This is a genomic window from Actinocrispum sp. NPDC049592 (assembly GCF_040675465.1).
Taxonomy (GTDB): Bacteria; Actinomycetota; Actinomycetes; order Mycobacteriales; family Pseudonocardiaceae; genus Kibdelosporangium.
On sequence record NZ_JBFAPA010000004.1, the window covers coordinates 112,377 to 170,047 of the forward strand.

Genomic DNA, 57,671 nt, shown 5'->3' on the forward strand with positions numbered 1-57,671 from the left:
CGCAATCGGACGAGGCGAGGAACGGACGGCACCCGGACAAGGCGCGGGCCGACGCGGAGGCGGCCGGGTTGACGGTCGTGGACCTGCGGATGGAGTCGCTGCACACCGAGTTCCGGGATATCGGCGCGGTGGTTTACTTCCTGCGCAAGGTGATCTGGATGGTGCCCGGCTTCACGGTCGAGGAGTACCTGCCGAAGCTGCGCGCCCTGCACGAGCGGATCGAGGCGGACGGTCCGTTCGTGGCCACCACCACCCGCTACCTGATCGAGGCCACCAAGGCCTGAGGTGCAACCGTGGGGTTGCGCCTCAGCCGGAGATGTGCAATCATGGAGTTGCACATAAGGAGGACTCGATGCACATCGAACGCAGCACGCTGATCGCGGCCCCCATCGAACGGGTCTGGAAGCTGGTCGCCGCGCCCGGGTGGTGGGCCGCCGACGAGGCGAACCGGCCCAGCGTGGAACCGGTCGAGGGCGAGTCGCTGGTGGTGAAACACGCCGAACACGGCGAGTTCCCGGTCCGCGTCGAGAAGGTGGACCGGCCCAGGTACGTGGCCTTCCGCTGGGTGAGCGCCTTCCAGGGCGAGGAACTGCGCGAGGACAACAGCACGCTCGTGGAGTTCACGCTGACCACCGAAGGCGACATGACCCGGCTGCGGGTCGTGGAGAGCGGGTTCGAGGCGCTGCCCACGACCGAGGACAACCGCGCCAACGTGATCAAGGACCACACCGAGGGCTGGGCCCAGTGCTTCGACCAGGTGGCAGCGCGGGCATGAGCGACGCGACCACGGTCGACAGCGTCCTGGCCGCGCTGGCCGACCCGACCCGGCGCCAGCTGCTCGACGTCCTGTCCGCACAGGGCGAGGCGACTGCGACCATGCTCGCGGAGCGGCTCCCCGTGTCCCGGCAGGCGATCGTCAAGCACCTCGCCGTCCTGGACGCGGCCGGGCTGGTCGCCGGCAGCCGCGTCGGCCGCGAAGTGCGGTATGCCGTGCGGCCAGAGGCATTGAACGTGACCGCGCGCTGGATGGCCGCCCGCGCGGCCGAATGGGATCGCCGCCTGGCGGACATCAAACGCATCGCGGAGGCGGCCGAGGACTGAAGGACTCTCTGATGGCAGTCGAAACGGTTACCCCTGCGCGTTTTACGGCTCCGCTGAACTCGGCCACCGGTCGCTGGACCGTCCTGGCGGCGGTGCTCGGATCGAGCCTCACCATGCTCGACGGCACCATCGTGACGATCGCGCTTCCCGGGATCGGCAACGATCTCGGCACGAGCGTCGCCGGTCTACAGTGGACGATCACCGGCTATACCCTGACGCTGGCCGCGTTCATTCTGCTCGGCGGGTCGTTGTCCGACCGGGTGGGGCGTCGCAAGGTGTTCGTGTGGGGCGTCGCCGGGTTCGCGCTGACATCGCTGTTGTGCGCGGTCGCGCCGGATATCGAGACGCTGATCGCCGCGCGCGTGCTGCAGGGCGTGGCCGGGGCGATGGTGACGCCGGGCAGCCTCGCGTTGATCTCGGCGTCGATCGATCCCGCGGATCGCGGTGCCGCGGTGGGGATCTGGTCGGGGCTCGGGGGAGTAGCGAGCGCGGCCGGTCCGTTCCTGGGCGGGTGGCTGGTTGAGGTGACCGGGTGGCGGTCGGTGTTCCTGATCAACCTCCCGCTCGCGGCCTTCGTGATCGCGATCGCCAGGAATGTCCCCGAAAGCACCCATCCCCGCGCGCCCGCGAAGATCGACGTGTTCGGCGCGCTCACCGCGGCGGCGGGACTGGGTGTGCTGACCTACGCGCTGATCTCCTCGACGTGGGCGCTGCTCGGGCCCGGACTGGCACTGATGGCGGCGTTCGTGGTGATCGAGCGGACCACCGGCCACCCGCTCGTGCCGCCGTCGTTGTTCCGGTCGCGGATCTTCACCGCGACCAACCTCGTGACGTTCGCGGTGTACGCGGCGCTGGGCGGGTCGGTTTTCCTGCTGGCCCTGCAACTTCAGCTGGTCGGCGGCTACCAGCCGCTTGCCGCGGGCCTGGCTACCGCGCCGGTGACCGTCCTGATGCTCGTGCTGTCGCCGCGGGCCGGGCGGTGGGCGCAGGAACACGGGCCGCGCATCCCGATGACCGTCGGGCCGTTGCTCGCCGCGCTCGGCATGGTCCTGATGCTCCGCATCGGCAGCCAGCCGTCGTACCTGTCCGACGTGCTGCCCGCCTTGATCGTGTTCGGCCTCGGTCTGTCCACATTGGTCGCCCCGCTGACCAATGCTGTGCTCAGCTCGGTCCCCACAGCGGACGCCGGAGTGGCCTCGGGCGTGAATAACGCCGTTGCGCGCACAAGCCAACTGTTGGCTGTTGCGGCGCTTCCGGGCCTGGCGGGTATCACTGGATACACCGATCCGGGTAAGTTCGATCACGGCTTCCACACCGCGATGTTGATGTGTGCTGGGATGTTGTGCGCTGGCGGGCTGCTCTCGCTCGCCCTCGTCCACCGGCCCGAAAGGACAGCTCGATGACCGTCGTGACCGCCCATCGTGAGATCGCCGCAAGCGCGGACCGGATCTTCGAGCTCATCGCCGACCCCAGCAGGCAACCGCTGTGGGACGGCAACGACAACCTCGCCGAAGCGCCTGCGGGGCAACGCGTCCACGGCACCGGTGAGGTGTTCACGATGACGCTCACCCGGGGCATGGTCCGGGAGAACCACGTCGTCGAGTTCGAGGAGGGCCGCCGGATCGCCTGGCGCCCGGCTGAACCCGGCCAGCAGCCGCCCGGCCACCTCTGGCGCTGGGAGCTCGAACCCATCGACGACACCCACACCAAGGTCACCCACACCTACGACTGGACCGAGCTGACCGACCCCAACCGCCTGCCTCGCGCCCGCGCCACCACCACGGACAAACTCCGCGCCTCGATCGACCGGCTGGCCGCGCTCGCCGAGTCCTAACCGCTGAGCAGGGCGATGATGGCCTGCTGTTCTGCCTTGGCCGCTGCGGAGCCGACTCCGCCGCGGCCGGTGGTCCAGCGGGCGAGATCCAGCGCTGTCGAGCCGTGGTCGTTCGCCAGCTGGGGATTGGCGCCCGCGGCGAGGAGTGTTCGCACGGCGGCGGAACAGCGGTTGCGGACGGCGCGGTGCAATGGAGTGACGCCGCCGAGGGCGGTGGCGTTGGGGTCGGCGCCCACGGAGATCAGGTACTCGATGATCGCCTGCTGGCGGGGTGGGTTCCAGGTGAGTGCGCCGGGGCCGCCCATGACCGCCGCGTGCAGAGGTTCGGCGCCACGGCGGTTGCGGGCTCGGATATCGGCGCCGCGGGCCACCAGTTCACGGGCGATCTCGACGTCGTAGGCGAACGCGGCGGCGTGCAACGCGGTATCGCCCTCATAGACCTGAGCCTGACACGCCTCGATGAACATCTCGTCGGCACGCGCCAACCGTGCCGTCGCCAACTCCGGCGCGGAGGCGTGGACGGCCGCGTGATCACCGGTCGCGATGGCCCTCAGCAATGCGGTGAGCACGCTAACCCACGCCGTCGGTGAACTCGGCCGCGAACTCGCCGAGCGCGATGCGGTTGGGCAGGCCGGTCTTGGTCATCAGGTTGCACACATGGCGTTCGACCGTGCGGGGCGACAGGTGCAGGCGGTCGGCGATCTCGCGGTTGCCCAACCGGCCCACCAGCAGGGTCAGCACCTCGAACTCACGCACGGTCACACCCGCTGACCGCAGCTCCGGCGGAATCCCGTCGGAGCCCTCACGGCGCTGAGGAACTCGCGCTCCGGCCCTGCGCAGCAGAGCACGGCACGCACCGGCGACCGCGGGGTTGTCGGTGCGGTGGAAGTGGTCTTCGGCGGTACGCAGCCAGGACACCGGATCGCCCCAGTTGTCCTCGATGGCCGCTTCGCTGACCAGGCGCAGGCCGAGGTGGCGGCTCATCGTGTAGTGCTCGCCCGCGGTCAGAGCCTCGGCCACGGCGGCCGAGGCGGCCTCGCCGTCCCCCGCACGGCCGTTCAGGACGGCCTCGGCGAACAGGACGAACTGGCGGTCCCAGCGCAAAGCGCTCGCCGGGTTGACCGCCACACTGTCCACATCGGACCGATCCGCGCGGCCCGCCAGGACCCGCAACAACACGTGCAAACCGTACTTGCCGGACAGGAAGTACTGGCTCGACCCGTGGTCCTCGCTGGTGACCGCGCTGTCGAGGTCCTCGCGCGCCCGCGGCAGATCCTCCTCCAGCAATGCGCAGAACGCCGACGCGAGACCCAGGATCCGCGGCGCGTGCTGGTCGACGTCGCCGCCCCACCGGGCGAACTCGTCCAATGTGGACTCGAACTCGCGCCGGTGGCCCTGGTGCCCGGCCAGAACAGCACGGGTGAGCAACACGTACTGGGTCGTCTCCAGCAGTTTCAACCGGGTCGTCTCGGCCAGCACACGGGCGGTCAACGCACCGGCGGCCGCGTAGTCACCACGCAGCACCGAATGCAGCGCGATGCTCGCTTCCGCCTGGTACTGCGCCGTCACGGCACCGACCCGAACCGCCTGATCACGGGCGCGTTCCAGCCGGGTCAGCTCGGCGGTGCGCAGCGCGTCGTCGTTGCCCAGCCGGATCAGCGCGTGGATCTCCCAGATCGGCAGCCCATGCCGCACGGACAACGAACGGGCCCGTTCCAGGCACGCGGTCGCCTCGTCGGGATCGCGGTGCCGGGTGATCGAACCGAGCAACTGCCAGGCCTGGCAGGCAACCACCGGCAACGGCACCTGCTCGGCGACGGCCGCCGCCTTGCGAGCGAGGGCCTCGGCCGCCGCGAGCTGGTCTGCCCCGGCGACGTCGAGCACCAGATGCGCGGCGACGGCGTCGATGGGCGCGATGTCCTCGGCCGAGGCGTCCTGGCCGAGCAGCGCACGCGCCACCTCCACCTGGGCAAGGCCGTCCTCGGTCCGGCCCGCGATCGTCGCCGTCCAGGCCAGCCGAGTGTGCAGTTCGGCGCGGCGCTGTGGGGTGAGCCCGGCGACGCGGTCCAGCTCGTCCGCCAACGCCAGCGCCCGCTCGGCGAGTCCCGCCTCGGCTAAGGCGTGCAGCAACTGTTCGAGCGCGCCTGCCCGGGCGGGTTGGTTGTGCGGCAAGAACTCCAGCGCCCGGTCCAGCAGCGCGACGGCCGAGGTCGCCGCGCCGAGGTCGAGCGCACGCCGTCCCACCTCGGTGAACAACGCGCCGGCGGCCGTCCGGTCGCGAGCGTCCAAGCGCAGCCGCGCGGCGATCTCGCACCACTCGCCGGGCAGGCCCGGGTGCATGACCTCGACGGTGTCGGCCAGGGTGGCGGCGAACTTGGCGTGCTCGTCCTGGTCGAGGGTGGCCAGCACGGCCTCACGGCTGAGGTGGTGGTGGAAGGCGTACCAGCCAGGAGTTTGCTCGTCCGGCGCGACCAGCTGCCCGGCGACGTCGTTCTGCAGCAAGGTGAGCAGGTCGCGGTCGGTCAGACCGGTGACGCGCTGGACCACACCGACCGGGAAGCGCTGCCCGAAAGCGGCGGCCACCGCCAGCAGTTCTCGTGTCCTGGGTCCGAGCTGGGCCACCCGCCGCGCCAGGGGACGGGCCAAACCGGCCGATAACGGTGTTCCCGCAGTGGGTGAGAGGTGCCATGAGTCGCCGTCCGGGACGAGCACGTCGTCGGCGACCATGGCGGTGACCAGTTCCTCGACCATGAACGGGTTGCCGAAACTGCCCGCCCACAACAGGTCCACGACCGGTTCGGGGATTTTGGCCGGTTCGATGCCCAGGCAGTCGCCGGCCACCTGCGGCAGCCGCGAGCGGGGCAGCCGGTCCAGCTCGACGAGTTCACAGGTACCTCGGCGGGACGCCGCCCGCACCAGGGTCATCGCCGGGCAGTCCTCGTCGCGGATCGAACCGAGCAGCAGCATCGGCTGCGGATCGGCGTTGTCGATCAGGTACTCCAGCACCGCGAGTGTCTCGGGGTCGGCCTCGTTGAGGTCGTCGAGGTTCAGCAGGCAGCCGCGGTCGCGGCCGGCCAGGGTGATCAGCCGGAGCACCGCTTCGGCCAGCACGACCAGCGACTCGCCGGTGCGGCTGGTCTCCGGCGTGTCCCACTCGGGCACCAGCCTGCCCAGGATCGGGCCGTACGAGCCGAGGTCCGCCGGTTCGACGGGATCGGTGCGCAGCAGGGAGAGAATCGCCTCGGTGAGCGGGCGGAAGGGTGCGGTCAGGCCGATCGCGCTCGCCCGCCCGCGCATGAGCCCCATGCCCGAGGTGTAGGCGAGCTCGGTCGCCGCCGCGGCGAGCCGGGACTTGCCGATGCCGCTCTCGCCGATGAGGAAGACCGCGCCGCCGCGGCCCGATCTGGCCGCCGACAGCATCCGGTCGAGAGCCCTCAGCTCGCCGTCGCGACCGAAAAGACCTGTCGAACGATGCCGCACCCAAGTGATGCTAGTGATCTAAAAGGCGGGCCGACCAGTGCTGAACGTGTGTACCAGTCGGCCCCTTCGGCTGCGATGTTCTGCCCTTCAGTGATTGACAGGAGGACAACAAGTGCTGCCCAGCGTGTCGGCGACCGCGTCCGGCGTCCCGGCGAGCACGCTGGCCGCCAGGATCGCGACCGGCAGGCCGACCATGCTCAGCGCGGCGGCGCGGGTCGCGAAGGACACGGTGGGGAACAGGCGCATGCTGCCGGCCGGGTCGAACTGTTCGGGCGCGTTCGGGATGGTGTTCGACAAGGTTCTGCACTCCTTCTTCTTCGGGACGGGTAAGGCGTCGACCGCGTCACGCGGTGGTCTGGTGGAGCAGGAGCACGGACGGCACCTGCTGGGGCGCGGCCAGGCGAAGTAGCCCGTAACCGATCCCGGCGAGGCCGGTCAGCAGTCCTGGGGTGGGCACTTCGCCGGGCACTCCGCACAGCGGTCCGTGCCGGCGCAGCACGGTGAGCAGGAGACCGGTACGGCGGCGCAGGGCGCGGGCCGCGTCGGTCTGCCGGTCGGTGCCGGTGAGCACGGTGAGCACCTCGGCCAGGCCGAGTTCGCCGTGGCACAGCGACAGATCCCGGCGGACGGGGCCGTCGGCGAACGCCTCGATGGCGTCCGGCCGGACCGACGCCGGCAGCAACGTCTGGGCCAGCGCGAGCCCGGCCGCTCCGTTGCACCACCCAGGCGATGTGGCGTCCCCGGCTCGGGCGAGCCGACGTCCGACGATCCGGTGGTCCTCGCCGGGGCCGAGAGTGCCGAGGGCCCAGGCAATTCCGGCAAGTCCGTCAAGGAACCCAGAAGGTCCATTGTGGACACCTTGGGTCAGCAGGCCGGCGCAGTGGCGAGCGGTGGCGCTCGCGGTATCGAGGCCGAGGTCGGCGTGCACGGCGGTCATCGCGGCCAGGCAACCGGCGAGACCGCCCGCCCAGCCGGGTTCGGCGTTCTCGGTCGCGGCCGCCGCGGCGAGCGGCACCGTGGCGGCCGCCAGCTCGGTGAGGCGTGGCTCCTCGAGCAGGGCACCGAGCCGCGCGAGTCCGTACGCGATACCGCCGAGACCGTGCAGCCCGCCGCAGCCGATCGCGGCCACCAAGTCGGGCCGCTGAGCCAGAGCGGTGATGAACCCAGGTGCGGCGGTGACGGCCGCGCGGGCCTGGTCGGCGTACCGCGCGAGCCCGGTGACCTTGGCCAGCTGGGCCAGGAACACCGCCACGCCAAGGTATCCGCTGCCCAGGCTCGCGCCCATCGGCGTCACGAGCCAGTGCTGCGCCTCGACGGCCTCCAGACCCAGCCAGGTGACGCGGCCGCCGCCGGTGATGCCACGGGCGACGATCTGGTCGGCGACCCCGCAGGCCGCCGCGAGCAGTTCGTCCGGGTGGGCGCCCGCGCCCTGCGGGTCACCGGACACCGGCCCGGCTTGCGGATGCGCGGGGCTGGGCGCGCGGGTGGCCATGGTGGCGGCGATGACCCATTCCTGGTCGCGCCGGTCCACCTCACCCAGCTCCGACAGCGTGCTCAGCGTGGCGGAAAGACCGGTCTGCGGGAGCGGTTGCGGCAGGTCCACGCCGCGGGACGTGCGCAACCGGCCGGTGCCGACGCACGCGGTGAACATCGGCACGTCCCCGGCCCACAAGTCGGCGATCTCGTGCCGCAGTTGCTGAGCGAACAGCGGATGCCCGGTGCGGCCGGGGTAGAGCACGGCCAGCGCCCGGTCGCGGTCGAGCGCGTCCCGCAGGACGTCCGGGTGCGTGGTCTCGTCGAGCAGGGTGCCGAACACCCAGGTCGGGCGGGTCACCACGCGGACGTGCAGGCTCGCGCAGTCGCGGACGAGGTCGGTGAGTTTCTCGGCGTGTTCGGTGATGGCGTCGTAGGCCTGGCGGAACCCGGCGAGCATGGCGTGCTCGTGCGCGGCCGGGTCGACCGGCTTGCCGTCCAGCATCGGGCGGTTCGCCGCGCCCGCCAGCTCGGCCGGGCGCCGGGTCAGCCGCATCAGGTCGGTGCCCGCGTCGAGCCAGTGGACGGCGGAGGCGGGGGAGTCGCCCTGTTCGCCGCCCAGCCCGGACATGTCGGCCACACCCTGTTCACCGACGAACTTCAACGGCAGCAACGCCGTCCGGTGCACCGAGGCGTTCAGCGCGTCGGCGGCCGGGTCACCCGATCCGGCCGGCGCGAGGCTCGGCTGGAACAGCGTCTCCAGGTCGACCGGGATCGGCTGGTCGCCGTGCGCGATCAGGTTCTCGTAGTGCATGTCGGTGGCGCGCACCGCGTGCAGCAACGCCAGCAGCGCGCCTTGCCGGTGGTAGAACCGGTCGGCGGCGGCGCGGTCGGCCAGCGGCTCGGCGCTGATGTACTCGCTCCAGCCGTATCCCGCGCAGGCCATGGTCTTCGGTGTCCGTGGGAAGAGGTCGTCGTCGGCGAGACAGTCGAGAAACCCGGCGAACCGGACCGCGGCGGTGACGTCGTGCGGCTTGTAGACGACCCGGCGGCCGTCGGCGAACTCGAACACCGCGACCGAACGCCCACCCGCGTGCTGGTCCCCGCGAGCGTCCAGGACGCGCGTGACGCGACCCGGATCGATCCCGTCGAGCAGGTTCTCGACCAGCGCGGCCCGGTCCTGGGCGAAACGGTCGAGCAGTTCGACCGTCGCGGTGGCCGTGGCCTGCGTCGCCTGGGCGAGCAGCCGGGCCAGCACCGGGTAACGGGTGAACACCTCGGCGAGGCCGGCGGGACGGGTCAGCCGGCGGACGAAGTCGTTGAACCGGGCCTGGCCGTCCTCGCCGTCCAGGCGGCCACTGGTCCGCCAGCGGTGCAGCTCGGTGACCAGCGTGCGCACAGCGATGGCGACCAGGCGGCGGCCGAGCCCGACGGTGATCCCGTCGGCGACCTGCGCGAGGTCGACGTCCTCGGTCACCGAACCGCGGATCTGGGCGGTGACGTCCTCGGCGAACGGCGCGAGGATCCGGGCGAACGCGCTCTGCCAGTCCGCCGGTTCGGCGTCCAACGGCCGCGCGGTGCTGATGGCACGCTCGGCGAGCCGGGCCCAGGCGGGCTGCGGCACGCGGGCGGCGAGCTCGGCGTTCGTCTCGGTGAGCCGCACGGTGAGCGGCATGCCCAGGTCGGTGAGGCGCAGGGCGAACACCGGGTCCGGTTCGGCCGGGCCACCGTCCGGCAGGTCGCCCCGTTCGTGCAGGGCGAGTCCGGGGGCCCACCAGGCCGCAGGGGCCTCGATGCCGGGGAAGTCTGTGGTCGCGCTCACAGCTCGGAAGATTTCCAGACCGGGTCCGCGCGGTCATGAGTGTGATACCCCCACATTTTGTCCCGGGGTAGGGGTGCGTAGGGGTGGCCGTCCTGCGCGTTGATCGGGTTCCCGCTGGCCGGGGGCCTGAGCGGAATGTGCGTGACCAGGCCCGAAGCGGCGGAAACCGGCCCGACGCACGCTGTCGCCATGGACAAGGAGATATCTGAACCGGTGCGGGTCAGCGTCGTGGCCCTGGACCCGATGTTGGAAGTGGGGGCCACCAGCGCGTTACGCAGCTGCCCCGACGTCGAGGTCGTCCTACCATCCGAACATGCCGCGGTGACCGTGGTCGTCGTCGACGAGGTGGACCAACGCGTCCTGGACATCGTGCGCACGACCAGGGCCGAGCCGTACCGCCCCGAGGTGGTCCTGGTGGCCACGGAACTCGCCCCGACGGACGCCCTGCAGGCGATCGTCGCGGGAGCGTCCGGGCTGCTCCGTCGCTGGGAAGCCGACCGGACCCGCCTCGCCGGTGTGGTGTCGGCGGCCGCGACCGGCGACTGCACCGTCCCGTCGGAACTACTGGACCAGCTGCTGGACTACGGCGCCTCGCCGCTCACGCCGACCAGCAGCGGTGGCCTGACCGACCGCGAACGGGCCGTCCTCGCCCTGGTCGCCGACGGCCACGAGACCGACGAGATCGCCACCCGCCTGTGCTACTCGTCCCGCACCGTCACCAGCGTGGTGCACGACATCACCCGCCGGTTCCGGCTGCGCAACCGCGCCCACGCCGTCGCCTACGCCCTGCGCGCCGGCCTGCTCTAGGTGCTCGTGAGTGGTTTTGCCCGTTCCAACGGGCAAAACCACTCACGAGGCCGGGGTGGGTCAGGCGCGGGCCATCTGCTCGCGCAGGCTGCGGGGACGCATGTCCGTCCACACGCGACCGATGTGGTCCAGGCAGTCCTGCTTGGTGCCGGATGTGCCTTCGGCGGTCCATCCGGGTGGCAGGTCCCGGTCCGCCCACCAGATCGAGTACTGCTCCTCGTCGTTGCGCACGACGCGGTAGACCCCGTCGTCGGTCATGGGCTCCTCCTTGTGAACGGCGTTCCGGGTAAGACGAGCGTGCCGCCCGGTTCTGTTCTCCCGTAGAGACAAAAGCGCAGAACCCGTGCTGCGCCTGCTTCCCTGGTCGCGTGTCCGTCCAGGACGGACGCTTGGGTCGGTGTCAGGACCCGATCCATGGAGGTGCACCGGTGGACAGCGCCCGTGTGGTGTCGTTCGCGCAGGAACGACTGTGGTTCCTCGACCAGTTGCGGCCCGCCGCGCCGGACTACCTGCTGCCGCTGGCCCTTCGGGTGCGCGGCGAGCTGGACGTACCGGCGCTCACCAGGGCCTTCCAGTCCATTGTGGACCGGCACGAGGTGCTGCGGACCCGGTACGTCGCGGTCGACGGTGAACCGGTCGCCCTGGTCGAGGACCAGCTCGAGGTCATCCTGGAACGCGGCGACGACAAGGACTTCCTGCGCGACGCGCTCGACAAGCCGATCGACCTGGAGACCGGCCCGCCGTTCCGGCTGACCCTGGTCCACTTGGGACACGACGACCACCTGCTGGTGTTCGTCGTGCACCACATCGCCTTCGACGGCTGGTCCTGGAGTGTGTTCGCGCGGGAACTCGCCGCCGGTTACTCCGGCCAGTCCCTGGAACCCCTTGCCATGCAGTACGCGGAAATCGCGCAGTGGCAACGGGATCGCTTCACCAGCGAGCGTGGCCAGCGGCAGCTCGCGTACTGGCGCACGCGGCTCGGCGGCCTGCCCGCGCTCGAGTTGCCCACGGATCGTGTCCGTCCGCGGACCTGGGATGGGGCGGGCGACGCCGTCCATTTCGACCTGCCCGCCGAACTGCTCGCGGAGGTCGACCGGTTCGCTCGTAGCCGCCGTTGCACGCGCTATATGGTTCTGGTGGCGGTGTTCCAGGCGTTGCTCGGCCGTGCCAGTGGCCAGACCGACTTCGCGATCGGCACTCCGGTGGCCGGCCGTACGCGTCCGGAAGCCGAGGCGCTGCTGGGGTTGTTCACGAACTCGTTGGTACTGCGCGCCGATCTGTCCGGCACGCCCACGTTCGACGAACTGCTCGCCAGGGTCCGGGCCACCGCGCTGGGCGCGTTCTCCAACGCCGACATCCCGTTCGAGCAGATCGTCACCGAGGTGGCGCCCGACCGGGACATGGCGCGCAACCCGCTGTTCCAGGTGTCGTTCTCGCTGCTGGAAGTGCGCCAGCAGACCAAGCTGCCCGGGGTGGACGTCGAGTTCGTCGAGACCCCGAAAACCGGGTCGCCGACCGAGTTGTTCCTGGACCTCAACGTGTTGCCGGACGGCAGCGTCAATGCGCGTCTGCACTACGTCACCGCGTTGTTCGACCACGCTCGCGTTGAGCGGCTGGCCGATGGGTTCGTCGAGTTGCTGCGCGCGGTTCTCGCCGAGCCCGGCGCCGGCGTCACCCGGCTGGCGCGGCGCCTGGACCTGCGGCCCGCGGGGGAGACCGAACGCCTGTTGTACGCGTGGAACGACACCGCGACCGCCGTGCCTGACCGGACCATCACCGAACTGTTCGCCGCGCAGGCGCTGTTCACTCCGGACGCGATCGCCATCCGAACGTCCACTAAGGACATCACCTACGCCCAGCTCGACCGCGCCACCAACAAACTCGCGCACCACCTGCGTGACCTTGGGGTCGGCCCGGGTGCGCTGGTCGCGGTGTTGCTGGACCGTGGGCCGCAGTTGCTGACCGCGTTCCTCGCCGTGCTCAAGGCGGGCGGCGCGTACGTGCCGATCGACCCCGAATATCCGGCCCAGCGGGTGGAGTTCATGGCCCGCGACTCCGGTGCCCAGGTGATGATCACCCAGTCCGCCCTGGCCGGGCGGGTCGACGGCACTGCCCGGCACGTCGTTGTTCTCGATCGCGATCAGACCGTCATCGACGTCCAGGCGAACCGGGATCTGGGCCGGACCGCCGTCGCCGAGGACCTCGCGTACGTGATCTACACGTCCGGGTCGACCGGGACACCCAAGGGTGTGATGGTCCACCATCGGGCGTTGACCAACTTCGTCCTGTCTATTGTGGACCGGCCTGGACTGCGCGCCGGTGACTCGGTCATGGCGCTCACCACGATCTCGTTCGACCCGTCGGTGCTGGAGATGTACGTGCCGCTGCTGGTCGGCGCCACGGTGATCATGGCCGATACCGAGCAGGCCCGTGACCCCGAGCGGATGACCGGCCTGATCGCGCGCACCAAACCGACCGCCGTCCAGGCCACCCCGGTGACCCTGCGGATGCTGGCCGACTCCGGCTGGCGGCCACCCGCCGGCCTGAAAGTCCTGTCCGGTGGGGAAAAGCTCCCGGCGGAGCTGGCCCAGCGGCTCGCCGCGGACGGCGCCACCGTCTGGGATCTGTATGGCCCGACCGAGGCCACCGTCTGGGCCACGGCCGCGCGGCTCGACCACACCGGCCACGTCGAGGACTGGTCGCCGCTGGCGAACTACACCATCCACCTGCTGGACGCCCACCTCGAACCGGTTGCGGTCGGTTCGGTTGGCGAGTTGTACATCGGCGGCCCCAGCGTGGCTGTGGGCTACCGGCGTCAGCCCGCCCTGACCGCCGAACGCTATGTGCCCGACCCGTATGCGGTGATCCCGGGCGGCAGACTGTACAACACCGGCGACCTCGCGCGGCGCCGACCGGACGGGGCGGTGGAGATCCTCGGCCGGGCCGACCGGCAGGTGAAGATCCGCGGCCACCGTATGGAACCCGGCGAGATCGAGACCGCCCTGACGGCCCACAACGGGGTTGGCAGCGCCGTCGTGCACCCGACCCCGACGCCGAGCGGCGAACTGCAGCTCACCGCGTACCTCATCCCCAGTGGTGAAGCCATTCCTTCGGCCGATGAGCTGCGGGAGCTTCTGCTGCAACGGATGCCCGACTACATGACGCCCGCCGCGTACGTGCCGATGGCGGCCTTCCCGTTGACCCCCAACGGAAAGATCGACTACAACTCGCTGCCGTTGCCCGAGGCGGGCGCGGTGGAAGACCGTATCGCCCCGCGGACGGACACCGAGCGTGTCGTCGCGGACGTGTGGCAGGAAGTCCTGGGCAGCCCGCGGATCGGCGTGCACGAGAACTTCTTCGACCTCGGCGGCCACTCGCTGCTGGCCACCCGCGTCGCCGTGCGGCTGCGGGCCCAGCTCGGCATCGACGTGCCGGTACGCGGGTTGTTCGACCACAGCACGGTGGCCACCCTGGCCGCCGCACTGACCGACTATCCGCGGATCTCCGCGCAGACCGCGAAACCGGCGCTCACCATCCGGCGGCGGGTGGCCGAGAGGACGCCGTCATGACCGTCGCCCCTGACCCGGTCATGGTGACCAGGGCCGACCGGGCGGCCCGCGCGGTCTTCGACGAGCTCGAACCGGACGTCCGCCGCTACAGCCGGACGTTCCCGGTCGTGTTCAACCGCGCCCGCGGCGCCGAACTGTGCACCGAGCACGGCCGCCGGTTCGTGGACATGGTGGCCGGGGCTGGAGCACTGAACTATGGGCACAACAACATCTACATCAAGCGCCGGGTGCTGGAGTACATCAACGCCGACGGCATCGTGAACGGCCTCGATCTGTACACAGTGGCCAAACGGGAGTTCCTGAAGACCTTCAACGACATCGTGTTGCGGCCCCGGGGACTCGACTTCAAGGTCCAGGTCTGCGGCCTGACCGCCGCCGACGCGGTCGAAGCGGCGCTTTCGCTGGCCCGCAAGGCGACCGGACGACGTGGCGTGATCGCGTTCCCAGGTGACATGGCGTATCCGCAGGGTCCGTCGACCGCCGTGATCGAACACCTGGTGGATCGCGACATCCCGGCCGCGATCCTCGTCGAGCCGGTCGACGTGGCGGGCGGTGTGCACGAGGCGCCTGCGGAGTGGCTGGCCGGGGTGCGGATGCTCGCCGACCGGTTCGGCATTCTGCTGATCTTCGACGAGACCCGGACGGGCAGCGGCCGCACCGGCCCGTTCTTCGGCTTCGAACACTCCGGTGTGCGGCCGGACATCGTGATCCTCGCCGACTCGGTAGGCGGTTACGGCATGCCCTTGTCGTTGCTGCTGTTCCGCCGCGACTTGGCCGTGTGGCAGGACGGTGAGCACGCAGGGGCGTTGCGGGGCAACCAACTCGCGTTCGTCGCGGCCACCGCGGCCTGCGAGCTGTGGGACGACCCGAAGTTCCGCACCGATCTGGTGGTGGCCTCGCGGCGGGCCGAGCGGTTCCGGTCCGAACTGGACGGTCGCGGGGTCCCGGTGCGGGGCCGCGGCATGCTGATCGGCATCGACCTCGGTCACCCGGACCGCGCGGAATGGTTGCAGCGCTACGCCTTCGACCGCGATGTGCTGGTCGACCGGTGCGGCGGGGTCGTGCTGGCCACGCCGCCGCTGTGCATCGACGTCGCCCGCATCGACCGTGGCCTGTCGGTCCTGCGTGATGGTCTGGAATTCGTTGACGTGGAAGGAGCCTGACATGCCCGAGCGGCGCCACCTGATCTCGATCGACGACCTCACCGACGACGACCTGTACCAGATCGTCCAGCGGGGCACGCGGTTCTCGGCCGGCGCGGCCGAGGACGCGCGCCCGCTGGCCGAGACGATCGTCGGCGTGCTGTTCCGCAAGACCTCCACCCGCACCCGGACCGCGTTCTCCGCGGGCGCGCTTCGCCTGGGCGCCAGGTTGATCACGTACGGCCCTGGCGATCTGCAGGAGAACACCGGCGAGTCCGTCGAGGACACCGCCGCGGTGCTGTCCCGCATGATCGATGTGCTCGTGGCCCGGACCAGCGGGCCCGAGGCGGAACTGAGGGCCTACGCCAACCAGAGCCGCATGTCGGTCGTCAACGCTATGAGCGCGGCGGAGCACCCGACCCAGGCGCTGGCCGACCTGACCACGATCACCCGGCACTTCGGCGGGGTCGAGGGCGTGCGCGTGCTGTACGTGGGGGAGGGCAACAACACCGCCTCCGCGCTGACGCTCGCGCTGTCCCGCTACGCCCACACCGAGCTGTACCTGCGCACCCCGCCCGGCTATGGCGTGGAGCAGACCTTCATCGACCGCGCCGAGGTGTCCGCCAAGCGCAGCGGCGCGGTCGTCGAGCAGCGGCACGACATGGACGACCTGCCCCGGGTCGACATCGTGTACACAACCCGTTGGCAGACAACGGGAACGACCAAACCGACGCCGGACTGGCGCACGGTGTTCGCGCCCTTCCAGGTGAATGAGGCCGTCATGGCGGCCTGCCCGGGCGCGGTGTTCATGCACGACCTGCCCGCCCACCGCGGCGAGGAAGTGACCGCGGCGGTGCTGGACGGCCCGAAGAGCATCGCCTTCAGCCAGGCGGAGAACAAGTACCACAGCGCGCGGGCCGTCCTGGAATGGTGCGTCGGCGAGACCCCGGCCTGATACCCGAACAGACCTGAGAAACGAGGGACCCGGTATGTCCGAGAACGTCGTGCTGCCCGGCGGGTGGCGGCTGTGGGACCAGTTCGCCTTACGGGGCCCGGGATTCCCGGCGGCCGGCGTGCTCGCGCTGGCGCCGGGCGGGCTGGCCGAGGCCGCGGACAAGTTCGATGTGGACAGTGAGCTGTCCGGCGCGGACTGGACCGGGTTCGAAGAACAGTTCGGCGAGGCGGCCGTCGCCACCGCCGAAGAGCTGCAACGGATCGCGGCCCAGCCCGCCTTCCGGGCGGCGCTGGCCTGGCAGAACCGGCAGATCCTGAGCTCCGGCATCGCCCCGTTCCTGTCCTGGACCCCCAGCGTGGCCGGGCGCACCAGCATGCCGCGCCAGCGTGAGGAACTGGTCGCGCACTACTGGCAGCGGTTCTGCGTCAAGAACGACACCATCGGGTTCTTCGGCCCGGTCGGCTGGGGCAGCTGGGACCTGGAGTCGCGGGGTGTCACGGTCGACCCCGGCGAGGGTCTGATCGCCGCCTCCGAGGTGTACTTCTCCAGCTGGGCGATCGACGGCGTGGCCAAGGCGATCGAGACCGATCCCGCCGTCCTGCCGTGGATCCCGCCGCGCCGCCTGTCCTATGTCCGTCACGTCGATGGCACCGTGGCGATGCCGGGCCGGCCGCCGCAGGAGATCGCGGCCGCCGACGGCCGGGTGTTCGACCTGTGCAATGGCATCCGCACGGCCGCGGAGATCGCCGCTGAGGCGGGTCTCACGACCGCCGAGGTCGAGGAGATCCTGGCATCGCTGCAGAAGCGCCGCCTGATCCTGCGCCGCATCGAGGTCCCCATCACCGCACGACCCGAGCAGTGGCTGCGGACCGCCATGGAACGCATCCCGGACATCGAGGTGCGCGACCGTGCCCTGGCCAAGGTCGCGGTCATCGAGAACGCCCGCGACCGGGTGAAGGACGCGGGCATGGACTCGGACGCGCTGGCCGAGGCGCTCGGCGCGCTGGAGACCGACTTCGCCGCGCTCACCGACACGTCCGCCACCAGGGCGAAGGGTGCCCGCGTCGCACCCTGCCGGTCGCTGCTGTACTCCGACACCCGCCGCTCGGCCACGGCGACGATCGGCACGGCCATCCACGACGAGCTGGGCCCGCTCGCCCTGTTCCTCACCGCCGCCCGGTGGATGCTCAACCGCGTGACGGAACGGGTCGGCGCGCACATCCGTCAGACCTACGACCGGCTCCGCGAGGAACGCGGCCGCGTCGACATAGGCTCCCTCTGGTTCGCGTGCGTCCCGGTGCCGCACCCACAGGCCGGCACCGAGATCGCCGCGATCCAGGACGAGCTGCGGGCCCGCTGGGCCACGATCATCGACGCGCCGCCCGGCACCCGCCGGGTCCAGCTCGCCTCGGCCGACATCGCCGACAAGGTCAAGGACCTGTTCGACGAGCCCGGCCAGAACTGGAACATCGCCCGATACGTCAGCCCGGACGTGCTGATCTGCGCCGACGACCTGGCGGCGGTGGACCGCGGCGACTTCGAGCTGGTGCTTGGCGAGATGCACATCGCGATGAACACCATCGGCGCCGCCCTGTTCGTCATGCAGCACCCGGACATCGACTCGCTGATCGCCGAGACCGGCAAGGACTTCCCGCGCGCCCGCGTGATGCCGATGCTGCCCAAGGAACAGCCGCCGCGCTGGTCCGCCCGCAGCCGCCCGGCGCTGATCCGGGACGAGGACTACTTCGTCGGCAACATCGACCACACCGGCGACCCCCGCCGCCCCCGCAACGTGGCCGCCGCCGACGTCCCGGTGGAGGACCGCGACGGCAAGCTCGTCCTCGTGCTGCCGGACGGGACCGAGTTCGACCTGCTCGACGTGTTCTGCAACGCGCTGACCAACCGGGTGATGGACCGGTTCTCCATCCGCGCGGACGCCGACCACGCACCGCGGGTGACCATCGACAAGATGGTCGTGGCCCGGGAGTCCTGGCGGATCACAGCATCCAAGCTGTCCTTTGTGGACGAGAAGAGCGAGGCCCGGCGGTTCGTCAAGGCGCGCTGGTGGCAGGAGGAGCTGGGGCTGCCGCGGTTCGTGTTCGTCGTGTCGCCGACCGAGCCCCGGCCGTTCTTCGTGGACTTCGACAGCCCGGTGTACGTGAACATCTTCGCCAAGGCCGTCCGCCGGCTGGCCCGCAAGGACCCGGCGGCGCGGTTCAGCGTCACCGAGATGCTGCCGACACCCGAGCACGCGTGGCTCACCGACGACCAAGGCCGGCGCTACACCTCCGAGCTGCGGTTCATCGCGGTCGACCAAACCGCTGTCGAGAAGGACGTTCTATGACAACGTTTCTCGACGACATCCGGGCACACGCGGCGGCCCGGCCCGAAGCCGCCGCGATCGTCACCCCGGACACGGTTCTCACGTATGGGGAACTCGACGCCCGGATCGACCGGCTGGCCCGCGTGCTCGTCGCGCGCGGCGCCGGGGTGGAGCGGGTCTGTGCGGTCGCCGTCGACCGTGGCCCGGACGCCGTCATCGCGATGGCAGCCGTGCTGCGGGCCGGCGGTGCGTTCCTCACCCTCGATGTCGAGCTGCCCGGTCCGCGCCTGGCGGCCATGGTCAGCAGCGCGCAGGCTCGGTTCCTGGTCAGCACTCCGACGCTGGCGGGTCAGCTCGACCTGCCCATCGACGGACCCACCGTGCACCTCGACGAGTCCGATGTGGACGCTATGCTACCGTCGGTGACGCCGGGTTCGCTGGCCTATGTCAGCCACACCTCCGGCTCCACCGGCATGCCGAACGCGGTCCTGATCGAGCACCGCGGCCTGACCAACTACCTGCGGTTCATCGTGCGGGACTACGGCCTCGGACCGGACACGGTGGTGCTTCAGCTGGCCCCGCTCGGCTACGACGCCTCGATCCGGGACACGTTCGCACCTCTTGCCGCCGGTGGTCGGCTGATCCTGGTGCCGCGGTCAACGCTGTTGCGGGCGGGGGAGTTCATCGACGCTGTACGGGAGTACGGCGTGACCACCATCCTCAGCGCCACCCCGACGTTCCTGACTTTCCTGGCCCAGCACGACATCCCGCCACTGCGGCTGACGGTGTCGAGCGGGGAGTCGCTGCGGCCGTTCCTCGCGTCCGGTGGCCGGGACCGCATCCCGGGCCGGCTGGTCAACCAGTACGGGCCGACCGAGGCCACGATGACCTCGACCCGGTTCGTCGTGCCGCCGTTGCCGGACACCACCGCGGACCTGATCGGCACCCCGATCGACGGGGTCGTCGTCCACCTGCTCGACGCCGGCGCGCAGCCGGTGGCTGACGGCGATGTCGGCGAGGTCTGGATCGGCGGGCTCGGCGTGGCGCGGGGATATGCCGGGCGGCCCGCGCTGACCGCGGAGCGGTTCGTGCCGGACCCGTTCGGTGAGCCCGGTTCGCGAATGTACCGGACCGGTGACCTCGCGCGTCGCCGTGCCCACGGGACCCTGGAGTACCTGGGCCGCACCGACCGGCAGATCAAGATCCGCGGCTACCGGGTGGACCCGGCCGAGATCGAGGGCGCCATGCTGACACACGCGGCCGTCACGGGCGCAGTGGTCACGACGGGCACCGACGACCGCGGCCGCACCTACCTCGTCGCCCACGTCTCCGGCGATCTGGCGAACGTCACGGACGCGGCCCTGCGGGCGCACCTGGCGGCCACGCTGCCGCCGTACATGATGCCCCGGCGGTTCGAGCGGATCGACCGGGTACCCACCACGACCAGCGGCAAGGCGGACCGCCGTGCGCTCGCCGCCGACGACCGATGACCACCGCCGAGACCCAGCTGGGCGCCGCGGACGTCCACGCTGCCGCGGAACGGATCGCGGGCCGCGTGCACCGGACTCCGTTGCTGGCTCTGGACTCGCAGGTGCTGCTCAAGGCCGAGCACCTGCAGCACAGCGGGTCGTTCAAGATCCGCGGCGCGGCGAACGCGATGCTCGGGCTCAACGCTGCGGAGGTCGTGACGGGTTCGTCCGGGAACCACGGCATGGCAGTGGCGGCGATGGGAGCGGGAGTGACCGTCGTAATGGCCGCGAGCGCCAGCGCGGCCAAGGAACGGGTGATCCGGTCGCTCGGCGCCCGAGTGGTGCATGTGGACGGTGGTGTGGCCGAACGCGAACGCCGGGTCCGCGAGATCGCCTCGCGAACCGGTGCTGCCGTCGTGCCGTCGTCGGACCACGAGTTGGTGGTCGCCGGAGCCGGGACTGTCGGGCTTGAGGTGTTCGAGGACGCCCCGGACGCCACGACCGTGTTCGTGCCGACGGGCGGAGGCGGTCTGCTGGCGGGCGTATGTCTGGCCGCGCCGGCCTCGGCGCGGGTCGTCGGTGTGGAGCCGATGTGCGCCCGCCGGTATGCCGTGTCGCTGGAGGCAGGCATGCCGGTCCAGTTGCCACCGTCGTCGACCATCGCCGACGGTCTGCGCGGACAACGGCCCGGCGAGGTCCCGTGGCCGATCATCCGGCGCAGGGTCGACGATCTCATTGGTGTCACCGACGATGCCATCACCCACGCGCTCGAGGTATTGCGCCGGGCCGGAGTGGCCGCGGAACCGAGCGGCGCGGTCGCGTTGGCGGGTGCGCTGGCGGGTGGGTTCCGCGGGCGTGCGGTGGTGATCGTGTCCGGCGGCAACACGCCTGAGGCATTGGCCGCGGTTATGCGGCAACACAAGGAGAGGGAGCGAGTATGACGACCACAGTGGACATTCCGGAGCTGATCGCCACGATCTACCGGGAGACCCTCAACGACGAGTCGCTCGACACCGCGAGCGACTTCTTCGAGGCCGGCGGCGACTCGCTGGCCGCGTTCCAGATCACCGCCCGGCTGCAGAGCACCCTGGACGTCGAGGTCCCGGTCGCGCTGGTGTTCGCCTACCCGTCCCCGGCCGACCTCGCGGCCGTCGTGGAGACCGACTTCTAGGAGCCCGTCATGCCCGACGACACACCCGTGCGCCTCGGGGACACCTGGCGGCTGTGGTCCCGGTTCGCCTTGCGCGGACCGGGATTCCCGGCCGACGGGGTACTGCGGCTGGCGCCCAGCGGCCTGGCCGCGGCGGCCGACAAGTTCGATGTGGACAGTCCAAGGCAGATCCAGAAAGGCCCGGAGTGGCAGGAGTTCGAGGATTTGTTCGCCTCGGCGGTGTCCTCGTCGGTCGAGGAGCTGCAACGGATCGCGGCACTGCCCGCGTTCCGCGAGGCGGTGGCCTGGCAGAACCGGCCGGTGCTCGGCCGCGCGGTCATCCCGTTCGCCAAGTGGACGCCGGCCGCGGGCCGGTCGAGCTCGCACCGGCAACGCGAGGACCTGATCGCGCACTACTGGCAACGGTTCTGCGCCAAGAACGACACGATCGGCTTCTTCGGCCCGGTGGGCTGGGGCCGATGGGACCTGTCGGCCAACGGTGTGTCGGTGGACTCGGGCACGGGTCTGGTCGCCTCCTCCGAGGTGTTCTTCGCCAGCTGGGCCATAGACGCGGTGGCCAAGCTGGTGAACGAGGATCCGGTGCTGCGGCCGTGGATCGCGCCTCGGCGGGTGCCGTTTGTCCGCGTGGACGGCGATTCGATGACGCTGCCGGGCCGTCCGCCGCAGGAGCTGGCGCCTGACCTGGTCGCGGTGCTGAAACGGTGTGACGGTGTCCGGCCTGCGCGGGATGTGGGCCCGGTTGAGGCGCTGGATGAACTGGTCCGGCGGCGGATCGTGGTGTGGAAGCTGGAAGTCCCGGCGGACGCGCGGCCGGAGCTGTGGCTGCGCCGGTGGTTCGCCTCCATCGAGGCACCGGGCGGCAGGGCGCTGGAGCTGCTGGAGGTGCTGGAGCGGGGGCGAGACAGTGTCGCGGCCGCTCAGGGGCCGGATGAGCTGGTGTCGGCGCTGGAGGCGCTGGAGTCGCGGTTCGTCGAGCTGACCGACGAGGCCGCGGTCCGGGAGAAAGGCGACAACACCGCGCCGTGCCGGGCGTTGGTGTACTCCGACAGCCGCCGTTGCGCCGAAGCACGGTTGGGCGCGGATGTGCTGGAATCGTTGGCACCGCTCGAACTGCTCCTGACCGCGGCGAAGTGGCTGACGTCCACGATCGCGCAGCGGGTGATGGCACGGGTCGAGAAGCTGCATACGGAGCCGGTCGACCTGGCCACGTTCTGGTTCGCGTGTATGCCCGTCCTGCACGGTGACACGAAGACGATCGCGGCCGAGGTCCAGGAGGAGTTCTGGCGGAAATGGCGCGAGGTGCTGCCGCCGCTGGCAGGTTCCCGGGTGCGGGTGTCCGCAAAGGACATCCGGGACGCGGTGGAGACCGTGTTCGCCGCGCCGGACGCGGGCTGGAACGCCTCTCGCTACTTCAGCCCGGACGTGCTCATCTCCGACACCGGGGACCTCGTCCTGGGTGAGTTGCACGTGGCCACGAACACCCTGGGCGCGTCGCTGTACATCACCCAGCACCCCGACTCCGGCGAGATGCTGCGAGCGACGACCGAAGACCACCCTGGACCGCGGTTGCTTCCGTTACTGGCCAAGGAACACCGATCCAGGCTGTCCATCCGGGTCCGGCAGATGCTGGTGCGCCCGGAGGACTACTACGTTGCCCTCGTTGACCATACGGCCGACCCGGCGCGGCCGAGGACGGTCCTCAGTGCGGACGTGACGGTCGAGTCCAGGAACGGGGAATTGCAGGCAATCCTGCCCGATGGGGCAGAGTTTCCGGTCGTGGATGTGTTCTCGCATGTGTTGACCACGCTCGTGATGGACATGTTCACGCTGCCATCGGATTCCGATCACTCACCGAGGATCACCGTGGACCGCATGGTCATCTCACGGGAATCCTGGCGCTTCACCGGAAGCGGGCTGGCGTTCGCCGAGGAGAAGAACGAGGCCCGGCGGTTCGTCCGGGCCCGGTGGTGGCGTGAGGAGGCCGGCCTGCCGCGGTTCGTGTTCGTGGTCTCGCCGACCGAGCCGCGGCCGTTCTTCGTGGACTTCGACAGCCCGTTGTACGTCAACATCCTGGCGAAAGCGATCCGGCGGCTGTCCAGAAAGGACCCGGAAGCGCAGCTGACGGTGACCGAGATGCTTCCCACGCCGGAACAGACCTGGCTCACCGATGGGGAAGGCGAGCGCTACACCTCGGAGCTGCGGTTCGTCGCGGTCGACGAGTCCTGACCACGACATGGGCGAAGGCCCTGGACCGGAAAGTGGTCCAGGGCCTTCGCTATGGTGGGCGGCAGCTGGGGGTACCTGCCGCCCGGGTCTTCAACCTATGCCGAAGGTTCGGCCATGGCAACAGCGATTTTGCGCGGTCCGGTGAACGGTTCGCGGGCGTGCGCCGACAGCATGTTGTCCACAACAAGCACATCGTCACGCTGCCAGTCGAACCGGCGCCACGCGGCCCGGTAGCAGTCGCGCAGGTGCGCGATGATCTCGTCCGCAACCCGCTCGCCATCACCGTAGTACGTATTGGTTGGCAGGTCCTTCTCTTCGAACATCTCCCGCAGGCCCTCGCAGACCTCCTCGGCCAGCGTGGTCACATGCCAGAAGGTGAGGTGGTTGAACCAGACCTCCTCGCCGGTGACCGGGTGGGTGTGCACGGCCTTGCGCCGCGCGGTGGTGCGCAACCCGTTGCGGCCGACCCATTCCACCTCCACGCCGTTGCGGGCGCAATAAGCGGCGACCTCACCGCGGTCCTCGGTGTTGAACGCCTGCTGCCACGGAACACCGAAGCCGTCAGTGAAGTTGCGCACCACGGTCCAGCCGCGCTCGGCGAACTCCCGACGCACGGCCGGATCGATGGACCGCAGGATCCGGCGCGTGTCCGCCAACGGGGTCGAGCCCTGCGTGTCCGGCGGCGTGATGCAGTAGAAGAACAGCGTCAGCGGCCACTTCGCCTGGTAGGAGTTCTCGTTGTGCAGGAAGATCTCCTCGCTCGGCGGGTAGTCCGTCGAGGTGTAGACCTGGCCCTTGATGGTGCTGCGCGGCGATGACCGTTCCGCGTACGTCAGGGGCTCGCCGGAGACCGCCCGCACCACGCGGTCGAACCCGTCGACGCCACCGGTCTCGAAGCCGCGCAACAGAACCGCACCGTGCTGGCGCAGCAGCCGGCGCACCGAATCCCTGGCTTCGGCGAGGAACTCGGTCGGCGAGGTCCCGGCTGTGGCCGCCGAGATGACGTAGGGGAGCGCCGGCTCATTGTCCGGCACCGGTAATGGTTTCAGTCGAACCGACGTGGTCGTGTCCATAGCGCAAGACTGCGCTCTCCGGCAGGGTCGCGGCGAGAGAACTTCCAGCAGAACGGTTTGCCGGTGATTCTGAACGTTCTTCTCTGCGCCACAGTGGTTTCGCGCGCAAGGCTGGGGGAGCGCACATTCCCGAGCGGCCGGCAGCCGAGGAGCAAGCTCTATGACCATTGAGGACCTCCCCGTGTCGGGTGTGCTCGCCACCATTGGGGCGACACCGATCGTCGAGCTGGCGAGGCTCGACCCGCACAGTCCATTCAAGACATTCGCCAAGCTGGAGTCGCACAATCCCGGCGGCAGCATCAAGGACCGGTCCGCGCTGGAGATGTTACGCGACCGGATCCTCGACGGGCGGCTTGTGCCCGGCCGGTCGGTCGTTGTCGAGTCCAGCTCGGGCAACCTGGGCATCGGCCTGGCCCAAGTCTGTGGCTACCATGGCATCCGGTTCATCTGCGTCGTGGATCCGAGGACCAACAGGCAGAACATCGCGATCATGCGCGCGTTCGGCGCGGAGGTCGAGGTGGTCACCGACGTCGACCCGGCCACCGGCGAGTACCTGCCGGTGCGCAAACGCCGGGTCCGTGAGCTGGTCGCGACCATGGACCACGCCTACAGCCCCAACCAGTACGCCAACCCGCTCAACCCACGTGCGCACCGCACCACCGTGCGGGAGATCATCGACGCGTTGCCGCGGCTGGACTACCTGTTCTGTGCGACCAGTTCCTGCGGCACATTGCGGGGGTGCGCGGAGTACATCCGCGCGCACCACCTGCCGGTGACCATCGTGGCCGTGGATGCCTTGGGCAGCGCCATTTTCGGTCCACCGGTTGGCGGCAGGCTGATTCCCGGCCATGGCGCTTCGGTCCGGCCGGAGCTCTACCGCGACGGACTGGCCGACATCGTGATCCGCATCGACGACCTCGGCACCGTGGTCGGTTGCCGCCGCTTGGCCTCCCACGAGGCGATCATCGCGGGTGGGTCGTCGGGTGCGGTGGTGGCGGCGCTGGACAGCATGCGCGACCACATCCCGCCCGGGGCGACGTGTGCGTTGGTCTTCCCCGACCGCGGCGAGCGGTACCTGGACACGATCTACGACGACGACTGGGTCACGACGCACTTCGGCGATGTGACCCACCTGTGGCGGAAACCCGAGATGGAGGCGGCATCATGTTGATCCTGGGAGCCGGCGAGGTTCGTGCCGTCCTGGACACCGCGCAGCAGGACGTGCTGACCGCGGTGCGGACGGCCTACGAGCTGCACGCCCGGGGCCTGACCGCGGTGCCGCACTCGGTGTTCCTGCGGTTCCCGGACGACGACCGCAACCGGATCATCGCGCTGCCCGCCTACCTGGGCGGCCAGCACCCGGTATCCGGCGTGAAGTGGGTGTCCTCCTTTCCTGGCAACATTTCCCGTGGCTTGGACCGAGCCTCGGCGGCGATCATCCTGAACTCCATGGAAAGCGGCGCCCCCGAGGTCTTCCTGGAGGCCTCGGCCATCTCGGCCCGCCGCACGGCGGCCGGCGCGGCCCTGGCGGCGGCGACCCTGTCATCGTCCACTCCGGACACCGGCGTGACCCTGCTCGGGTGTGGACTGATCAACTTCGAGGTGCTGACCTACCTGCGGACCGCGCTGCCGTCGATCGACACCGTCACGCTGTACGACCTGGACGCCACGCGGGCGGAGTCCTTCGCGGACAAGGCGCTGGCCAGGTGGCCGGAGCTCAAGATCGACGTGGCCCAACGGGCCGAGGACGCCTTGACCGCGCACAAACTGGTCTGCCTGGCCACCACGGCGAGCACCCCGCACCTGGGCACCGAGTACTGCCGTCCGGGAACCCTTGTCCTGCACCTGTCCCTGCGGGACCTCACCGCGGAGTCGGTGCTGTCCAGCGTGAACATCGTCGACGACGCCGACCATGTCTGCCGCGCGGCCACTTCGCTGCACCTCGCCGAGCAGCAGACCGGTCACCGCGACTTCATCACGTCCTCGATCGGCGAAATTCTGGTGTCCGGCAAGCCTTACGTCCGCGACGAGGACACGCTCACCGTGTTCTCCCCGTTCGGCCTGGGCTGCCTGGACCTGGCCGTGGCCGACCTCGTCCGGCGCGAGGCGCTGGCGCGGGGCCTGGGCGCGTCGCTGCCGGGCTTCCTGCCGTCCGGCGAGCAGCTGTTCGCATAACACACTTTTCTGTGCCTCGGGAGGCGATTCGATGGAGACCGGCCACTTGCCGCTGTCGTTCGAGCAGGAACAGCTGTGGTTCCTCGACCAGCTGCGGTCCGGGGCGAGGGAGTACCTGCTGCACTGGGGGTTCCGGCTGCGCGGCACCCTGGATGCCGCCGCCCTGACGGCCGCGCTGACCGAGATCGCCGCCCGGCACGAGGTCCTGCGCACGCACTACGAAACGGTTGACGGACGGCCGTTCCAAGTCGTCGACCCACCCGCACCCGTCGCCCTGAACGTCATCGACGTCAGCGAGGGCGACGCCGAGCAGCGCGTGCGCGAGATCGGCGCGGCCGAAGCGGACACGCCGATCGACCTCAGCGGCTCACCCTGGCGGCTCACGCTGATCAAGGTCGCGCCCGACGAAGCTGTCCTGCTGATCGTCGTGCACCACATCGCTTTCGACAACGCCTCGCTGGGGATTGTGGCCGCGGAGCTTCGCCGGCTCTACACGGCCTTCGCGGCCGGTGAGCTGTCGCCGTTGGAGCCGTTGCCGATTCAGTACGCGGACTTCGCCGGGTGGCAGCGGGATCGCTGGGCCGAGCCGGACGAAGCACTGACCGGGCAGTTCGGCTACTGGCGCTCGAAGCTGACCGGCCTCGCGCCGCTGGAGCTGCCCACGGACCGGTCCCGCCCGGCCATGTGGGACCCGGACGGCGACACCGTCTCGTTCGTCGTGCCCGCATCCCTGGCGAATGAATTGGTGGCCATCGGCCGAGCTTCGGGCGCCACGCCGTTCATGGTGTTCCTGGCCGCGTTCAACGTGCTGCTGAGCCGTTATTCGGGTCGCCGTGACATCGGGGTCGGCACTTCGATGGACGGCCGCACTCTGGTGGAACTGGAGCAGCTGGCCGGTCCGTTGCTCGCTACCGTGGTCCTGCGGACCGACCTGGCGGGCGACCCCACGTTCGCCGAACTGCTTGCCCGCACTCGCGAGACGACCCTGGACGCGTTCGAGCGCACCGACGTGCCGTTCCAGCGCCTGGTCGCCGAACTCGTCCCGGACCGAGACTCGTCCCGCAACCCGTTGTTCCAGGCGGCGTTCGTCGTGCACAACGGCGAGGGGGAGCCGCTCAGCCTGCCGGGCCTGGCCGTCGAGCGGGTTCCGGTCGGCACGATGAGCGCGACCGTGGACCTCACGTTGCACATGGCCGAGAACGCCGACGGTTCGTGGAATGGCCGGTTGCTGTTCCCCACGGCGCTGTTCGATCGCGCCCGGATCGAGCGGATGAGCGCGAACTTCTTGGGCCTGTTGACCGGCGTCGCCGCCGCGCCCGGGGCTGCCCTGAGCGGGTTGCCGACGGTCACCGAGGCCGAACGCGACCAGCTCCTTGGCTGGAACCCTTCGGCCGCGAACACCCCTGATCAGACCCTGCCCCAGCTGTTCCGTAGCCAGGCACTGTCCACACCGGACGCGGTCGCCGTTGTCTCCGGCGATTCGACGCTCACCTACGCCGAGCTGCTGTCCAAGGTGGACGCGCTGACTGGGTTCCTGCAGAACAAGGGTGTCACCCCGGAGACGCCGGTCGGTGTGGCCCTGCACCGTGGAACCGACCTGGTGGTGGCGCTGTTGGCCACGTTGAGTGCCGGCGGTGTTTACGTTCCGCTGTCGCCCGACCTTCCGGCGGACCGGTTGCAGTTCATGCTCGCCGACGCCGGTGTCGACTTGATCCTGACCCAGGCGGCGCTGCGGGATCGGTTGTCCGAGGGGAGTATCACGATCGCCCTCGACGAGGAGATCATCGATGGTACTCCAGGTGCGGTCACGATCAACCCGTCCCACGCGGCCTACGTCATGTACACGTCCGGGTCGACCGGGCGCCCCAAGGGCGTTGTGGTCACCCACGGCGGGATCCGCAACCGCGTGCTGTGGTCGGTCAACCAGTACCAGATGACCAGCGGCGATCGGGTGTTGCAGAAGACGACCATCGGGTTCGACGCGTCGATGTGGGAGTTCCTGGCGCCTCTCGTGTCCGGCGGGGCAGTGGTCATGGCGCCCGAGGGTGCCCACCGCGACCCGGCCGTCATGGTCCGCGCGGTCGCCGACCACGCGGTCACCGTGCTTCAGTTGGTGCCGTCGGTCCTGCAGATGGTCGTCAACGAGCCCGGTTTGGCCGCCTGCCGGGACTTGCGGCTCGTGTGCTCAGCCGGTGAGCCACTGCCGAGCGCCATGTGCGAGCAGCTGCTCGGCGTCGTCGATGTGGAGCTGTACAACACTTATGGCCCCACCGAATGCTCGATCGACGCGACCGCCTGGCACTACCACCGCGGCGACACGGACAACATCGTGTCGATCGGCACCCCGCTGCCCGGCCTCCAGGTGTTCATTGTGGACAGTGACGATCGGCTTGCGCCCGTCGGTGTGCCCGGCGAGCTGTGCGTCGCCGGTGTCGGGCTCGCCCGCGGGTACCTCGGCAGGGGAGACCTGACGGCGGACCGGTTCACCCCGCACCTGTTCGGCGAGCCGGGCGAGCGCTGGTACCGCACCGGTGACCTGGCCCGATGGCGGGCCGATGGCACGCTGGAGTTCATCGGCCGGCTGGACGCTCAGGTCAAGGTCCGTGGCGTGCGGGTCGAGCCCGGTGAGGTCGAGGCCGTGCTGCGGACGCACCCGGGGATCGACGCCGCCGTGGTCACCCCGCACCGGTCGGCAACCGGCGACCTCGAACTCGTCGGCTACATCGTGGGTTCCGCCCCGGACCTGCGTGACTACCTCGAAACCAGGCTGCCGGCCGCGATGATCCCGTCGGCCCTGGTCGAGCTGGAGTCCTTCCCGTTGCTGCCCAACGGGAAGGTGGACCGCTCGCAGCTGCCCGATCCGGACGGTCAGGTTCGCGAGGAGGACCCCGGGCAGGTCGCCCCGCGGACCGAGACCGAGCGGGCCGTCGCCGCGATCATGGCCGAGCTGATCGGCATCGACCAGGTCGGCGCGTTCGACGACTTCTTCGCCCTCGGCGGGCACTCGCTGCTCGCCATCCGGCTCGCCCACCGGTTGCGCCGGACGTTCGGCCTGGAGGTGACCGCCGCGGACCTGTTCGACGGGCGGACCGTGGAGCGGGTCGCCGCCCTGGTCGACGCGGCCAACGGCCCGGACGAGACCGCCGACATCGTCCCCGTGCCGCGCGAAGGCGCTCTGCCGACGTCGTTCGGCCAGCAACGCCTGTGGTTCCTCGACCAGCTCGAACCCGGCAGCGCGGAGTACCTGATCCCGCTGGCCTTCCGCCTCACGGGCCCGCTGGACACGCCGGCGCTGAGGCGTGCCGTCGACCTCGTCTCCGCTCGGCACGAGATACTGCGGACGCGGTACGAAAGCGAAAGCGGAACACCGGTCCAGGTCGTCGACCCACCCAGCCCGGTGGCCTTTGAAGAGGCGGACCTGACCGGCGCCGCCGATGCCGAAGCACGGGCCACCGCGATCATCGACGCGGCCAACGCACGGCCGTTCTCACTGGCCAACGAACACCCGCTGCGGGTCACGGTCGTCCACATCGGACCCGAAGATCACCTCGTGGCGATCACCCTGCACCACATCGCGTTCGACGCCTGGTCGATGGGGATCTTCCTGCGCGAACTGAACGTTGCCTACGAGCTGGGCGACACCAGTGAGCCGCTGGGGGTTCAGTACGCGGACTTCTCGGCATGGCAACGCAACCAGGAAAGCGCCCTCAGGCAGCAACTCGACTACTGGCGTGAGCGGCTTGCCGGCCTCTCCCCGGTCGAGCTGACCACCGACCGGCCGCGCCCCGCGGAACGTGACCCACACGGCGACACGCTCGTGGTCGAAGTCCCGGCCGCGGTCGGCGACGCTCTGCGTGAACTGGGCAACCGCACGGGCGCGACCTCGTTCATGGTCCTGCTCGCCGCGTTCAGCACGTTGCTCGGCCGCTACACCGGCCGCAGCGACATCGCGGTCGGCACGCCGGTCGCCGGACGCACCCGGCCGGAGACCGAGGACCTGATCGGGTTCTTCATCAACAACCTCGTCATGCGCACCGACCTGACCGGCGACCCGTCGTTCACCGAGTTGGTCGACCGCGTGCGGCGCACCGCATTGGACGCGTTCGCCCACCAGGACGTGCCGTTCGAGCACCTGGTCGACGCGTTGCAGCCCGGCCGGGACCTGTCCCGCAACCCGTTGTTCCAGATCATGTTCGAGGTCCAGCACATGGCCGGGGTCCTGCCCACGACGCTCGCCGGGTGCGACGCGACCGGGCTGGGCAGCGGCGAGCCGGTGGCGAAGTTCGACCTCACGCTGACAGTGAAGGAACGCACCGACGGGGTGCTGCGCTGCTGGTTCGAGTACTCGACCGCGTTGTTCGACCGCGCCACCATCGAACGCCTCGGCGCGCACTACGTCCGGCTGCTGGAAAGCATCGCCGCCGACCCGAAGGCCCGGATCACCGAGCTGGACCTGTTGCCGGCGGCCGAACGCGACGCCATCCTCGGCCAGTGGCCGAACCCGGACGCGGCCCGGCTGGACGAGCTCGACATCCCCGCCGAGCGGCACCTGACCGTGCCGGAGCTGTTCGAACGCCAGGTGGCCGAGACCCCGGACGCGATCGCGCTGGTCTTCCAGGACCAGGAGATCACCTTCGCGGACCTCAACGCCCGCGCCAACCGCCTCGCGCACCACCTGCGGGCGACCGGGATCGGGCCGGAGACCATCGTCGGGTCCTGCCTGGAGCGCGGTGTCGAACCGGTCGTGGTGCTGCTGGCGGTGCTCAAGGCGGGCGGCGTGTACGTGCCGTTCGACCCCGAGCACCCGGCGGAGCGCCTCGGCTACATGATCGACGACGCCAAGGCGCACACCGTTGTGACGTCCCGGAAGTTCGCCGACCGGTTCGGTACCGGCCGACGCGTGCTCGTGGTCGATGACTGGGACACACCGTCCACCAACCCGGAACCGGTCGTCCGGCCCGGCAACCTCGCCTACATCATCTACACCTCGGGGTCGACCGGCCGGCCCAAGGGCGTGATGATCTCCCACCGGTCCTACGCGCACCACTGCCGGGTTATCGCCGACTACTACGGCATCGGACCGGGGGAGCGCGTGATCCTGTTGTCCGCGTTGACCTTCGACCTGGCCATGGACCAGATCGCGGTCACGTTGTCCAACGGCGGCACGCTCGTGGTGAGCGACCCGGTGTTCTGGACGCCGGGGGAGCTGCCGGCCAAGCTGGCCCACCACAAGGTCACGGTCATGGAGATCACCCCGGCCTACTACCGGGAGATGCTCGAGTCCGATGTGGACAAGCTGGCCGGGATGAAGCTGATGAACGTCGGCGCCGACGTGGTCACCGTGTCCGACGCCCAGCGCTGGGCCGCGACCGGGCACCCCGGCCGGTTCCTGTGCAACTACGGGCCGACCGAGGCGACCATCACCTGCATGCTCAACCCGGTCACCAGTGACCTGGCGGGCGAGCGCGGCACGGCCACCCTCCACATCGGACGACCGGTAGCGGGCACTCGGGTACACGTGCTGGACAACCAGCTGCGGCCAGTTCCGGTTGGTGTGCCTGGCGAGCTGTGCATCGGCGGGATTCGTTTGGCGCGTGGCTACTACGACCGGCCCGAGCTGACGGCCGAGCGGTTCGTGCCCGACCCGTACGGACCCGAACCGGGAGCGCGGCTCTACCGCACCGGCGACCTCGTGCGCTACCGGCCGGACGGCACGGTCGACTTCCTCGGCCGGCTGGACCACCAGGTCAAGATCCGCGGGTTCCGCATCGAGCTGCCCGAGATCGAGGCCGCACTGGCGAAACACCCCGCGGTGCCCGCGGCAGCGGTGGTGGCCAAGGAGGTCGCACCCGGCGACAAGCGGCTCATCGCGTACCTCGAATGGGACCGCGACACCGAGCCGGACATCACCGAGCTGCGTGCTCACCTACGGGAACTGCTGCCGGAGTACATGATCCCCTCGGCGTGGGCGACCGTTCCGGCGCTGCCGTTGTCACCCAGCAAGAAGGTCGACCGCGCGGCCCTGCCTGAGCTGACTCCGTCGCAATTGGACGGTGCCAAGGAGTACGTGGCCCCGCGGGACCCGGCGGAGGAGATCATCGCCGGGATCTGGGCCGACGTGCTCGGGGTGGACCGGGTCGGCGTGCACGACGACTTCTTCGGACTCGGCGGGCACTCGCTGCTGGCGACCCGGGTCCTGGCGCGGCTGCGCGAGACGTTCGCGGCCGAGCTCCCGCTGCGGTGCCTGTTCGAGGCGACCACCGTGGCGGACCTCGCCGCCGTGACGACCGACTTCCTCACGGCGGAGATCGACGACATGTCCGAGGCCGAGATGCGCGAGCTGCTTGCCCGGGAAGGTGTGGGATGACTGGAACGCTGGACCGCGCTGCCTTGCGCGCGGAGTTGCTGAAGCGGCGGCTGAGCGGTGCCGCGGTCCCGGTGCGGGACAACAGGATCGGCCGGGTCTCCCGGGACGAGCCGACCGGGCTGTCGTTCGCCCAGCGGCGGCTGTGGATCCTCGACCAGCTGCGGCCGGGCGGCACCGAGTACCTGATCAGCACGGGACTGCGGCTCACCGGTTCGCTCGACAGCGGGGCGCTGCGCCTGGCCCTGGACGGTCTCGTCGCCCGCCACGAGATCCTGCGCACCCGGTACGCGGTGATCGACGACGAACCCGTGCAGGTGATCGACTCGCCCGGACCGGCCGCGCTGTCCGAAGTGGACCTGACGCAGCTGTCCCCGGCGGAGCAGGACACGACGCTGGCCGGCTGGATGTCCACCGACCGACGTCCGGTCGACCTGGAGAACGGGCGGGTCATCACGGCCACTCTCGCCAAGCTCGGCGAGGACGAGCACGCGCTCGTGCTGACCGTACATCACATCGCCTTCGACGAGCGGTCCGAGCAGGTGCTCTGGCAGGAACTCGACCAGCTCTACACCGCCGCGCTGGCTGGGAAACCGGCCACGCTGGAGCCGTTGCCCGTGCAGTATGCGGACTTCGCGGCATGGCAGCGGGACCACCTGTTGGGCGCCAAGCTGGATGAGCAGCTCAGCTACTGGCGTTCGCAACTCGCCGGGGCGGCGCCAGTGGACCTGCCCACCGACCGGCCGCGCCCCGCGGTGCGGGACAGCGCCGGTGACCAGGTCCCGTTCGTGATCCCCGCCGGGACGGCTCAAGCGTTGACCCGGCTCGCCCGGCAGGCCGGCGCCACCCCGTTCATGACCTTGCTTGCCGCGTACAAGATCCTGCTTTCCCGGCACAGCAGGCAGAACGACGTCACGGTCGGCACTCCGGTCGCGGGTCGCGACCGGACGGAGGTACAGGACCTGATCGGCGTGTTCCTCAACACGCTGGTGCTGCGCACGGATCTGTCTGGGGATCCGTCGTTCACCGAGGTCCTGCGTCGGGTCAAGCACACCGCGCTGGACGCCTACGGCCACCAGGAGCTGCCGTTCGAACGGCTGGTGGACGAGCTTGGCGCGGAACGCGACCCGTCCCGCACGCCGCTGTTCTCGACGATGTTCCTGTGGGAGAACGCCGGAACGGGGAACCTGACCTTCGGCGGCCTGCCCACCCGGCCGGTGCCGGTGCAGGAGAGTGACGCCAAGGTCGATCTGACCCTCGCCGTCACCGAACGGGCCGACGGATCCCTGGCGGGTGCGGTGAACTACGCCACCGCGCTGTTCGACCAGTCCACTGTGGAGCGGTTCGCCGCTCAGTTCGTCGAGCTGGTCAACGGGATCGCGGCCACACCGGACATCCCGGTCAGCCAGGTGTCGTCGCTGCCCACGGAGCAGTTGCAAGAGCTGTACTGGTGGAACGACACCGCCGTCGGCTACCCGACCGGGACGCTGTCCGGGCTGTTCGCCGAGCAGGTGGCCCGCACCCCGGACGCACCCGCGGTCAGCTTCGAAGGCGGCACCCTGTCCTACGCCGAGCTGAACGCACAAGCGAACCAGTTGGCGCACCACCTGATCGGCGCGGGCGTCGGCCCGGAGTCGATCGTCGGCGTCCGCCGGGAGCGCGGGATCGACCTCGTGGTGTCGCTGCTGGCCATCCTGAAGGCGGGCGGCGCCTATCTGCCGCTCGACCCGGACTACCCGGCCGACCGCCTCGAGTACATGTGCGACAACGCCGGTGTCACGTTGGTGCTCACCGAGACCGGACCGTCCTTCCCGGACAACGGGTTGACCCAGAACCCCGTCACCGCTCTTGATCCGGACCATCCGGCGTACGTGATCTACACCTCGGGCTCGACCGGACGGCCCAAGGGTGTTGTGGTCTCGCACCGCTCGATCGTCAACCGGCTGCGCTGGATGCAGGACGCGTACGGGCTGGATGACACCGACCGTGTGCTGCAGAAGACCCCGTACAGCTTCGACGTTTCGGTGTGGGAGTTCTTCTGGCCGCTGCTCACCGGCGCCACCCTCGTGCTGGCGCGTCCCGGTGGTCACCGCGACCCGGACTACCTGGCCGACGTGATCGCCACCGAGCGGATCACCACCCTGCACTTCGTCCCGTCGATGCTGCGAGCCTTCCTCACCGCTCCGTTCGGTGAGCTGCCGTCGATTCGCCGGATGATCTGCAGCGGCGAGGCACTGCCCGGGGATCTCGTCACCGCGGTTGGCGAGCGGATCGGTTGCGAGCTGCACAATCTTTATGGCCCAACAGAAGCGGCCGTCGACGTCACCGCAACCCAATGCCAGCCGGGTACTCCGGTCACGATCGGCACCCCCATCGCCAACACCCAGACGTACATCCTCGACGACCACCTCCGGCCGGTCGGCGTCGGCGTGCCGGGGGAGTTGCTGCTCGGCGGCGTCCAGCTGGCCCGCGGCTACCTCAACCGGCCCGCGCTGACCGCCGAGAAGTTCGTGCCGGACCCGTTCGGCACCGGTGGACGGCTGTACCGAACCGGTGATCTGGCCCGGTTCCTGCCCGACGGCAGTATCGACTACCTCGGCCGGCTGGACCACCAGGTCAAGATCCGCGGCCACCGGATCGAGCTCGGCGAGATCGAGGCCGTGCTCGGCGAAGTGGCCCCGGGCGCTGTCGCGGTGCACGACGGTCAGCTCGTCGGATACCTGGTGGGCGACGCGGATGTGGCTGCGGCGACGGCGTTTCTGCGGGACCGGTTGCCGGAGGTGATGATCCCGAGCCACTGGGTCGTGCTCGACGAACTGCCATTGACCACGAGCGGCAAGACCGACCGCAAGGCCCTGCCCGCGCCCGACCGCAGCCGCACGTCCTCGGTCACTGAGTTCGTCGCCCCGCGCACGGAGATCGAGCAGGCCGTCGCCGAGGCGTTCACTGCGGCCCTTGGGGTGGACAAAGTCGGTGTGCACGACCGGTTCTTCGACCTGGGCGGCGACTCGATCCGGGCCATCCGCGCGATCGGTACCCTGCGCGCGGCCGGGTTCGACCTGTCCGTGCAGGACATCTTCTCGTACCAGACCACCGCCGACCTGGCCGAGCTGGCCGGGCGGTCGGCCACCGTGCGCGATGTCCTCATTGGACGATTCGAGCAGCTCACGCCCGCCGACCGCGACCGCCTCCCGGAGGGCCTCGCCGACGCCTACCCGATGGGTCAGGTACAGGTCGGCATGGTCTACGAGATGCTCGCCGACACCCAGCATCCGGCCTACCAGAACGTCACCAGCTTCCAGATCGCCGACGACGGGGAGTTCTCGCTCGCGGCCCTGCGGGAAGCGGGGCAGCTGCTGATCGACAAGCACGAGATCCTGCGCACCTCGTTCGACCTGTCCGGCTACTCCGAGCCGCTGCAACTGGTCCACGAGAACGTCATCGCCGACATCGGGTACGACGACCTGCGCGGCCTTCCCGCCGGCGAACAGGAAACCGTGATCGCGGAATACCGGCACGTCATGCAATCCACACCGCTGGACGTCGCCGAAGCGCCGCAGCTGCGGTGGCACGTGCACCAGACCGGCGACACCGAATGGACGCTGACCCACACCGAGTGCCACGCCATCCTCGACGGCTGGAGCCACCACTCGGTGATCAGCGAGCTGCAGGAGGCCTACCGGGCGGTCCGCGACGGTCACACCGACCGGCTGCCCAGCCCGCTCGCAGCCAGGTACGCCGACTTCGTGGCGCTGGAGAAGAAGTCTCTGGCGTCCACTGTAGACTATGAGTTCTGGCGGGAGCGTGTCCGCGGCTTCGACCGGGTCACCCTGCCCGCGGACACCGCGCCGCCCGGGTATGGCAAGGTCGAGGAACTGCGGGTGTCCTGGCGGCACCTGGAACCCGGCCTGCGTGACCTGGTGGCACGGACCAAGACCTCGCTCAAGACCGTGCTGCACACCGCTCACCTGGCGATGCTCGGCGTGGTCACCGGTCAGCGGCGGTTCTTCAGCGGCCTGGTCTGCAACGGTCGGGCCGAGCTGCTGCGCGGCGACGAGGTGATCGGCATGCACCTCAACACCTTGCCGTTCGCCGTGGACCTCAACGCTTCCAGCTGGAGCGAGCTGCTGCGGGCCGTGTTCGCCGAGGAGCTGGCGTTGTGGCCGCACCGCCGTTACCCGTTGCCCGCCATGCAACGGGAATGGGGCCAGGGCGAGCCGTTGATCAGCGTGATCTTCTCGTACCTGGACTTCCACGTCCTCGACGAGCAGGCCGAGGTCTTCGGCACGATCACCGACGACAGCCCCAACGAGTTCACCCTCAACGTGGTGACCTTCCCCGGCGAGCTGCGGCTGGAATGCCGGGCCGGGTGGGCGACCCGTGAGCGGCTCGAAGACCTGGCGGCGACCTACCTCCAGGTGCTGTCGGCGATGATCGTCGACGGTCCGGTCGACCTGACCTCGACCGCCGCCGACCGCCTGACCAGGCCCGCGGAGACGTTCTCCGCGCTGCCCGAGGTGTGCTTGACCGACATGTTCGCCGACCAGGTTGCTCAGCGGCCGGACAAGGTCGCGATCGAGTGCGGCGACGCGGGCCTGACCTACCGCGAGGTCGAGCTGCGCGCGAACCAGCTCGCGTGGGTGTTGCGGGCACAGGGAGTGGGGCCGGATACTCCGGTCGCGGTCTGCATGGATCGCGGGATCGACGTGGTGGTCGCGTTCCTGGGTGTGATGAAGGCGGGCGGCGCGTACCTGCCGCTGGACCCGAAGTACCCGGACGGCCGCATCCAGTACATTGTGGACGACTCCGGTGCCCGGATCATGCTGACCCAGCCCGAACACGTCCACCGCTTCTCCGGGCTTACTACCATGGAACTGGACCCGGAGTGGTCGGCGTTCGCTGACCAGCCGGTGACCGCGCCTGAGGTGGCTTTGTCGCCGGACAACCTGGCGTACATCACCTACACTTCGGGCTCGACCGGCCGGCCGAAGGGCGTGCTGGTGCCGCACCGCGGGGTGGTGCGCCTGGTGAACGACCCGAACTACACGGTCCTCGACTCCGAGCAGGTCCTGTTGCTGCTCAGCGCGTTGGCGTTCGACGTGTCGACGTTCGAGATGTGGGGCGCGCTGTGCAAGGGCGGCAAGCTCGCCGTGTGCCCGCCGGGCACGCCGACCGCCACCGACCTGGAGGAGGTGCTGCGGCGGCACGGAGTGACCGTGCTGTGGCTGACTTCTGGGCTGTTCAACGCGATGGTGGACGTCAAGCCGTCGTCGTTGGCCGGTGTCAAGCAGTTGCTCGTCGGCGGCGAGGCTCTCTCCCCGCCCCACGTCCGCACCGCACTCGAACACGGTGTCCCCGTGGGCAACGGCTATGGTCCGACCGAGGGCACGACGTTCGCGGTCGCGCATCCGTTCATCTCGTTGCCCGAGGCGAACAACTCGATCCCGATCGGCCTGCCCATCTCGCACACCTATGTCCGGATCGTCGACTCGTCACTGAACCCAGTCCCGTTCGGTGTTCCGGGCGAACTGCTGCTCGGCGGGCCGGGTGTGGTGCGCGGTTACCAGGGGCGGCCGGACCTCACAGCGGAGAAGTTCGTGCCGGATCCCCTGGGCGAGCCCGGTTCCCGGCTGTACCGCACCGGCGACATCGTGCGGCAGGACCCGGATGGCACGATGCACTACATCGGCCGCCAGGACCACCAGGTCAAGATCCGCGGGCACCGGGTCGAGCTCGGTGAGGTGGAGGCGGCGATCTCCGAGCTGCCGTCGGTCCGCGTGGCCGCGGCCGCGGCGCATCCTGGTGTCGATGGTGTGAAACAGCTTGTCGGGTACGTGGTGCTGGCGGAGGACGGGCCGGAGGACCTTGCACAGCTAGGCGAGTTGCTCCGCCGCCGGGTGCCGGACTTCCTGGTGCCGACGGCGTGGGTGCGGCTGGACGCGTTGCCGATGAACAGCAACGCCAAGGTCGACCGGGCCGCATTGCCGTTGCCCTCGGCCGTGACCACGACCCGGGAGTTCGTCCCGCCGCGGACCCCGGCCGAACGGGCCGTGGCGGACATCTGGGCCGAGGTGTTCGGCCTGCCCCGGGTCAGCCGGCACGACGACTTCTTCGCGCTCGGCGGGCATTCCCTGATGATCCTGCGGATCGTCGCCCTGCTGCGGGAACGGCACGGGATCTCGGTCACCGTGCGGTCGTTCCTGGAGCACCGCACCGTTTCCGCGCTCGCCGAGGCGATCGACACCGGTGACCTGCCGACCAAGGCCTTGCTCTGGCTCAACCACAGCGGTTCGCAGGTGCCGCTGGTGTGCGTGCACCCCGGCGGCGGCAGCGCGCACTGGTACCAGCGGCTGGCCGCGCACCTCGACCCGGACCTGCCGGTCGTCGCGTTCGAGTGGCCCGGCCTGCAAGGCGACGTTCCGTCCACATCGGACATGGCGGCCCGGTACGTGACCGAGCTGCGGGAGGCCGTGCCGCAGGGGCCGTACCGGATCTTCAGCTGGTGCGGCGGCAGCGGGGTGGCCAGCGAGATGGCGCACCAGCTGACCGCCGAGGGCGAGGACGTCACGTTCATCCTGCTCGACCCGGCGCTGGACGCCCGCGAGAAGAAGCACCTGTGGGACGAGTTCGGGCTGATCCGCAAGTGCGTCGGGCACCTGGAGGCGCTCGCCGCCGCGGCCCCGGACGAGGACACCACCGTGCTGCGCGCGGAAACCCTTGCCCTGCTGGAACACCTGGTCGACGACGTGGTCGGCGACCACGGCATCACCCTCCCGGAGCACGGCGCCGGTGAGATGTGGCTGCCCGCCGCCCGGATGTGGGCCGAGGTGATGGAGATGATGCTCTCCTACGAGCACCACCCGTACCCCGGCACGCTGCACCTGATCGCCAGCGACGAACTGGCCGCCGGCGAACACGAGGTCGTCGACAGCGAGCAGAGCTTCACCCAGTACGTCGCCCGCTGGCGGCAACTGGCGTCCGATGTGGACGTCCACCGGCTGACCGGAGACCACTTCTCGGTGATGAAGGAGCACGTCACCCTCCTCGCCGGAATCGTCACAGAGCTCATCAACTGACCCCACCCAGACGACACGCCTCCCAGCGCCGCTGGGAGGCGTGTTCTGGTTGTTCAGGGTGGCCTGCCTGCGGGAATGGCGTGCGCACGGTGCCATCGTGGCTGGTCAAAGTCATGTGGGTATACCACCCACATTTGTGCGGGTGGAGTGGGTGTCTGTGCGTGGTGGGTGGGTCGCGGGATGGTGGTCGACCAGCATGATCGAGATTTTTCGCGGGGTGTGAATGTGCGGGGTGGCGCCCGATGCGGGCGCCCCATGATCGGCGCGAGGCTACCCATTGTTCTCAACCAGCCTGGACGAGGTTGAAAGGTGGGGACTTCATGGGGCAGCCGGTTCCGGTCAGCGTCGTGGCGCTGGACCCGATGTTGCACGCGGGCGCCATCAGCGCCCTGGAGAGCAGCCCGGATGTCGAGGTGGTGGGGCCAGGGGAGCCCGCGAGGGTGGCCGTGGTCCTGGTCGGCAGGCTGGGGCACCAGGAGGTCGAGCTGATCCGGCGGGTGCGGGACACCCCCGCACGGCCGGAGGTGGTGATCGTCGCGACCGAGCTCGCGGCGACCGAGACGCTCTACGCCATCGCGGCGGGCGCCCGGGGTCTGCTGCGGCGCCGTGAGGCCGGTGCGGACCGGCTCGTGCGGGCCGTGCTGACCGCGGACATGGGCGACTGCACCCTGCCGCCGGACATCTTCGACCACGTCGTGGCCCAGGGCGCGGCGGAGCTGAGCACGGACGGGCCCAGCCCGGTCCCCGTCGGCCCGCCTCGACGCGAGGCGCCCGACGAGCTGGAGGTCCACGTGATGGGGCCGGCGCGGGACGAGGTGCTGGGCAAGCTCCGCCTGGCCGGGGTGGGTCTCGCCGCCCGGCCCGCCGCGGACACCGTGACCTTGGTGGTCACCGACACGGTCGACCGTGCGATCGACACGTGTCACCGCGGCTCAGGCGCGGGAACGGTGATCGTCGCCGAACGGTTCGCCCCCGAGGCGGTCCTGCGCGCGGCCAGGCTGGGCGTCCGGACACTGCTCGCCGCCGACGCGGCGACACCCGCGCGGCTGGTCGCGGCGGTGCGCTCGGCCCGGCACGGCGACGGCCGGATGCCGTATTCCGTGCTCATGCGCATGCTCGGCGCCGCCAGCAGGAAGAAACAGCCACTCGCCGCCGACACCGGCGCGATCCCGCTCACCGCGCGCCAGACCAGTGTGCTGCGGTTGATGGCCGATGGGCACGGCAACGGCGAGATCGCCACGATGCTGTCCTGCTCGGAGCACACCGTGAAGAACGCCATCTACGAGCTGATGGCCCGTCTGCAGGTGCGTAACCGGGCCCAGGCGGTGGCCAGCGCTATTCGCACGGGCTTGATCTAGGGACAAACACGCAACCCGTACCCCTGCCGCCGCTTCCCTGTCGGCTGGACGGCCTGGATACCAGGCTGAGTCGTACTGGACGCCCCGAACCGTGGGAGACCTAAGTGGACACAACCGGAATCACCGAGCCCCCGGAGGTGGTGCGGGCCCGTCCGGCGCTGGGCGCGATGTACGTCGCGTGCGGGGCGTCGGCGTTCGGCACGCAGATGACGTTGCTCGCACTGCCCTGGCTGATCCTGGCCACCACCGGGTCGGCGACCTGGACGGGGCTGGTGTTCGCCGTGCAGGTGCTGCCGATGGCGGTGCTCGGGTTCGCGGGCGGGGAGGTGATCCAGCGGTTCGGCGCCCGGCGGACCATGCTGGTGGCCGACGCGGCCAGGGCGCCGCTGATCGCGCTGGTGCCCGTCCTGTCCTCAATGGACATGCTCGGCCTTCCCGCGCTGATGGTGATCGTCGCCGCGGTCGGCGTGCTGGGGGTGCCCTACTTTGCCGCGCAACGGGTCTTGGCCGGTGAACTCGCCGGTGCCGACCCGAAGGCGCTCACTCGCGCGAACAGCGTGCTGGAAGGGTGTTTCAACGCCGCTTCGTTCGCCGGACCGGCCGTGGCGGGCCTGCTGATCTGGCTGATGGGCGCGCAGAACGTGTTGTGGTTCGACGCCGGGAGCTTCGCGGTGTCGTGCCTGCTGTTGTGGCGGTTCGTGCCGCGCGGCGCCGGGGACGCCCCGCCGGCCAAGGCCCGCACGAGCGTCCTGGCCGGTGTCCGAGCGTTGCTGGCCGACGACTTCATGCGGCCCGTGATGGTCTCCACCGTCACGTTCGGGTTTCTGCTGCGGATCCTCGGGATCGCGTTGCCACTGCTGGCGTTCGACCGGTTCGGTGGGAACGCGGGAGTGGGCGGCCTGCTCGTCGCGGGCTTCGGCGCTGGAGCCCTGCTCGGCTCGCTGATCAGCTACCTGGTGGCGAACAGGTTCTCGCCCGCCAAGCTGATGGCGTTGTCCGCGGTCCAGCTGGTTCTTCCCTTGTGGACACTCCTGACACCCGCGCCCGCGGGTGTTCTCGTTGTGGCGCTGGCGGTGTCGGCGGCCGCGCTGCCGCTGTCCAACGCGCCGTTCTTCAGCATCCTGGCCACCCGGTTCCCCGGCGAGGTCCGGGCCAAGGTGATCCAGTCGGTGATCACCATCAGCAACATCGCCGGACCGCTCGGCTTCCTGGCCGGGGGCGTGGCCATGGACCGCCTCGGCCTGGCCACCACCCTGCTGATCCTCGCGGCACTGTCCAGCCTCGCGGCGGTCAACCTCGTGGTTGCCGTGCGCCGCACAGACAAGGAGGGCGCATGAACGACCTGTCCACCCGGTGCCTGCACGAGCTGTTCGCGCGCCACGCGGACGCCGCGCCGGACGTGATCGCCGCGGTGCAAGGCGATCAGTCGATCACCTACGGGCAGTTGCGAACCCGGTCGGTCCGGCTGGCCGCGGCGCTGCGGGAGCACAACGTCGGGCCGGACGTGGTGGTCGGCCTGCACCTGCCGCGCTCGATCGACATGCTCGTCGGGATCCTCGGCATCCTCGAGGCGGGCGGGGCGTATCTGCCGCTGTGGGTCGGGCATCCGGCCGACCGGCTGGAGTTCATGCTCGCCCACTCCGGAGCCACGGTCCTGGTCACCGACGGCGACGCGCTGCCCGGGTTCACCGGCACGCGGGTCCCGGTTGACGCACTCCCCACCACGATCGTGCCGGAAAACCGCGCCACTGATGACAATCTCGCGTACGTGATCTACACGTCCGGCACCACCGGCACCCCGAAGGGTGTCGCCGTGCCGCACCGATCCGCCGAACGCATTGTGCGGCCCGGGATCTACTTCGACGCGGGGGAGACCTTCCTGCAGTCGTGCCCGCTGTCGTTCGACGCGTCGGTGTTCGAGATCTTCGGCTGCCTTGCCAACGGCGGAACGCTCGTTCTGTTGCCCGGGCAACGGGTCTCGGCCGAGCTGATCGCCGACACCGTCCGCCGCAACGGAGTCACGACGCTCTGGCTCACCCCGACGCTGTTCAACCAGATGGTCGACGAGAACCTCCTTGACGGGACTGGTGTCCGTCAGTTCGTGGTCGGCGGCGAGGTCCTCTCCAGCCCGCATGTCGCTCGGGCCATGCAGAACAGCGACGCCCGGTTCGCCAACGGTTATGGTCCCACCGAGGCCGGTGTCTTCGTGTGCTGCCACCAGTTCGAGGCCGAGGACCTGACACATTCACCGCCGCCTGTCGGCAAAGCCATGCCCGGCACCGAGGTCCACCTGCTGGATCAGCACCTCCGCCCGGTGGCTGAAGGCGGGACGGGGGAGTTGTACTTCGGCGGTGACGCGCTGGCTCGCGGTTACCACAACCGGCCGGACCTGACCGCGGCCGCGTTCGTGCCCGACCCGGCCGGGACCGGCGCACGGCTGTATCGGTCGGGTGACCTGGCACGGATTCTGCCGGGCGGCCTGGTTCAGGTGCTGGGCCGGACCGATGACCAGGTGAAGATCCGCGGCAACCGGGTCGAGCTGGGCGAGATCGAGTCGGCCCTGGCGGAACTGCCCGAGGTCCGGCAGGCCGCGGTGGTCGACCGCGCCGGGGTCCTGGTCGCGTTCATCGTCCCAGTAGGACAGACGACGGTCGCCGACCTGCGGCAGAAGCTCGCGGTGTCCCTGCCCGAGTACATGATCCCCTCCGACTACTTCCGGTTGGACACGCTTCCGCTGACCCAGCACGGAAAACTCGACCGCAACGCGCTGCGCGCGAACACCACCGCCGATCGGCTCGACCTCGGCGTCCAGTTCGTGGCCGCGGCCTCCGACCTGGAGACGGCTATCGCGGCGGTCTGGACGGACCTGCTCAAGGTGCCCTCGGTGGGCATGGACGACAACTTCTTCGACCTGGGCGGCACCTCGCTGGCCGTCCCGGTGCTCCAGCGGCGCATCCAGCAGGAGCTGGGCGCCCGGCTGCCGGCGACGGCGCTCTACGAGCACCCCACGGTCCGCCTTCTGGCCAAGTCGATCTCGGGAGTACGGCAGTGACCGATCAAACGGCAGCGACCACGCAAGAACCGATCGCAGTGATCGGCATGGCGGCGACCATGCCTGGGGCGAACGATCTGGACGAGTTCTGGGCGAACCTCCGCGCCGGCAAGGAGTCGATCACCTTCGGCACCCCGATGATCGTCGAGGACGAGCAGCAGGGCCGCCGCTGGATCCACGCCCGGGGCGTGCTGGACGACGTGCGCCGCTTCGACTACGAGTTCTTCGGCCTGCCCCGCCGGGAGGCCGAAGTCCTTGACCCGCAACACCGGTTGCTGCTGGAACACGCGTGGAGCGCGATGGAGGAGGCGGGCTACGACCCGCTCCGGTTCACCGGCAAGGTCGCCGTCTACACGGCCGCCGGCCCGAACTCCTACCGCGAAGGCCGCGAGTTCGGCGCCCACTCGGCCGCCGAACGGCTCCTCGTCGAGCTGTCCAACGCGCCGGACACGTTGTCCACCCGCATCTCCTACAAGCTCGGCCTGACCGGGGAGAGCCTGAGCGTCCGCACTGCTTGTTCGTCATCGCTTGTCGCCGTGCATCTGGCCGCCGAGGCCGTCCGAAGTGGACGCGTCGACATGGCGCTCGCCGGTGCGGTCAACATCCGCTGCCACGAAACCCTTGCCTACGAACAGCAGGACGGGTTCATCCTGTCCGCCGACGGCCACACGCGGGCCTACGACGACCGCGGAACCGGCTATGTCGAAGGCGATGGCGTCGGAGTCGTCATCCTGCGCAAGTTGTCGGACGCATTGGCCAACGGCGACCACATCCACGCCGTGATTCGCGCCGGTGGGATCAACAACGACGGCAAGGCCAAGGCAGGCTTCTCCGCACCCGGGGTCGAAGGGCAGTCCGCCGCGATCAGCACCGCGCTGGCCGCGTCCGGTGTGCCGGCCGAGTCGATCGGGATGATCGAGGGGCACGGCACCGGCACGGCCGTCGGCGACCCGATCGAGGTCCGCGCCCTGACGAAGGCCTATCGCGAACACACGCAGGAGTCCGGGTTCTGCGCGCTCACGTCGGTGAAGGCGAACGTCGGACACCTCGGGTACGCCTCCGGGATGGCCGGACTGCTCAAGGCGATCCTGTCGGTCAAGCACGGCGAGATCCCGCCCGCACCGGACTTCGGCGACCCCAACCCGGACATCGACTTCGCGGACTCTCCCTTCTACGTCAACACTTCCGCCAGGCCGTGGCCGGACGGCCCGCGCCGGGCCGGGGTGAGCAACTTCGGCATGGGCGGTACGAACGTCCACCTGATCGTCGAAGAACCTCCCACGCCCGAACCCGCAGAGCGGACAACCGCACCGCAGACCATCGTGCTGTCGGCCCGCACCGACGACGCCCTGCGCCTGATCCGTGAGCGCCTGCACGCCTGGCTCACCGGACACACCGATGTCAACCTCGCGGATCTCGCGTTCACCCTGGCGACCGGCCGCAAGCCCCAGCCTCGCCGGTGGGCCGCGGAAGTGTCCTCGATCGAGGAACTGATCAACGCATTGACCGGTGACGCCGAGCGGAGCCCGATCGCCCGGCAATGGGTGGACGGGTCCGAAGTGGACTGGGTCGGGCAGTACGCGGGCCAGCGCCGTCAGCGTCTGTCACTACCGACTTACCCTTGGCAGGGCGAAGAACTGTGGGTCCCGGTCATCGAAGCCGAGACGGCTGAGGTTCGGCGCGAGGAGCAGGAACCGGTCGAGAATTGGCTCTACCGCCAGGAGTGGACCAGAACCGCTCTGCCCCGGCCGCACCACCCGGGCGACATCTCCCAGACCGACGGCGTCTGCCTGGTCCTGGGAGACGGGGACGGCGTTGTGCGAGCAGAACTCAGCGCAGCCGGGCTGATGGTCCTGGCGGTCGAACTGGGCACTGAGTTCGACGCGACCGACGGCGTGGTGCGAGTCCGGCCCGGCGATGCCGCCGACCTGGCCCGCCTCGTGGACACCGCAGGCCAGGTCACGAAGGTCGTGCACCTGGGGGGCGAAGGCGTTCTGCACACGCTCGCCCTCGTCCAGGCACTTACTAAGGCCGAACAGTCCCCAGAGCTGTGGGTGGTCACCGAGAACGCCCAGCCCGTCGGCGACGTCACGGCACTCAACCCGGACGCGGCTGCCCTGCTCGGCCTGTGCCAGGTGGTGCCCCAGGAGTACCCGGGCTGGCGCTGCCAAGCGATCGACTTCGCCGCCGGAACAAGCCCGACCACGGTCACGGCCCAGTTGCTGGCCGAGATGGCGACCCCGGCCGAGGATCCCGAAATCGCCTACCGCGGCGCCGACCGGTACGTCCCGGGCTTCACCCAGATCGAGTCCGGCGGTTACGCCATGCCGGTCCGGCCGGGCGGTGTCTATCTGATCGCGGGCGGGTCGGGCCGGATGGGCCAGGCCATCGCCGAACACCTCGTGGCGTCGGGCGCGACCCGGATCGCCCTGGTGTCCCGCAACGGCGTCAACTCCAAAGAGCTGGGCGCGGAGGTGCTCACGTTCAGCGCGGATATCGCTGACGAACTCCGGATGGCCGAAGTGGTCGCCGAGATCAACGAACGCTGGGGCCCGATCAACGGTGTCGTGCACGCGGCCGGCACCGCGGGCGATTTCGCTTTCATCGCCGACACTTCCGCCGACCGAGCCCAGGACATGTTGCACCCCAAGGTGGCCGGGTTGAAGGTCCTCGACCGGGTCACCCGCGCACAGCCGTTGGACTTCGGCCTGGTCTGCTCCAGCCTGAGCGCCGTCCTCGGCGGCATCACCTTCGGCGTGTACACGGCCGCCAACCGTTACCTCGACGCCTACACGGAATGGCGCGCCGCGCATGGGGCGCCGTGGGTGAGCGTCGACTGGGATGTCTGGCGGTTCGACGACTCTGGTGGCGGCCTCGGGGCGACGGCCGCCACCCAGACCGCGATGGGTCTGGACCAGGCGACCGGGCTGCTGGGGTCGATCGTGTCCGCCGGGCACGCGAGGCTGGTGGTGTCGACGGTTCCGTTGGCGGAGCGCATCGACCGCGTCCGGCGGCTGCTGCGGCCCAGTGAAACCGATGAGCCCCAAGGCACCGAAGCCGTCGCCGATGAGGCCGAGCTGTGCGAGCACCTCAAGCAGATCGTCGGCGAGCTGGTCGGTCTGGCCGACCTGGAGGACGACGACGAGCTGCTGGCGATCGGCTGCGACTCGCTGACCTTCCTGGAGGCGTTGGCGCGCTGGGAGAACCGCATCCGGGTGAAGGTGCCGATCACCCGGCTGTGGGGCCGCCGGACGTTCGCCGACCTGGCCGAGGCCGGCTGGCAGGTGGTCACCGAACAGCGGGACGCCGAGCGCGACGCCGGCCGTCAAGCGCTGCGTTATCTGGCCGGTTAACCGCGACGAGACGAGCTGACATGGACATCAACCTGATCCGGGCCCGGGCGGACACGCCGGGCGTGAAATACGTGGCCCACCTGAACAACGCGGGCGCCAGCCTCACCCCGAGGCCGGTGATCGACGCGGTGACCGGTCACCTGAGGCTGGAGTCGGAGCTGGGCCCCTACGAGGCCGCCGAGCGGTCCCGCGAGGCCGTCGAACGCGGCCACAACGCGGTCGCCCAGCTGCTGAACTGCCACACCGAAGAGATCGCGATGTTCGAGAGCGCCACCCGGGCGTGGGGCGCGGCGCTGTCGAGCATCCCGCTCGGCCCCGGTGACCGGGTGCTGATCTCGCCGATGGAGTACGGCAGCAGCTACCTGGCGTTCCTGCACCTGTCCCGGCGCGAGGGCTTCCAGCTGGAGGTGCTCCCGGTCGACGGGGACGGCCTGGTCGACCCCGAGGTGCTGCGCGACCGGGTCGACGAGCGGGTGAAGCTGATCGCGATGACCCACGTGCCCATGCACGACGGCCTGATCTACCCGGTGGCCGCGATCGGCCGGGTCGCCCGCGAGTTCGGCATCCCCTACCTGGTCGATGCCAGCCAGTCGATCGGGCAGCTGCCGGTCGACGTCCGTGACATCGGCTGTGACCTGCTGGTCGGCTGTGGCCGCAAGTTCCTGCGTGGCCCGCGCGGCACCGGATTCCTTTACGCCAGGCGCGAGTTCGCGGAGAAGCTGTTGCCGGGCGCGGTCGGCCTGGACGGTGTCGAGTGGATCGGTGACGGCTACCGGTTCGCGCCCGCCGCCCGCCGGTTCGACACCTGGGAGACCAACGCCGCCGCCCGCATCGGCCTGGGCGTCGCCGTCGATTACGCGCTGTCGTGGGGTATTGAGAACACTTGGCGCCGGATCCGGTCGCTGTCCTCGGACTTACGCCAGGACCTCATGGGAATCCCTGGCATCACCGTGGAGGATCGCGGCCGCGAGCGCTGCGGGACGATCGCGTTGACCGTGCACGGCCATGCCGCCGAACTGGTTCGCGCGGAGCTGCAACGAGCCGGGATCAACACGTGGGTATGCCTGTCCAACGCGGCCTGCGTTGACATGAAACGCCGGGGGATCAGCAGCCTGCTGCGGGTCTCGGTGCACTACTACAACTCCGTCGACGAGCTCGCGCGGCTGTGCAACGCGCTCGAGTCGTTGACCGTCGGTGACGCCGTGCGGGCCGTGTCATGAGCGAGTGGATCCGGCGACCCAAACCGGTGCCTGGCGCCCGGCTCCGGCTGCTCTGTGTCCCGCACGCGGGCGCGGGCCCGTCGTTCTACGCCCGCTGGCTCACCGAGTTGGCGCCCGCGGTCGAGGTGTGCCTGGTGAACCTGCCCGGCCGGGAGGCCCGCTTCGGCGAAGCACCGGTCGACGACCTGCGGCTGATCGCGTCCGAAGTGGCCACTGCGGCGCAACCGTTGCAGGACAGGCCGTTGGCGTTGTTCGGGCACAGCATGGGCGCGCTCGTCGCGTACGAAGTGGCCCAGTTGCTGGAACCTGAGCACCTGTTCGCGTCGGGCTCACCGGCGCCGCATGCACCCGGCGACGAACCGCACGTCGCACACCTGCCGGACACCGAATTCCTCGCCGAGGTCCGCCGTGGCTACGGCGGTATCCCGGACTCGGTGTGGAACAACGAAGAACTGTTGCTGATGCTGCTGCCGATCCTGCGGGCGGACTTCGCCGCGTGCGAAACATACACCTGGCCTGGCCACCCGCCGCTGCGCTGTGACATCTCCGCGCTGAGCGGCGCCGGGGACTACTACGTGCCGGAAAGCGCCCTCGCTGGTTGGGCATCGCTGACCTCGGGGGAGTGCACGACCCGTGTGATCGGTGAGGGGCACTTCAACGTGGCGAACGACCGGGCTGCCGTGCAGCGGTTCGTTCTCGACCAGCTCGGGCTCGTCCTGGAGGGGGCTCGCAATGACTGAGGTGTTGGCCCGCCTGCGCCCGGCCGAGCTGCTGGTGTGGTCGGCGGCGAGCGCGGCAGAGCTTCCCGCCGCACGGCAGGCAGTCCTCGGCCAGCTGACGACAAAGTCCCTGCCGGACTTGGCTTTCGAGTCACAGCGCACAGCGCACGGCCCGTACCGCGGAGCTTTGGCCTGCGCAGACGTCGAAGCTGCGACAGCGGCTCTGCGGAAGGGCCGTGGCCTGGAAGGCAAGTACCCGGCGGCTCGGCGCCCGGTGGCGTTCCTGCTCAGCGGTGTCGGCGACCAGTACCCGGGCATGGCCGCGGCGCTCTACGAAACCGAAGCGGTGTTCCGCAACGCGGTCGACTGCTGCACGTCGGTGCTGGAGGCCGAGGGCTGCGACCTGCGCGACCTGCTGATCCAGCCGGTGGAAGCTGCGCCCGAACGGGACCTGCGCTCGATGATGCAGGCCCGCACGGTGCCGCAAGGCCCGCTGGCCACCACCCGGCTTGGGCAGCCCGGAACGTTCGTCGTCGAGTACGCGCTGACCGAGCTGATTCGCAGCTGGGGCATCGAACCCGCGGCGATGATCGGCTACAGCCTCGGCGAGTACGTCGCCGCATGCGTGGCCGGAGTGATGTCTCTGACGGACGCGCTGCGGCTGGTCTGGTGGCGTGCTCAGCGGATCGAACAGCTGCCGCCCGGCGGCATGCTCGCCGTCGCCCTGCCGCGGGACGAGATCACTCTGTGGCTCGGCGACGACCTCGACGTGGCCGCTGTGACGAGTCCATATCAGACAGTCATCGGCGGACACGCTCCGGCGGTGTCCGATGTGGAGCGACGGTTGACCGAGGCCGGGGTCGCGTTCCAGCGAGTCGGCGCGCACCACGGGTTCCACACCCGCGCGATGCGGCCGCTCGGGGCGGAGCTGACCGAGTGGATCCGCACCAACGTCCGGCTGAACGACCCGGCGATTCCCTACATCTCCAACGTTTCCGGCACCTGGATCACCGCCGAGGACGCCACCGATCCCGGGTACTGGGCCAAGCACCTGTCCCAGACGGTCGAGCTGATGAACGGGCTCGGCGCGCTGTGGCAGGACGTCGACCCGGTGGCGATCGAGCTGGGACCGGGCGAAGGGCTGTCCTCGTACGCCCGCCACCACCCGGCCTGTGACCGGCCGCGGCTCGCACGGGTTCAGCCGAGCCTGGCCACGGCGGGGCAGGAGACGACCGGGCTGCTCACCTCACTCGGCCGGCTCTGGATCGCCGGCCTGGACATCGACTGGACGCGACTCAAGGGAGTGAACTCATGATCGGCGTGGTCGGGGCCGGCACGATCGGGATGGGTGTGGCACAGAACCTGTCCCAGGCCGAGCACAAGGTCGTCCTGGTGGACATCTCGGCCGGGGCCCTGGACCGGGCCCGGACGGAGATTGGCCGCGCGGTGCGCTTCCAGCGGATCGTCCGCCCGGACCTGCCCTCGTACTCGCCCGACGAGGTGCTGAGCCGGATCACCTTCACCCAGGACCTCAACGATCTCGCCACGGCGAGCGTGGTGATCGAGAACGTCTCGGAGAAGTGGGCCGCCAAACAGGCCGTCTACCGCGAGCTGGATCGCATCTGTGAGCCCGCGACCATCTTCGTGGTCAACACGTCCTGTTTCCCGATCACCGATGTGGCCGCCCTGACGACCCGCCCGCAGCAGGTCCTCGGCGTGCACTTCATGAACCCGGTGCCGCTCAAGCCGGTCGTCGAGATGATCCCCGGCTGGCACACCACCGAGGCCACGATCGGGACCGTCACGTCGGTGCTGGCCTCGATGGGCAAGAAGTCCATCAGCGTCAAGGATTCCCCGGGGTTCGTGTCCAACCGGGTGCTGATGCTGACCATCAACGAGGCCGTGTTCTGCCGCGCCGAGGGCATCGCCTCCGCCGAGGCGATCGACGAGCTGTTCAAGGGCTGCTTCGGCCATGAGATGGGCCCGCTGGCCACGGCCGACCTGATCGGCGTCGACACCATCCTGCACAGCCTCGAAGTGCTGCACGAGCGCTTCGGCGACTCGAAGTACCGGCCCTGCCCGCTGCTGCGCACCATGGTCGCCGCCGGCCTGCTGGGCCGCAAGAGCGGCAAGGGCTTCCACGACTACGCACTGACGGCCTAAAGGAGCCTGACATGTTGGACACCAAGACCCGGATCCGGTCGTTCCTCGGTACCCGCCTGCCCGGCGATCTGACCGACGACGAGGACATCTTCGAGGCCGGCCTGGTGAACTCGCTGTTCGCCATGCAGCTGGTCCTGTTCGTGGAGCAGGAGTTCGCCATCCAGGTCGGCAACGACGACCTGGAGCGGGACAACTTCCGCAGCGTCAACTCGATCGCCGGGCTGGTCGAGCGCCATGTCGGCTGACTCGCTCGCCCCGCCCGGCAGGTATGCGGACACGGCCCGGTTCCGCGAGTTCGTCAACCGGGTCGTCGCACCGCGCGCCGCCGACATCGACCAGGACGGCGCCGTGCCGGTCGACGTGGTGAAAGCCCTGGCAGTCGAAGGGTTCCTGGGCGCGGGAGTGTCCACTGAGCACGGTGGCGGCGGGTTCGACGCTGTGCGTATCGGCATCCTGCACGAGGAAGTCGCGCGGGGCTGCTCGTCGGTGCGTACGTTGCTGACAGTGCACGGGATGGTCGCTGGCGCGGTCGAACGCTGGGGCACGCCCGCGCAGCGCGCGGATCTGCTGCCCCGGCTCGCCGGCGGCGAGATTCTCGGGGTGTTGGCGTTGAGCGAGCAGAACGCCGGCAGCGACCCGAGCGCGCTGGAGACGCTGGCCTCGCCGGTGACCGGTGGGTACGTGCTGACCGGGACCAAGCGGTGGATCAGCATGGCCCTGATCGCCGACGTGCTGCTCGTGTTCGCACGGACTCTCGGCGGGATCACGGCTTTCCTGGTTCCGCGGGACACGCCGGGCCTGCACGTGAGCCCGATCGACGGTGTGCTCGGCACGCGCGGCGGCCTGATGGGCGAAGTGCGCCTGGAGGGCTGCCGGGTCGGCACGGACGCGGTGCTCGGGCCGGTGGACCGTGGGTTCATGACGGTCGCGGCGAGTGCGCTGGAGTTCGGTCGTTACAGCGTCGCCTCGGGCTGTGTCGGCATCGCGCAGGCGTGCCTGGACCTGTCGCTGGAGCACACCGGGCGCCGGGAGCAAGGTGGGTCGCTGATCAAGGACCACCAGCTGATCCGCCGGTTGCTCACCGACATGGCTACCGAGGTGGCCGCGGCACGGCTGCTGTGTCGTCAGGCCGGTGCTTTGCGCGAGACCAACGACCTGGCGGCGCCGATGGCGACCTGGATGGCCAAGTACTTCGCGTCCACCGCCGCCAACCGGGCCGCCCGCGAGACGGTCCAGATCCACGGCGCCGCAGGCTGTTTCGACGGTCACCCGGCCGCCCGGTACCTCCGGGACGCCAAGGTCATGGAGATCATCGAGGGCAGCACCCAGATCCAGCAGGTCGTCATCGCCGACCTGGTCCGCCAGGACCGCCACCGGGTGGCGGACCTGCCCGAGGCACTCATGTCGGCAGGGAGGTGAGCCGTGATGTCTGACACCAAGCCGGTCAAGTGCGTGGTCTGGGACCTGGACAACACGGTCTGGGACGGTGTTCTGCTTGAGGACACGGAGGTGCGTCCGCGTCCGGAGGTGCTGGAGGTTCTGCGGACGCTGGACGGCCGCGGGATCCTGCATTCCATCGCCAGCCGCAACGACTCCGCGGCCGCGCGGGCCAAGCTCGAGGAGCTGGGCATCGCGGACCTGTTCCTGTACCCGCAGATCCACTGGGGCTCCAAGGCCGAGTCGGTCGCGGCCATCACGAAACGGCTCAACCTCAACCCGGACGCGTTCGCGTTCGTCGACGACCAGCCGTTCGAACGCGAGGAGGTCGCCTCCCGGTTCCCGGCTGTGCGGGTCTTCGACGCCACCGAGGTCGCCGATCTGCCGTCGCTGCCCGCTTTCCAGCCCGCCTTCGTGACCGAGGAGTCCCGCCGGCGCAGACACATGTACCAGGCGAGCATCGAACGCGACCAGGCCGAGGAGGAGTTCGGCGGCACGTCCGAGGAGTTCCTGTCCACTTTGGACATGGTGTTCACCATCGCGCCGGCCACCACCGAGGACCTCAAGCGTGCCGAGGAACTGACCGTCCGTACCCATCAGCTCAACACCACCGGCCGCACGTACTCGTATGCCGAGCTTGAAGAACTTCAGCGCTCGGACGACCACCTGTTGCTGCTGGCGGATTTGACCGACCGGTACGGCTCGTACGGCAAGATCGGCCTCGCCCTGGTCGAACTGGGTTGCGAAGCATGGCGGGTCAAGCTGCTGCTGATGTCGTGCCGGGTGATGTCCCGTGGTGTGGGAACCGTGCTGCTCAACGAGATCCAGCGGCTCGCGGCCGCCGCGGGCGCGCGCCTGCAGGCGGACTTCGTGACCAACGACCGCAACCGGATGATGTACGTGACCTACCGGATGGGCGGGTTCAAGGAGGTCTTCCGCGACGGCGACGAGGTCGTCTTCGAGGCTCCCGAAGGCGAGATCCCGCCGACGCCAACTTATTTGACCCTGCGCAGCCCGGCTGGGGCCGTCTGATGCCTACCCTGGCCGACAGCGTGCGACTCGCCGACGACGGCGTGCACATCCTCGACCGGCGCGTGTTCCCCGCCCGCCGGGAATGGGTGCACTGCGCCACGGCCGAGGATGTCGCGAAAGCCATCGAGGACATGGTCACCCAGTCCTCGGGGCCCTACTTCGCCGCCCTGTGGGCCATGGTGCTCGCCGCCCGCGAGGCGGTGGAACTGCCCGACCCGATGGCGCACATCGTGGGCATGGGGGAGCGGATCGTCGCGACCCGGCCCACCAACAACGGCCTGCGCGAAGCGGTCCGGATCGTTCTGTCTACTGTGGACTCACGTGACCCGGTAGGCTCCGCATTGGCCGGTGCGCACGCGGGCGATGAGGAGTACCGGTCACGCAGCCGTGCTTTGGGTGAGCACGCGGCGAAGTTGTTGCCGGACAACGCCCGTGTGCTCACGCATTGCTGGGCTGATCTTTATCTCGTGGGGCTCGTCGAGGCCGCTCAGGCGGCTGGCAAGACGTTCCGGTTCTACTGCACCGAGACCCGTCCTTACCTGCAGGGCGCGCGGCTCACCGCCGAGACCCTCGCCGAGATGGGCGTCGAGACGACCCTGATCACCGACAACATGGCCGCCGCGGTGCTCGCCTCCGGGCAGGTCGACGCGCTGGTCACCGCTGCCGACCGGGTGACCATGGACGGTCACGTGGTCAACAAGATCGGCACGCTCGGGCTCGCGGTCGCGGCCCGCTCGTTCGGCGTGCCGTTCCTCGCGATGGTGCATGCCCCCGACCGGTTCGCGCCCACCGCGGCCGACGTGCCGATCGAACACCGTGCGGGCGCTGAGGTTCTGACGGCGGCGGGCGTGGTGAACCCAGCGATCCAAGGGCACTATCCGGCGTTCGACGTGACGCCGCCGCGGTTCGTGTCCACTGTGGTCACCGACCGCGGCCCGTTCGACCCGGCCGCGCTGGCCGGTTATCACCAGGAGGAGCTGTGATCGACGCCGACTGGGTGGTCCTGGACATCGAAGGCACGACGGCCGCCACCAGCCAGGTCCGCATCGTCCTCTACGACTACGCCCGGCCCCGCCTCGGCCCATGGGTCGACGCACACCCCGATGACCCACTGGTGGCGGAGATCCGTTCGGTGGCCGGGACCGACGACGCTGTGGCGGCCCTGCACGGCTGGATGGACGCCGACGAGAAAGTCCCCGTGCTCAAGGCGGTTCAGGGGTTGATCTGGCAACGCGGTTACGCGGACGGGGAGCTGACGTTCGAGCTGTTCCCGGACGTGCTGCCGACCCTGCGGACATGGCGGGAGAACGGCCTGCGGCTCGCGATCTACTCATCGGGGGCGGTCACCGGGCAGGTCGCGGCGTTCTCGCACACCACCGAGGGCGACCTCACCGGCTTGTTCGCCCGGCACTTCGACACGGTAAACGCCGGTCCCAAGCAGGAAACCGTGTCCTACAAATCGATCGCGGACGCGCTGGACGCCGAGCCGGGCCGGATCGTCTTCTTCTCCGACGTGCCAGCGGAACTGGACGCGGCGGCCGCCGCGGGGTGGCAGACCGTCGGTGTCGCGCGCCCAGGCGAGCCGTACGTGAACGCCGACTTCGGTCCACATCGGACGGTAACCACCCTCGACTCGGTGCTGTACTCCGTTGAGGACGCCGGACGCCAGCTGGCCGCCGAGTCCGCCCGCTATGCGGCGATGGGGTGGATGCGTGGCACCTCGGGCAACCTTTCCGTGACGCTGCAACGGTTCCCGCTCCAGCTCGCGGTCACGGCGAGTGGCCTGGACAAGGGCGAGCTGACCGCCCAGGACGTGGTGGTCGTCGACGGGGCGGGGGAGGCGGTCGGCGGCGGCAAGGCGTCCGCGGAAGCGGGCCTGCACGCACGGATCGCCGCGGTCGCCGGTGCCGGTGCGGTGGTCCACGTGCACGCGCTGGCCCCGGTGCTGGCCGCCGAGCGGTGGCCGGACGGGGTCCCGCTGAGCGACCTGGAGATGCTCAAGGGATTCGGTCGGGCCGCCCACGACGACGTGCTCACCGTTCCGGTGGTGCCGAACTCCCAGGACATGCGCGAGCTCGGCGACGCGTTCGAGCGCGGCTTCCGCGCCGACACCCCGGCGCTGATCGTGGCCCGGCATGGCATCTACGTGTGGGGCGACGACCTGCGGCAGGCCCGCCACCGCCTCGAATGCCTGGAATGGCTGCTCAGGTTCGCCCTGGAAAGGGGACGATGATGACGTTGCTGACGGTGTGGGCGGACGACGATCCGGCCACCGCGCTGGTGCGCACCCGCGACGGTGAGGAGGTCGCCGACGAGCTCAAGCAGATCGGCGTCCGGTTCGACCGCTGGCCGGTGCTCGACCTGCCCGCCCAGCCCACCTCCGACGAGGTGCTGGCCGCGTACGCGCCGCAGGTCAAGCACGTGATCGACACCGAGGGGTACATCCTGGTCGACGCGATGTCGATGAACCCCTCGGACGACCCGGAGTGGCTGGCCAAGGCCGCACAGGCCCGGCAGAAGTTCCTGGCCGAGCACACCCACGACGACGCTGAGGACCGGTTCTTCGCCCGTGGCGCCGGGGTGTTCTACCTGCACGCCGGCGGCAATGTGTACGCGGTGCTCTGCGAGGCCGGTGACCTGCTGAGCGTGCCCGCGGGCACCACGCACTGGTTCGACATGGGCTCGCGCCCCGACTTCGTGGCCATCCGGTTCTTCCACGAGGAGGATGGCTGGGTCGGCAGCTTCACCGGAAGCCCGGTCGCCGAGCGGTTCCCGGACTTCGACACCTTGGCAGGAAGGGACTAGTTGTGTCGCTCCGCAGTTCAGCGTGGTACGCCGGGCAGGACCGGAACTCCTACATCCACCGGGCGTGGATGCGCCGAGGCGCCCCCGATGACGCGTTCACCGGGCGGCCGCAGATCGCGATCGCCAACTCGGCCTCCGACCTGACCCCGTGCAACAGCCACCTGAACGAGGTCGCCGAGAGCGTCCGCCAGGGGATCTGGGCCGCGGGCGGGGTGCCGCTGAACCTGCCGGTGGTGTCGCTCGGCGAGACCAACATGCGGCCGACGGCCATGCTGTGGCGCAACATGGCGGCGATGGCCACCGAGGAGATGCTGCGCGCCAACCCGATCGACGGCGTGGTGCTGCTCGGCGGCTGTGACAAGACGATCCCGTCGCTGCTGATGGCCGCCGCCTCGGTGGACATCCCGGCGGTCGTGGTGCCCGGCGGCCCGATGCTGACCGGCACGTTCCGGGGCAAGCCGCTGGGCTGCGG

General features: G+C 69.9%; 39 protein-coding genes and 1 pseudogene (2 of these 40 cut by a window edge). 34 read left to right on the forward strand and 6 right to left on the reverse strand.

All coding sequences use genetic code 11. From position 1 onward, the window contains the following. The 5 genes from AB0J95_RS12795 to AB0J95_RS12815 form a co-directional block, all read left to right on the forward strand. Positions 1-284 carry the 3' end of a class I SAM-dependent methyltransferase gene (locus AB0J95_RS12795; protein ID WP_364756448.1) on the forward strand. 469 nt of this gene lie to the left of the window's left edge, so only the last 284 of its 753 coding nucleotides appear in the window; its start codon lies beyond the left edge, outside the window; the stop codon is at positions 282-284. Positions 285-352: 68 nt separating this feature from the next. Continuing rightward, positions 353-775, forward strand: coding sequence for an SRPBCC domain-containing protein (locus tag AB0J95_RS12800; RefSeq protein ID WP_364756450.1), 423 nt, complete (start codon positions 353-355; stop codon positions 773-775). Next, positions 772-1,101: a metalloregulator ArsR/SmtB family transcription factor gene (locus AB0J95_RS12805; protein WP_364756453.1), complete on the forward strand. Its 330-nt coding sequence runs from the start codon at positions 772-774 to the stop codon at positions 1,099-1,101. The genes AB0J95_RS12800 and AB0J95_RS12805 overlap by 4 nt, the downstream gene beginning before the upstream one ends. A gap of 11 nt (positions 1,102-1,112) precedes the next feature. Further along, complete coding sequence (locus AB0J95_RS12810) at positions 1,113-2,504, forward strand: MFS transporter (protein ID WP_364756455.1); 1,392 nt, start codon at positions 1,113-1,115, stop codon at positions 2,502-2,504. Next, on the forward strand, positions 2,501-2,935 hold the full coding sequence (locus AB0J95_RS12815; protein WP_364756458.1) for an SRPBCC family protein: 435 nt from the start codon (positions 2,501-2,503) through the stop codon (positions 2,933-2,935). Before AB0J95_RS12810 ends, AB0J95_RS12815 begins: the two co-directional genes overlap by 4 nt. On the opposite strand, the gene AB0J95_RS12820 is transcribed toward AB0J95_RS12815, so the two are convergent. The 4 genes from AB0J95_RS12820 to AB0J95_RS12835 form a co-directional block, all read right to left on the reverse strand. Continuing rightward, on the reverse strand, positions 2,932-3,504 hold the full coding sequence (locus AB0J95_RS12820; protein WP_364756461.1) for an ankyrin repeat domain-containing protein: 573 nt from the start codon (positions 3,502-3,504) through the stop codon (positions 2,932-2,934). The two genes, AB0J95_RS12815 and AB0J95_RS12820, sit on opposite strands and share 4 nt — an antisense overlap. Position 3,505: 1 nt before the next feature. Further along, a complete protein-coding gene (locus AB0J95_RS12825; RefSeq protein WP_364756464.1) occupies positions 3,506-6,415 on the reverse strand; it encodes an AAA family ATPase in 2,910 nt (969 codons plus the stop codon). A gap of 87 nt (positions 6,416-6,502) precedes the next feature. Next, the gene (locus tag AB0J95_RS12830) at positions 6,503-6,712 is read right to left on the reverse strand and encodes a hypothetical protein (RefSeq protein ID WP_364756466.1); all 210 of its coding nucleotides are present in this window, start codon (positions 6,710-6,712) and stop codon (positions 6,503-6,505) included. Positions 6,713-6,758: 46 nt separating this feature from the next. Then, positions 6,759-9,710, reverse strand: a complete 2,952-nt coding sequence (locus AB0J95_RS12835) for a type 2 lanthipeptide synthetase LanM family protein (RefSeq protein WP_364756469.1) — start codon at positions 9,708-9,710, stop codon at positions 6,759-6,761. Between the two features lie 141 nt (positions 9,711-9,851). On the opposite strand from AB0J95_RS12835, the gene AB0J95_RS12840 reads away from it, so the two are divergent. Beyond that, positions 9,852-10,517 carry a LuxR C-terminal-related transcriptional regulator gene (locus tag AB0J95_RS12840; RefSeq protein WP_364756472.1) on the forward strand — a complete coding sequence of 222 codons (666 nt, stop codon included), beginning with the start codon at positions 9,852-9,854 and terminating at the stop codon, positions 10,515-10,517. 60 nt (positions 10,518-10,577) lie between these two features. On the opposite strand, the gene AB0J95_RS12845 is transcribed toward AB0J95_RS12840, so the two are convergent. After that, positions 10,578-10,775, reverse strand: coding sequence for an MbtH family NRPS accessory protein (locus AB0J95_RS12845; RefSeq protein WP_364756474.1), 198 nt, complete (start codon positions 10,773-10,775; stop codon positions 10,578-10,580). A gap of 170 nt (positions 10,776-10,945) precedes the next feature. On the opposite strand from AB0J95_RS12845, the gene AB0J95_RS12850 reads away from it, so the two are divergent. The 8 genes from AB0J95_RS12850 to AB0J95_RS12885 are packed head-to-tail and all read left to right on the forward strand — an operon-like array spanning position 10,946 to position 23,372. Beyond that, a complete protein-coding gene (locus AB0J95_RS12850; RefSeq protein WP_364756476.1) occupies positions 10,946-14,086 on the forward strand; it encodes an amino acid adenylation domain-containing protein in 3,141 nt (1,046 codons plus the stop codon). Next, positions 14,083-15,249, forward strand: a complete 1,167-nt coding sequence (locus AB0J95_RS12855; protein ID WP_364756477.1) for an aminotransferase class III-fold pyridoxal phosphate-dependent enzyme — start codon at positions 14,083-14,085, stop codon at positions 15,247-15,249. The genes AB0J95_RS12850 and AB0J95_RS12855 overlap by 4 nt, the downstream gene beginning before the upstream one ends. Position 15,250: 1 nt before the next feature. After that, the gene (locus AB0J95_RS12860; protein ID WP_364756479.1) at positions 15,251-16,183 is read left to right on the forward strand and encodes an ornithine carbamoyltransferase; all 933 of its coding nucleotides are present in this window, start codon (positions 15,251-15,253) and stop codon (positions 16,181-16,183) included. A gap of 34 nt (positions 16,184-16,217) precedes the next feature. Next, positions 16,218-18,527, forward strand: coding sequence for a lantibiotic dehydratase (locus AB0J95_RS12865; protein WP_364756482.1), 2,310 nt, complete (start codon positions 16,218-16,220; stop codon positions 18,525-18,527). Further along, on the forward strand, positions 18,524-19,996 hold the full coding sequence (locus AB0J95_RS12870) for an amino acid adenylation domain-containing protein (RefSeq protein ID WP_364756485.1): 1,473 nt from the start codon (positions 18,524-18,526) through the stop codon (positions 19,994-19,996). The genes AB0J95_RS12865 and AB0J95_RS12870 overlap by 4 nt, the downstream gene beginning before the upstream one ends. Further along, on the forward strand, positions 19,993-20,916 hold the full coding sequence (locus AB0J95_RS12875) for a pyridoxal-phosphate dependent enzyme (protein ID WP_364756488.1): 924 nt from the start codon (positions 19,993-19,995) through the stop codon (positions 20,914-20,916). The genes AB0J95_RS12870 and AB0J95_RS12875 overlap by 4 nt, the downstream gene beginning before the upstream one ends. After that, positions 20,913-21,146: a phosphopantetheine-binding protein gene (locus AB0J95_RS12880; RefSeq protein ID WP_364756490.1), complete on the forward strand. Its 234-nt coding sequence runs from the start codon at positions 20,913-20,915 to the stop codon at positions 21,144-21,146. Before AB0J95_RS12875 ends, AB0J95_RS12880 begins: the two co-directional genes overlap by 4 nt. 9 nt (positions 21,147-21,155) lie before the next feature. Beyond that, on the forward strand, positions 21,156-23,372 hold the full coding sequence (locus AB0J95_RS12885; protein ID WP_364756493.1) for a lantibiotic dehydratase: 2,217 nt from the start codon (positions 21,156-21,158) through the stop codon (positions 23,370-23,372). 95 nt (positions 23,373-23,467) lie between these two features. Here the strand turns inward: AB0J95_RS12885 and AB0J95_RS12890 are convergent, their stop codons facing one another. Continuing rightward, entirely contained in the window at positions 23,468-24,406 is a 939-nt protein-coding gene (locus AB0J95_RS12890; protein ID WP_364756495.1) for a TauD/TfdA family dioxygenase, read from the reverse strand. Positions 24,407-24,605: 199 nt separating this feature from the next. On the opposite strand from AB0J95_RS12890, the gene sbnA reads away from it, so the two are divergent. The 20 genes and pseudogenes from sbnA to AB0J95_RS12990 all read left to right on the forward strand — a co-directional run. Further along, positions 24,606-25,616, forward strand: coding sequence for a 2,3-diaminopropionate biosynthesis protein SbnA (sbnA, locus tag AB0J95_RS12895; protein ID WP_364756498.1), 1,011 nt, complete (start codon positions 24,606-24,608; stop codon positions 25,614-25,616). After that, positions 25,610-26,620: a 2,3-diaminopropionate biosynthesis protein SbnB gene (sbnB, locus tag AB0J95_RS12900; RefSeq protein ID WP_364756501.1), complete on the forward strand. Its 1,011-nt coding sequence runs from the start codon at positions 25,610-25,612 to the stop codon at positions 26,618-26,620. Before sbnA ends, sbnB begins: the two co-directional genes overlap by 7 nt. Positions 26,621-26,651: 31 nt before the next feature. Then, positions 26,652-32,987 carry an amino acid adenylation domain-containing protein gene (locus AB0J95_RS12905; protein WP_364756504.1) on the forward strand — a complete coding sequence of 2,112 codons (6,336 nt, stop codon included), beginning with the start codon at positions 26,652-26,654 and terminating at the stop codon, positions 32,985-32,987. Then, complete coding sequence (locus AB0J95_RS12910; RefSeq protein ID WP_364756507.1) at positions 32,984-40,060, forward strand: amino acid adenylation domain-containing protein; 7,077 nt, start codon at positions 32,984-32,986, stop codon at positions 40,058-40,060. The genes AB0J95_RS12905 and AB0J95_RS12910 overlap by 4 nt, the downstream gene beginning before the upstream one ends. A gap of 320 nt (positions 40,061-40,380) precedes the next feature. Next, positions 40,381-41,418 carry a LuxR C-terminal-related transcriptional regulator gene (locus AB0J95_RS12915; protein WP_364756509.1) on the forward strand — a complete coding sequence of 346 codons (1,038 nt, stop codon included), beginning with the start codon at positions 40,381-40,383 and terminating at the stop codon, positions 41,416-41,418. A 104-nt stretch (positions 41,419-41,522) separates the two neighbouring features. Continuing rightward, a complete protein-coding gene (locus AB0J95_RS12920; RefSeq protein WP_364756512.1) occupies positions 41,523-42,755 on the forward strand; it encodes an MFS transporter in 1,233 nt (410 codons plus the stop codon). Next, positions 42,752-44,470, forward strand: a complete 1,719-nt coding sequence (locus AB0J95_RS12925) for a non-ribosomal peptide synthetase (protein ID WP_364756514.1) — start codon at positions 42,752-42,754, stop codon at positions 44,468-44,470. Before AB0J95_RS12920 ends, AB0J95_RS12925 begins: the two co-directional genes overlap by 4 nt. Then, on the forward strand, positions 44,467-47,823 hold the full coding sequence (locus tag AB0J95_RS12930) for an SDR family NAD(P)-dependent oxidoreductase (RefSeq protein ID WP_364756517.1): 3,357 nt from the start codon (positions 44,467-44,469) through the stop codon (positions 47,821-47,823). The genes AB0J95_RS12925 and AB0J95_RS12930 overlap by 4 nt, the downstream gene beginning before the upstream one ends. Positions 47,824-47,843: 20 nt before the next feature. Then, complete coding sequence (locus AB0J95_RS12935) at positions 47,844-49,043, forward strand: aminotransferase class V-fold PLP-dependent enzyme (RefSeq protein WP_364756520.1); 1,200 nt, start codon at positions 47,844-47,846, stop codon at positions 49,041-49,043. Continuing rightward, positions 49,040-49,783: an alpha/beta fold hydrolase gene (locus tag AB0J95_RS12940; protein ID WP_364756523.1), complete on the forward strand. Its 744-nt coding sequence runs from the start codon at positions 49,040-49,042 to the stop codon at positions 49,781-49,783. Before AB0J95_RS12935 ends, AB0J95_RS12940 begins: the two co-directional genes overlap by 4 nt. Next, complete coding sequence (locus tag AB0J95_RS12945; protein ID WP_364756526.1) at positions 49,776-51,077, forward strand: acyltransferase domain-containing protein; 1,302 nt, start codon at positions 49,776-49,778, stop codon at positions 51,075-51,077. The genes AB0J95_RS12940 and AB0J95_RS12945 overlap by 8 nt, the downstream gene beginning before the upstream one ends. Then, positions 51,074-51,925 carry a 3-hydroxyacyl-CoA dehydrogenase NAD-binding domain-containing protein gene (locus AB0J95_RS12950; protein ID WP_364756529.1) on the forward strand — a complete coding sequence of 284 codons (852 nt, stop codon included), beginning with the start codon at positions 51,074-51,076 and terminating at the stop codon, positions 51,923-51,925. Before AB0J95_RS12945 ends, AB0J95_RS12950 begins: the two co-directional genes overlap by 4 nt. Positions 51,926-51,936: 11 nt before the next feature. Continuing rightward, positions 51,937-52,170: a phosphopantetheine-binding protein gene (locus AB0J95_RS12955; protein WP_364756532.1), complete on the forward strand. Its 234-nt coding sequence runs from the start codon at positions 51,937-51,939 to the stop codon at positions 52,168-52,170. Beyond that, positions 52,160-53,344: an acyl-CoA dehydrogenase family protein gene (locus AB0J95_RS12960; RefSeq protein WP_364756535.1), complete on the forward strand. Its 1,185-nt coding sequence runs from the start codon at positions 52,160-52,162 to the stop codon at positions 53,342-53,344. The genes AB0J95_RS12955 and AB0J95_RS12960 overlap by 11 nt, the downstream gene beginning before the upstream one ends. Positions 53,345-53,350: 6 nt before the next feature. Further along, positions 53,351-54,394, forward strand: a complete 1,044-nt coding sequence (locus AB0J95_RS12965; RefSeq protein WP_364756537.1) for an HAD-IIIC family phosphatase — start codon at positions 53,351-53,353, stop codon at positions 54,392-54,394. Then, on the forward strand, positions 54,394-55,377 hold the full coding sequence (locus AB0J95_RS12970) for a methylthioribose-1-phosphate isomerase (protein WP_364756540.1): 984 nt from the start codon (positions 54,394-54,396) through the stop codon (positions 55,375-55,377). Before AB0J95_RS12965 ends, AB0J95_RS12970 begins: the two co-directional genes overlap by 1 nt. Then, positions 55,374-56,024 (forward strand): annotated as a pseudogene (mtnC, locus tag AB0J95_RS12975) (acireductone synthase); the annotation flags it as partial. The gene AB0J95_RS12970 and the pseudogene mtnC, both read left to right, overlap by 4 nt. 9 nt (positions 56,025-56,033) lie before the next feature. Continuing rightward, positions 56,034-56,627 (forward strand): methylthioribulose 1-phosphate dehydratase, encoded by a 594-nt coding sequence (gene mtnB / locus AB0J95_RS12980; RefSeq protein ID WP_364757191.1) that lies wholly within the window; start codon positions 56,034-56,036, stop codon positions 56,625-56,627. After that, positions 56,627-57,199: a cupin gene (locus AB0J95_RS12985; RefSeq protein ID WP_364756542.1), complete on the forward strand. Its 573-nt coding sequence runs from the start codon at positions 56,627-56,629 to the stop codon at positions 57,197-57,199. Before mtnB ends, AB0J95_RS12985 begins: the two co-directional genes overlap by 1 nt. 2 nt (positions 57,200-57,201) lie before the next feature. Then, a protein-coding gene (locus AB0J95_RS12990) for an IlvD/Edd family dehydratase (protein WP_364756544.1) crosses the window boundary here: on the forward strand, positions 57,202-57,671 show its beginning. The gene runs 1,243 nt beyond the window's last position; the window shows 470 of its 1,713 coding nt (coding positions 1-470); the start codon lies at positions 57,202-57,204; its stop codon lies beyond the right edge, outside the window.

Bases quoted from the DNA above. Each gene is read 5' to 3' on its own strand.
- AB0J95_RS12815 (WP_364756458.1), top strand. From the start codon at position 2,501: ATGACCGTCGTGACCGCCCATCGTGAGATCGCCGCAAGCGCGGACCGG.
- AB0J95_RS12800 (WP_364756450.1), top strand. From the start codon at position 353: ATGCACATCGAACGCAGCACGCTGATCGCGGCCCCCATCGAACGGGTC.
- AB0J95_RS12855 (WP_364756477.1), top strand. From the start codon at position 14,083: ATGACCGTCGCCCCTGACCCGGTCATGGTGACCAGGGCCGACCGGGCG.
- AB0J95_RS12905 (WP_364756504.1), top strand. From the start codon at position 26,652: ATGGAGACCGGCCACTTGCCGCTGTCGTTCGAGCAGGAACAGCTGTGG.
- AB0J95_RS12810 (WP_364756455.1), top strand. From the start codon at position 1,113: ATGGCAGTCGAAACGGTTACCCCTGCGCGTTTTACGGCTCCGCTGAAC.
- AB0J95_RS12910 (WP_364756507.1), top strand. From the start codon at position 32,984: ATGACTGGAACGCTGGACCGCGCTGCCTTGCGCGCGGAGTTGCTGAAG.
- AB0J95_RS12915 (WP_364756509.1), top strand. From the start codon at position 40,381: ATGGGGCAGCCGGTTCCGGTCAGCGTCGTGGCGCTGGACCCGATGTTG.
- AB0J95_RS12950 (WP_364756529.1), top strand. From the start codon at position 51,074: ATGATCGGCGTGGTCGGGGCCGGCACGATCGGGATGGGTGTGGCACAG.
- AB0J95_RS12965 (WP_364756537.1), top strand. From the start codon at position 53,351: ATGTCTGACACCAAGCCGGTCAAGTGCGTGGTCTGGGACCTGGACAAC.
- AB0J95_RS12960 (WP_364756535.1), top strand. From the start codon at position 52,160: ATGTCGGCTGACTCGCTCGCCCCGCCCGGCAGGTATGCGGACACGGCC.
- AB0J95_RS12985 (WP_364756542.1), top strand. From the start codon at position 56,627: ATGACGTTGCTGACGGTGTGGGCGGACGACGATCCGGCCACCGCGCTG.
- AB0J95_RS12935 (WP_364756520.1), top strand. From the start codon at position 47,844: ATGGACATCAACCTGATCCGGGCCCGGGCGGACACGCCGGGCGTGAAA.
- AB0J95_RS12875 (WP_364756488.1), top strand. From the start codon at position 19,993: ATGACCACCGCCGAGACCCAGCTGGGCGCCGCGGACGTCCACGCTGCC.
- AB0J95_RS12865 (WP_364756482.1), top strand. From the start codon at position 16,218: ATGTCCGAGAACGTCGTGCTGCCCGGCGGGTGGCGGCTGTGGGACCAG.
- AB0J95_RS12955 (WP_364756532.1), top strand. From the start codon at position 51,937: ATGTTGGACACCAAGACCCGGATCCGGTCGTTCCTCGGTACCCGCCTG.
- AB0J95_RS12940 (WP_364756523.1), top strand. From the start codon at position 49,040: ATGAGCGAGTGGATCCGGCGACCCAAACCGGTGCCTGGCGCCCGGCTC.
- AB0J95_RS12925 (WP_364756514.1), top strand. From the start codon at position 42,752: ATGAACGACCTGTCCACCCGGTGCCTGCACGAGCTGTTCGCGCGCCAC.
- sbnB (WP_364756501.1), top strand. From the start codon at position 25,610: ATGTTGATCCTGGGAGCCGGCGAGGTTCGTGCCGTCCTGGACACCGCG.
- AB0J95_RS12970 (WP_364756540.1), top strand. From the start codon at position 54,394: ATGCCTACCCTGGCCGACAGCGTGCGACTCGCCGACGACGGCGTGCAC.
- AB0J95_RS12805 (WP_364756453.1), top strand. From the start codon at position 772: ATGAGCGACGCGACCACGGTCGACAGCGTCCTGGCCGCGCTGGCCGAC.
- AB0J95_RS12945 (WP_364756526.1), top strand. From the start codon at position 49,776: ATGACTGAGGTGTTGGCCCGCCTGCGCCCGGCCGAGCTGCTGGTGTGG.
- AB0J95_RS12845 (WP_364756474.1), bottom strand. From the start codon at position 10,775: ATGACCGACGACGGGGTCTACCGCGTCGTGCGCAACGACGAGGAGCAG.
- sbnA (WP_364756498.1), top strand. From the start codon at position 24,606: ATGACCATTGAGGACCTCCCCGTGTCGGGTGTGCTCGCCACCATTGGG.
- AB0J95_RS12870 (WP_364756485.1), top strand. From the start codon at position 18,524: ATGACAACGTTTCTCGACGACATCCGGGCACACGCGGCGGCCCGGCCC.
- AB0J95_RS12885 (WP_364756493.1), top strand. From the start codon at position 21,156: ATGCCCGACGACACACCCGTGCGCCTCGGGGACACCTGGCGGCTGTGG.
- AB0J95_RS12880 (WP_364756490.1), top strand. From the start codon at position 20,913: ATGACGACCACAGTGGACATTCCGGAGCTGATCGCCACGATCTACCGG.
- AB0J95_RS12860 (WP_364756479.1), top strand. From the start codon at position 15,251: ATGCCCGAGCGGCGCCACCTGATCTCGATCGACGACCTCACCGACGAC.